This window comes from Roseibium sp. AWQ4_254 (genome assembly GCF_056161025.1).
The window spans coordinates 1-40,452 of sequence record NZ_JBSWYH010000039.1 but is presented as its reverse complement, the minus strand read 5'-3'; the positions used below and the strand labels follow the sequence as shown (position 1 = coordinate 40,452).

Sequence of the window (40,452 nt, the reverse complement as noted above, 5' to 3'; positions counted from 1 at the left end):
TGCGCCGCTTGAACGGCCAACCAGGCCGTCCTGCGCAACGCGCCTTGCCGGCCAATCCGGACCAGCGCCATCAGATGGGTTTCTATCTATTCAGGTTGGTATAAGTGGCGCCGGATGCGTTCAGGGGTGCCCGGTGTTGTCAGCAAGGTGTCCAGCTCCTGCGGGCCAAACCAGGCGGCAGCCGTCGCGTCGTCCGCAGCCGCAGGCGTTCCGCTTGTCAGCTCTCCGCAAAAGATCGTCAGGATGAAATGGGTCACGACGGTCCCCGTTTCGTCCCTTTGAATGGAATCGAAAGTTTCCACGGGGACGCCGAGGGCCGCCCGGACACCGGTTTCCTCCAGAAGCTCCCGCTCGGCCGCCTCCAGAAGGGTTTCGCCAAGCTCGATTACGCCCCCGGGCAGGCTCCAATGGTCCTTGAAAGGGGGCTTGCCCCGTTTGATCAGCAGGGCCTTGCCTTGCTGGTGGCATAGAACGCTAACGGCTGCACGGGGCGCATCTGGATAGAACCGGGACATGACGTAAGTGCTGCATTTCCTGAGGGCGTTTCACGCTCAGGCGAACAGAGCATCGATTTCCGCTTGCGCCCCATCGCCTTCGTGTTGTGTAGCTTCCGGTTCAACATGACCGTGAATGACGGCGCCAGCAAGAGCAATCAGAGGCTTGATCTCGTGGGTTGCCCGGCTGGCAATGTCCGACGCAATCTCCGTCGGACTGGAAGCCTCTCGTATCTGGGTCTGAATGTCACCGACAAGGGCGTTGATATCGGACACATGAGCTTCCAGATATTCACGCAGATAGACAGGGGCAGCGGAATAGGCCTTGATGGCGAGCGCCTTGTCCTTGAAGGTGGAATTTTCAAAATGGCCTTCATAGTCAAGGGGTTGCCAGTCCAGCACATCTTCGGCGCAGTCGGGCATGTCTGGAAGCATCTCAAGAAGCATCATGACTTCGTTGAAATGGTTCAGATAGTCAGTCGCAAGTCCGGTCTGGGGGTTGATGTTTGCCTGTTCCAGCCGTCCGGCTGCCAGATCTCCGGCGCCCAAAACTGGATCCAAACATTCCATTCTTACCCCCTTATTATTGACTTCGCCGACAGGCTACTTCTTTTTTGTTTCCAATTGCCTAACTTGGTGGCAGTTCAATCGTCTCTCTACGTTGCGAATCGCCAGCAGTATAAAGTGAAGTCCGGAGAAGCCAGATGTGTGGTCGACTTGCCCTTACGACACCGCCTGACGCTGTGCGGGAGTTCTTCAACTACACCGATCAACCGGACTTTCCGCCGCGCTACAACATTGCGCCCACCCAGCCTTTGGCCACGGTCCGCCATGAATATGGCCAGCGCCGGTTTCATCTGGTGCGCTGGGGGCTTATTCCGTCCTGGGTCAAGGATCCGGCAAGCTTTACGCTCCTGATCAATGCACGGGCGGAAACCGCTGCTGAAAAGCCGTCTTTCCGGGCGGCCATGCGCCATCACCGCTGCCTTGTTCCCGCGTCCGGCTTTTATGAATGGCGGCGCACTTCAGAGGGAAAACAGCCATTCTGGATCCGGCCGGCCGATGGCTCCCTGATGTGCTTTGCCGGACTTTGGGACACCTGGTCGGACCCGGATGGCGGCGATATGGACACCGGCGCAATCCTGACGATCCAGTCCAATCGAATGATGTCCGCGATCCATCACCGCATGCCGGTGATCCTGAAACCGGATGCCTTTGAGGCCTGGCTGGACACGGCCCATGTGGAGACACGCGAGGCCTGCAAGATGCTGCAGCCCGTCGAAGACGATTTTCTGGTTGCCGATCCTGTGTCCACGCGGGTGAACAAGGTGGCCCATGATGATGCGGATGTGCAGCGGCCGGTCACGCCTGGAGACATGGCCGTGCCGCCAAAGCCGGTTTCACGCAAGAAACCCTCCGGTCAGGCAGAGGACAGCCAGCTGGATCTGTTTTGACCGCTGCCGGTGCGCACAAAAATTCGTGCAATGCCATGGCAAGCCGGATAGGAGAGGGCGCTTCCAGCAAGGAAAGACAATGACCGACAAAGACAAAAGCGCCCCTGAACCGGATGAGGACGGGGATGACGATCTGCTGGCCGAGGCCTATAACAGGGGACTGAGCTTGCAGAAATCCGGTGATCTGGCGGGGGCGGAAGCAGCCTTTCGCAAGGTATTGGAGCTTGATCCTGAAGATTCCGGCGGCGCAAGCGTCCGCCTGGCTGCGATCGGGGCGGAGGCCGCCCCGTTGAAAATGCCGGATGCCTATGTGGCGACCCTGTTTGATCAGCATGCGGATGTCTTTGACGAGATCCTGGTGGATCAGCTCGGTTATTGTGTGCCCCTGCAGCTGCAGGAGCTTTTGAAGCGGCTGGACCTTGGGCCGTTCGCACGGCTTCTGGATCTGGGCTGCGGCACGGGGCTGACCGGCCTGGCTTTGGCCGATTGCACCAGCCACCGGACCGGCGTGGACCTGTCGGAGCGGATTGTGGAGCTCGCCTATGACCGGGAGGTCTATGAAGATCTTTATGTGGGCGAAGCAGTTGAGTTTCTTCAGGAGTTCGAAGACGAGGACGGCTCCCGCCCGGTCTGGGACCTGATCGCGGCAACCGATGTGTTGCCGTATTTGGGGACGGTTGAGCCCTTTCTGGAGGCAGCGGCCCGGCGGCTGGCGCCCCAAGGTTATTTGGCCTTTTCCACCGAGACGCTTTCCGAAGAGGTGCTTCAGGGGCAGCCCTTCATGGTCGGGCCAAAGAGCCGGTTTGCCCACCGGGAAAAGTATATCCGCAGCGCGCTTGAGACAGCTGGTTTTGACTGCCTGGCTATGGACCCGATCACGGTGCGCCTGGAAGATGGCGCTCCGGTTCCGGGCCATCTTGTGGCCGCGCAGCTGCGTTGATACAGGTCCCGCTTGGGAGAAGCTGGTAGAACACCTATTGGAAGGGGCAGCGTCAGGCGCTGCCCCTTCCGTGTCAGTCCAGCTTTTCCAGGATCATGTGCGGCGTGCCATCCGACAGGCGGTTCACCGCCCTGCCATCTGCACGCAGGAGACAGCTCACCCGGCTGCGGAAGGCGGAAAAACTGTCGAATGTGACCACATCCACCGGTGCGTCGAATTGCACCGTCACCCGGTAGCGCTCCCCACCGGCGGCCTTGGACAGCGCCATGACTTCCCCGGTAAAGGGCTGGTTGAGATAGGTACCGCTCACTCGGTCGCCGACGGCGAACGCGAGCTGGTTGGGCCGTGCGGCCGCAGCGCTCGCCGTGTTCCAGTCCCGGAACCCATGCTGGGCGGAGACCAGTTCCAGTGCCGCGCTGTGAGACAGGTTCTGGCCACTGGCGGCCAGCGCCTTGCGCAGCCGTTTGGCCTGGGATTTGAGAGCATCAACACTTAACTGTGTCATTGCTTTACCTTTCAAGAAAGGCAGGGCAAAGGCTGGTTGCCTTCGAGGGGGCCCGCATTGCCGTCAGCCTGCACATGCTTGTGAAGGTTGGCTGTCATCGAAGCCTGGCTTCGTGAGGGGATTTCACCTTGGCACAGGCCTGCGGGCGGCTGGCTCCCCTTGCACCGCCTCTCCATGTAGGTGGCGGGGGACGGTCTGTCAACGGCCCAAAAAAGAAGCCGCAGGCGCGGCTTCAGGAGAGGGAGGTTTTTGATGACACCGGGCGGAATTCAGCCCGATGGCAGGTGTGGCAGCAGAGGGGTGGGCCGCTGCCACGGGTCTACAGGGTTGGGGGTTCCCTGAAGCTCGTCAGGTCTGGATCAGGCGCTTGAGGAGTTCGACCTCCTGGGCAAGGGCCTTGTCCTTGTTGACCATGTCTTCGATCTTGCGCACCGCATGCAGGACGGTTGTGTGGTCCCGGTTGCCAAAGCGGCGGCCGATTTCCGGCAGCGACCGTCCGGTCATCACCTTGGCGATATACATGGCGATCTGCCGCGGGCGGACCAGCGTGCGGGCCCGGCAGGATGACAGAAGGTCGGCCTTGGTGACGCTGAAATGCTTGCACACAACTTGCTGGATCTCTTCCACCTTGATGCTGCGCGGCTCGCCGATCCGGACCAGGTCATGCAGGGTCTTTTCCGCCAGATCCATGGTCACCGGCTGTTTGGTCAGCTGGTTGTGGGCGAACAGGCGGTTGAGGGCGCCTTCCAGATCCCGGGCGGAAGAAATCACGTAGCGGGCGATATAGTCGGCCACTTCGTCCGGCACGGAAAAACCCGGATGGGTGCGCCGTGCAGAATTGATCCGCTTTTTCAATATGTCGTGCCGCAGGGCATAATCTGTTGCCTGGATGCCAACAACTTCCCCGCCCTGGATGCGCCGCATGATGTTTGCGCTCAGCGTGCCGAGTTCCTCGGGACCGCGGTCCGCGGCCATGATGATCTGCTTGGGCGCTTCCATCAGCATTTCCAGCGTCTTGCCGAATTCCTCGTGGGCCTGCTTGCCATGGAGGAACTGCAGGTCGTCGACGAGCAGAAGATCAATCGACTTCATGGCCTGGCGCAGCACCGGGAACGCAGGCGTGCGCAGGGCCGGAACCAGATGGTACATGAAGAATTCTGCGGAAAGATAGGCCACCCGTCGCCCGGTTTTGCGGGCTTCATTGGCCGCTGCCTGCAGCAGATGGGTCTTGCCGATGCCGGTGGCCGAGTGCAGGAACAACAAGTCCAGCGTCCCGTCATGACCGACAGCCATCTGGCGCACTGCGGCGCAGGCCAGGCTGTTGGAGGCCCCTTCGGCAAAGGCTTCGAAGGTCAGTTTCGGGTTGAGCGCCGTGCCGCTCAGGAATTCGGTGGCCGCTTCATCGCCGCTGTCAGCAAGGCAGGGGATAGCTGCGGAACTGGTGGATGCGCCGAATTGCGGCGTGCTGGCAAACGGGGCGGACCGGCCGCTGATCCGGCGGGCAGTGATGGCCTTGGGAGGCTGGGTGACATTGAGCTGGCGCGGCCGCAGCGCACCGCGGACCGTCAGTTCGACGCGGGTGATATCGTCTACTTCGCGTTTCCAGAGGCCGACGAGTTTCTTTTCGTAATTGTTTTGAATCCAGTTTTTCAAAAAGCGTGTAGGAACGGAAAGACGGACGGAATCGCCGACGGTTTCCTCATGTTTCACGCGTCCGAACCAGTTCGAAAACACATCTTCGCCGAGTTCGTTTCTCAATTCTTTCTTTACACGATCCCAATGATCCAAACTCGCCAAGTTCTGAACCTGCATTGTGGCCTCCATGTAAGAGAACGATGGGGTCGATCTCTCCGTGCACTGTCGTGGAGCTGTCTTGTGACCATGTCGCTCCGTTGCTTTTGTTCGGTCTTGCAACCGGGTGGCTTGTTTACGCCGATGAAGCTACGTTAACCTTTCGCTTACTATAATTTCAAATAGCTTATTCTTATGAGGTCATAGACCCTTGGTATTGTAACTTCTTGTGATGAATTGATGTCTGAACGCAGGAATTACTTGGCAGAACTTACTAATCATCGCTCTCAGAACTTGCCGAAAGCCCCGAGGAAGAAGTTTCTGTCTCCGCAGTTTTACCTCTGCCTTCTGGCTTGAAGTCAGTTTTAATAAAAATTTAACTTGTGAGAAATTTTTCCGGGAGTTTTCAAAAGCTTGTTGCGGTTTTTGTGAAATTCTTCAAGGAACATCCACTGAAATCTCTGAAAAATCAGCGATTTTTACCTAGGATGCCGCAAAAGAGGCCTCCGCCCGTTCTTTGTCTGCGCAAAAGAGGCCCCGGATTGCGGCGCTGTCAGACAGGTTTCGTCCGGAAGTCGGGGATAAATCGGAGGCTGGTGCGGCGCGCACGGGCTCGGGAGAAGAGCTGCGGAGAGCGGCCTAAAGCCAAGTTTTGCCAGAAGGCTGCCTGCAGTTCCTCACAAAGAGATCAATATCGGCTTCACTGCCCGCTTGACAGGGTTATCCCCAGTCAAGCCGGATTCGGAAGATGGTGTCCAAATTTCGCTCTTGAAAGAAACCGTCTGCCGGTCCTTGGTCCCGGCGACCCGCATGGCGGCATATGGGCGAAGGTGACTACTTCCAACACTCCAAGATCAGACCAGTAAAAGCGCCTCCAGATCTGTTCTGCGTCCATGCACTGTCACTCCGTAAGACGAACGCTTGGCAGGATAAAGACAGTGCTGATCAGAGCTGGAGGCAAACCGGCCTTGTCTGGCATTATAGAGTCTGACGACGCCGGGACACGCCTGGAGCATCGTGCAGACTTGTCGCACGATGCTCCAGGCCTGTGATCGAACCGGGAGAGGCAGCGTTAAAGGATACGGCCGGGATTCAGAAGGCCCTTCGGGTCCAGGTCGTGTTTGATCCGGCGCATCAGGGCCAGTTCCACCTCGGATTTCACATCTGACAGGAGGGGGCGCTTGAGGCGGCCGATGCCATGTTCGGCGGAGATGCTGCCGCCGTATGCCTGCACGATCCCGTGGACGATGGCATTCATCTCGTCCCACTGGGCAAGATAGGCGTCCTTGTCTGCGCCCACGGGCTGGCTGACATTGAAATGAATATTGCCGTCGCCAATATGGCCGAAGGGCACGGGCCGGCAACCGGGTATAAAGGCCTCCACTGCGGCCATGGCCTCGTTCAGAAACTCCGGAATGGAGGCAACCGGAACGGAGACATCATGCTTGATCGACCCGCCTTCCGGCTTCTGCACTTCCGACATGCCGTGGCGGATGTGCCAGAAGTCCTGCACCTGGGTGAGATTCTGGGCGAAAGCGGCGTCTTCCACAAGACCCTCCTCAAAGGCGTCTCCAAGAATGCTCTCCAGAAGATCGCGGATCGGGAAGGCTTCCGATCCGCTGGACAGCTCCATCAGGACATACCAGGGATGGGACCCCTCCAGCGGGTCACGCGCGCCTTCCAGGTGGGAGAGGCAGAATTCGAGCCCGACCCGGGGCATGATCTCAAAGCCGGTCAGCACCGGTCCGGCCTGGGCTTTGGCCAGGGTGAACAGCTTCAAGGCTGCCTCTGGGGAAGGTAGTCCGGCGAAGGCGGCTTCGAGTTTTTTCGGCTTCGGAAAGAGTTTCAGCGAGGCGGCCGTAATTATCCCCAGGGTGCCTTCCGCACCGATAAATAATTGTTTCAAATCATAACCGGTGTTGTCCTTGCGCAGGGTGCGCAGACCGTTCCAGAGGTCGCCATTTGGCAGCACCACTTCGAGCCCCAGAACCAGGTCCCGGGTGTTGCCATAGGCGAGGACGGCGGTGCCGCCGGCATTGGTGGAAATATTGCCGCCGATCTGGCAGGAGCCCTGTGCGCCGAGGGCGAGCGGGAACAAACGGTCGGCCTTGTCGGCTTCGTTTTGAAGCGTTTCCAGAATCACACCAGCTTCCACCGTGATGGTGAAACCGGCCGGATCGACATTGCGGATCTTGTTGAGGCGGGAGAGCGACAGCACGATCTCATCCCCGGTTTCCTGCGGGATTTGCCCACCCACAAGGCCGGTGTTGCCGCCCTGGGGCACGATCTTCAAACCGGTCTCATAGGCATAGGCCATCACCGCGCTGACCTCCTGCGGGGTGCCCGGACGCAGCACCATAGGCGTGACCCCCTGATACAGGTCCCGCCACTCGGTCAGATAGGGCGCCATGTCCTCAGGGGTGGTCAGTACGTTGGCCTCACCGATCAATTCAGCGAAACGGCCGGTGTGTGCGGAGCGCTCCATGAGCAATGTCCTCGTGAAGATTAACAGGGAAATTGCGCGCCAACATAGTGTCTGTTTTCGTCCACGTCGACGGTGCATTCGCTCTGTCAGCAGTCTTGATGGAACCCAACCCTTGTGCCATAGGATGCCAGCCCTTGCGGGCAGTACTGGAATCCTGTTCGGAGATGACAATGGCGGAAACGCGCGGACTGATGAATGGCAAACGCGGCCTGATCATGGGCGTGGCAAACAACAAGTCGATTGCCTGGGGCATTGCCAAAGCACTGGCCGACGCGGGCGCCGAGCTGGCGCTGACCTATCAGGGCGATGCCTTGAAAAAGCGGGTTGAGCCGCTTGCCGAGCAGCTGGGCGCCGTGGTTGCCGGCCATTGTGATGTGACTGATGGCCCGTCCATTGATGCGGTCTTCAAGACGCTGGAAGACAAATGGGGCAAGATCGACTTCATCGTTCATGCCGTGGCCTTCTCCGACAAGAGTGAGCTGACCGGACGGTTTGTCGATACGTCCTCGGACAACTTCGCCCGCACCATGGACATTTCCTGCTATTCGCTGACGGCGGTCACCCAGCGGGCCGAAAAGCTGATGACCGATGGCGGCTCGATCCTGACGCTGACCTATTATGGCGCCGAAAAGGTTATGCCCCATTACAATGTGATGGGCGTTGCCAAGGCCGCTCTGGAAACCAGTGTGAAATATCTGGCCATGGATCTTGGCCCGCAGAACATCCGCGTCAATGCCATCTCGGCCGGGCCGATCAAGACCCTGGCCGCCTCCGGCATCGGCGATTTCCGCTATATTCTGAAATGGAACGAATACAACTCGCCCCTGCGCCGGACGGTGACCATCGAGGAAGTGGGCGACAGCGCGCTGTTCCTGCTGTCCGATCTGGGGCGGGGTGTGACCGGCGAGATCCAGCATGTGGATTGCGGCTATAACATTGTCGGCATGAAGGCGGTGGATGCGCCGGATATCTCTGTCGTCAAGGACTGATCTTGAAAGGGGCCGGTCTAACCGTCCCCTTGGTTTCCGGGCCTCGCAAAGACGGCCAATCCCTTTTAGCCGGACTTTATCATGACCGCGTTTGAAGCCGCAGTTCCCTCCCTTCGCCTGCAGCGTCCTCATGATCCTGAGCTCCTGATCTTCATCCGCCATGGCCAGACCGCCTGGAATGCGGAGGGCCGGATGCAGGGGCACCGGGACATTCCGCTGAATGCCACGGGCCGGGGCCAGGCCACGGCCAATGGCGAGCGGCTGAAGGCGTTTTTCCAGCGGGAAAACCTGATCCCGGACAGGTTCGACTTTGTGGCGTCTCCCCTCGACCGGGCGAGCACCACCATGCGCCTTGTGCGCGGGGCGATGGGGCTGGACCAGGACGCCTTTCGTCAGGAAGACCGATTGAAGGAAGTGACCTTCGGCGCCTGGGAAGGCTTTACCTTCGAGGATCTTGCCGACGAAGAGCAGGAGCTGGTGGCCCGGCGGCGGGCAGACCGGTGGCGGTTCGTCCCTCCCCAGGGGGAGAGCTATGAAATGCTGTCCGAGCGTATCGGTGACTGGCTGAGAACCGTTCAGCGGCCGACCGTGACTGTTGCCCATGGGGGGGTCTTCCGGGTGCTGCGGGGCCTTCTGGAAGAGCGCGTCAGCGCCGAGGTGCCGAAGCTTGAGGTGCCCCAGGACAAGGTGTTCGTCTGGCGCGACGGCCGGTTCGAGACCGTCTGACCGTTTGACAGTCTGTCCGGTGAACGCTGGGCGATCCTTCCGCACACGCATTTGTTATGAGATCTTTGACCGTCCGCGATGATCGGGCGGAGGCAGGGCTGCGTAAATTTCGCAATCCCGGGGGAGCAGCCGTGTCCGCAGACGACTTTTACCGAGAATTGCCAAGTTTTTCTGATTTCAGCACAGCCGCCGATCTGAAGGGCTACCGGCCGGTGCCCGGCGACTGGTATGTGCTTGCTGCCGATATCGTGCGCTCCGGGGATGCGGTCGCCCAGGGGCGCTACAAGGATGTCAACATGACCGGGGCAGCGGTGATTGCAGCTGTCCTGAATAGTGTTGGCCGCGACCGGGTGCCCTTTGTCTTTGGCGGCGACGGGGCCATGCTTCTGGTGCCCCGCCACGATCTTGAAAAGGGACAGGAAGCGCTTGCCGGGGTTGCCGACCTGGCGCGGCAGGTGATGGAACTGGACCTGCGGGCCGCAGCGATCCCCGTGGCCGATCTGAGGGCTCGGGGAGGTGATATCCGGCTGCGCAAATATCTCCTGAGCCCGGGCAACCCGCTTGCCATGATTGTCGGCGACGGACTGGATCTTGCAGACCATATTTTGAAAGATCCGGACGCTGTCCGACCCTATGCCATTGCACCGGACCGGCCGGATCTGCCGCCGCTGGACGGCCTGTCTTGCCGGTGGGAGCCGCTGCCCGCGCAAAACGGTCATATTGTGTCCCTGATCGTCAAACCGGTCGGGGCCGTGTCCTTGACCAGTCTCATGGAACGAATCGCGGCGGAGCTTGGGTTCAACCCTTTGCTGGAGGACACAAGAACCCGGCTGGCCAGCAAGCCCCGGCTCAAGTTCCGGTTTCCGCCCCGAGGGCTCCGCCTGGAGGTCGCCCTGGTCTTTGCCGGAAAGACGCTGCGGGGCTGGGCTGGTCGTCTGTTGGAAAGCTTGGTGTTTGTCTGGTGCTATACCACCGGCCTGCGCATCGGTCCGTTTGATCCGAAGACATATTTCAAGGAACTCAGCCTCAACACAGATCACCGGAAGATCGGTGACAGTCTCCAGCTGGTCCTTGACCTGACCCCGGATCAGCTGAGGAGCCTCAAGGGCGCGCTTGAGGCAGCCTATGACAGCGGCGAGGCGGTCTATGGCCTGCATGTATCCGACGCAGCGCTGATGACCTGTTTTGTGCGCGACATGGCCAACAGCCAGCACATCCACTTTGTTGACGGCTCCAATGGCGGTCTCTCCCTGGCGGCGGCAGAGTTCAAGCAGCGCCAATCCACCCTGCAAATGGCCTGACGCACGGTCTTGCGCTGGATCGGGGCGGCACCCTCGCCGGATCTGGGGGTTGAGCTTGCACACGCTTTGCCTTATCGCTCGGCGCCTGACGTCTTTGCCGCTGGAGATTGGAAGTCCCCTCATGTCGCACAACAGTTTTGGCCATTTGTTTCGTGTCACCACCTGGGGGGAAAGTCACGGCCCGGCCATCGGCTGCGTGGTGGATGGATGCCCGCCGCTGATCCCGTTGGCCGAAGACGACATCCAGGGCTTCATGGAAAAGCGCAAGCCCGGCCAGTCCCGCTTCACCACCCAGCGGCGGGAACCGGATCAGGTCAAGATCCTGTCCGGCGTCATGGTGGATGAGGACGGGCAGCAAAAGACCACCGGCACGCCGATCTCCCTGATGGTGGAAAACACTGACCAGCGCTCCAAGGACTATTCGGAAATCAAGGACCGGTTCCGCCCGGGCCATGCGGACTTCACTTATGATGCCAAATACGGCATTCGCGACTATCGCGGCGGCGGCCGGTCATCCGCCCGCGAGACGGCCATGCGCGTGGCAGCCGGGGCTGTTGCCCGCAAGGTGCTGGAAGGGGTCACCATTCGCGGCGCGCTTGTGCAAGTCGGCGCGAAAAAAATCGACCGGACCCGCTGGAACTGGGGCGAGGTGGACAACAACCCGTTTTTTTCCCCCGATGCGGCGGCAGCGGCCGAGTGGGCGGAGTATCTGGACGGGATCCGCAAGTCCGGCTCGTCCGTCGGCGCTGTGATCGAAGTGGTGGCCGAAGGGGTGCCCGCCGGATGGGGCGCGCCGCTTTACGGAAAACTGGACAATGACCTGGCTGCCGCGATGATGTCCATCAATGCGGTTAAAGGGGTTGAGATCGGCAATGGTTTTGAGGCCGCCTGCCTGACAGGCGAGGAAAATGCCGACGAGATCCGGATTGACGATGTGGGCCGGCCGGTCTTTTTGAGCAATCATTCGGGCGGTGTGCTGGGCGGGATTTCCAATGGCGACCCGCTGGTGGTGCGGTTTGCCGTCAAGCCGACATCCTCCATCCTGACACAACGCAAGTCGATCACCCGCAAGGGCGAGGAGGTTGATGTGATGACAAAGGGCCGCCACGATCCCTGCGTCGGCATCCGGGCCGTGCCGGTGGGCGAAGCCATGATGGCCTGTGTTTTGGCCGATCATCTCCTGCGCCACCGGGGCCAGGTGGGCTAAGCTGAAGGCCGGAGCTGATGGGCTGTGCTGGCGCGCTGTGCCTTTCAGCCTGGTCAGGTTTGGCGTGTCAGAAAAGCACGAGCCGGATCAGCCCGGCGCAGGCGAAGACTGCCAATAGATAAAGACAGCTGCGTTTGTAGGTTTGGTCCAGGGTCCGGCCGAACACCCGGCTGCCAGCAAAGACCCCGATCAGAACCATAGGCGCCAGAACAGCGCCCCGGGCGAGCGCCGTCTGGTTCAAAAGGCCGAACCAGACCAGGGTGACCGAAGAAGTCAGCATGCCGAAAAACAGGTAAAGCACCAGCGCGCCACGCATTTCGCGCGCCGCCCGTGCGGAATTGAGAATGTATAGGGCGATCACCATGCCGCCCACGGAGGCAAGGCCGCTGACAATGCCTGCGGTCAGACCGGTTCCGGGCAGGGCAAGGCGGCTCCGGCCCAGCGGCAGGGTCACTTTCAAAAGCTGGAATCCAACCAGCGTCAGCACCAGAAGCAATGCCAGCAATTTGGACAGATCCACCGGCAGGCTGGTGGTCAGGGACAGACCGATTGGAACGCCGATGGCGCTGCAGATGGCCAGGGTGAGCGCGGTGCGGAGATCAGCATCGCGAAATCCGCCCCTGAACATCACAAGGCTGGCGGCCGCTTCCAGAAGAAAACACACCGGGATCAGGTCGATCGGCGGCAGGATGACGACAATGGAGGCCATCAGCACCGCCGACAGGCCAAAGCCTGAAAAGCCGCGCACGGCACCGGCCAGAAAGGCCATGCCCGCGCTGAAGGCAAGATGGGAAAGAGGCAGGCCAGTCCAGCCGCTGAGAGCGTCAAACATCATCATGATCCATGTCGTTGTGCCGGACGCTTTAGCAAGCTGCAGGAATGTCTGTAAATTCTCGAAAATGCAGACTTAACCTGCAATACTGCAGGCATGAACTGGGAAAACCTCAAATATCTCTTGGCGCTTGACCGCGCCGGGTCGCTCTCCGGGGCTGCGGAGCGCCTGACTGTCGATGCGACCACCGTCTCCCGGCGGATCGCGGCCTTGCAGCGCGAGAGCGGGGCGCAGCTGATCGAGCGCGCCGGTACAGGGGGCGTGATGCTGACGGAGGCGGGCCACCGCGCCGTTCTGCAGGCGGAGGCGATGGAGACCGGCGTAAGCCGGCTGCAGGCGGATCTCACCGGCGCCGAGCTGGCGGAAGAAGGCATTGTGCGGGTATCATCGGTGCCGGTGGTCAACACGCGGCTGCTGCTGCCAAAGGTCCGGGGCTTTGCGCAGGCCCATCCCGGGATCGAACTGCATCTGGCCTCCGAAACGCGCAATGTCAGTCTGACACGGCGGGAAGCGGATATGGCAGTGCGGCTGGGGCGTCCGGAGGACGGCGGGCAGGCGGTCAAGGCGCGGCGGATTGCGGTTCTCGATCATGCGGTCTACGGCCCAGCGGGCGCAGACAGTGCTGTGCTGCCGTGGATCTTCTATCACGAGACCATGCGTTTTCTGCCCCAGGCGCGCTGGATGGCTGAATATCTGCGCGGCGGGGACGCACCGGTTGCCTCCATCCGTCCAAGCGATCTTGAAGGGGTGGTTGAAGCGATTGCCGCCGGCTTGGGACGCTCCGTTGTGCCTCGGGTGATCGGGGATCAGGACAGCAGGCTGGAAAGGCAGTCAGGTCCTGCGCCAGATCTGCGGAGGGAAGTGTGGCTGCTACAGCATGTGGACCAGAGCGGCCTTGCCCGCATGCGTGCCGTCAGCAAATGGATCGAAGCGGTGTTCAGCAGTCCTTCGCCGTAACTGTGCAGGGGAGGAGCGGAAGGGTGTTGCAAATTCCTGCTGGATGCCCGCCTGCAGGCCCCTATGTTTCAAGATGCACAGATGTTTTGCCACAATCGGAGAGCGTGATGAATGAGGTGACCCCGGTGCGCCGGATGACGGCGAAGGATTTTCCGCAAGAGCTTCTGGACCTTTACGACTATTATGCCCATGGCCGGATCACGAAACGCGAGTTTCTGAGTGGCGCGGCGAAATATGCTGTGGCCGGCGTCACGGCCGCCATGTTGCTCGACCAGCTGTCGCCCAATTATGCGCTCGCCCAGCAGGTCGATCCGGATGATGCTGCGATTGAAACCCGCAGGATCACCTATCCGTCCCCAAACGGGCACGGTTCAGTGAATGCCTATCTGGTCAAACCGGCGGCAAGCACCGGCAAGCTGCCTGCGGTTCTGGTCATTCACGAAAACCGGGGCCTCAATCCCTATATCGAAGACGTTGCGCGGCGCCTGGGCAAGGCCGGGTTCCTGGCCATGGCCCCGGACGGCCTGACTTCTGTTGGTGGATATCCCGGGACGGACGACAAGGGCCGCGAGCTGCAACGCACTGTCGACCGCGAAAAACTGCTGAACGACTTTTTTGCCGGGTTTGAGTATCTGCTAAAAAGCGATGAGAGCACGGGCAAGGTCGGCGCTGTCGGTTTCTGTTATGGCGGTGGTGTGGTCAATGCGATCGCAGTTGCCTATCCTGAACTGGCCGCCGGGGTGCCCTTTTACGGCCGTCAGCCGGATGCCGCAGATGTGCCAAAGATTCAGGCGCCGCTTCTGCTGCAATATGCGGAACTGGACGAGCGGATCAATGCTGGCTGGCCTGCCTACGAGGAAGCGCTCAACGCCCATGACAAGACCTACCAGGCGTATATCTATCCGGGCGCAAATCACGGCTTCCACAATGACACAACACCCAGATTTGACGCGGAAGCGGCCAAACTGGCTGAAGACAGAACCATCGCATTCTTCAAGGAAAACCTGATGTAGCTGCGGGGCACATCCCGGCAGCGGCCGGGGCTGCCCGGTTAGCTGTCGATGATTTCCGTTTGGTTGGTCTTGATGTCAAAGCCTTCCAGGTCGCTTCGCGCCAGTGTTCCTGGCGGGCTTTCACCGTAACTGTGCAGGGTAGGATTAAGAACGTTTCAGCCCTATGCCATCCGACGAAACTTCAGCAAAAAACGCCACACCTCAATCTTAGAGACGTGGGGCTTCAGAGCACAACAATCGGATTGTTCGTTTCAAGAAGTGTCACGCGTCCTGCTGCGGCCCGGGCGCCAGGGGAAAGTGACAGGCGACACTTTGGGTTTCTGTGACCGGTTTCAGCTTCGGGCGTTCGCGGTGGCACAGGTCGCTTGCAAAGGGGCATCTGGTCGAGAATTTGCAGCCCTTGGGCGGGTCCAGCGGACTTGGAATTTCGCCCTTCAACGGAACCGGCGCATGCTCGCCACGGTTTTGCGGGTGCGGTATCGCCGACATCAGCGCCCGGGTATAGGGATGTCTGGGCACATGATAGAGAAGACCGGTTTCCCCTGTCTCCACAATCGAGCCCAGATACATCACGGCGACACGGGTCGAAACCTGCCTGACTACGGCCAGATCATGGGCAATGAAAATATAGGTCAGATCGAGACGTTCGCGCAGATCCGAAAACAAGTTGACGATCTGCGCCTGCACTGAAACATCCAGCGCGGACACTGGCTCATCGGCAACAATCAGCTTTGGTTCAACCGCAAGCGCGCGGGCAATACCGATCCGCTGGCGCTGCCCGCCCGAGAACTCATGCGGATAGCGCTCCAGGTGCTCTGTCCTCAAGCCCACAAGATCCATAAGCTCCTGCAGCCTTGCCTCAATACCTGTAGCCGGACGCAACTTGTGTACGTTTAAGACTTCCCCAAGGATGTCCCGGACCTTGCGGCGGGGATTGAGGGAGGCGGACGGGTCCTGGAAGATCATTTGCATGTCCCGCCGGACCGGACGCAAGCGGCCGGGGCTGGCGCTTGAAATATCCGTGTCCCGAAAGACCAGAGTACCGCTGGTGAGGTCGTAAAGGCGGGTCATACAGCGCCCCAGGGTCGACTTGCCGCTGCCGGATTCGCCAACAAGACCAAGGGTCTCCCCCGGATAGACCTCAAGGGACACATCTTCGACCGCATAAAGTGTGCGCCCTGACCCCGGGCGCATGCTCTTTCCAACTGTAAACTGCTTGTTCAAATGGCGGGCCGAGAGAAGAGGCGTTGCAGGGGGTTCAATCATGCCGTTTCATCCGGTGTGAGAATTTTCCGGCGCAAGGTGCCGCGCGTTTCGGTTTGCAGGAAACAAAGTGCAGAATGATCCCCGCCTTCAAGCTTGCGGGACGGGGGGCGTCTGCTGCAGGCCTCGTGGGCAAATTCACATCTTGGGGCAAATCCGCAACCGGCAGGTATCGTTTCAAGTGTTGGCGGCAGGCCGGGCACGGATGGCAACCGCCGGACCCTGGCCTGCAAAGGCGGGATAGAAGCCAGCAGACCCCAGGTATAGGGATGGAGCGGGTCAGAAAAAATCGCGTCCGTGGATCCGCGTTCCACAACGCGCCCGGCATACATCACATTCACCCGGTCGGCGACCTTGGCCACAACGCCCATGTCATGGGTGATCAGGATGATCGCGGAGCCGAAATCCTTGCGCAGGCGCAGCAGCAGCTCCAGCACCTGGGCTTGCACGGTCACATCAAGAGCGGTCGTCGGTTCATCAGCAACCAGAAGGGCCGGATTGCAGGACAGCGCCATCGCAATGACCGCCCGCTGGCGCATACCACCGGACAATTGATGCGGATACCGGCCGGCGGCCTCGCCCGGGTTGGGCAGACCGACTTCCCCCAAGAAGTTCGACAGCCCGCCTGCGAGCCACCGCCTTTGAAACTTTTTCATGCGTTTGGATTTGTTCTGCGATCTGCCAGCCGATCGTATGGACGGGCGTCAGTGCTGTCATGGGGTCCTGCGAAATCAGTCCAATTTCCTTGCCGCGTATCTTGCGCATCTGGCGGTCTGTCATTTCAAGAATACGCTTCCCGCGAAACGATACGGACCCTTCCACAAAGGTGGTTGCCGGGTCGTTTAGCCCAAGAAGCGACAGCAAGGTCACTGATTTTCCCGAGCCGGATTCTCCGACAATTGACAGTATTTCCCCCTCCCGCGCGGTGAAGGAGACATCATCAATGGCTTTCAGCCGTCCATGATCCGTTGCGAAAGATACGGTGAGGCCCTGCACATCCAGCAAGACGGGGTTTTCTGTCTGGTTCATGACGCTCAGGCCTCCCTGACCCGCGGGTCGATAAGGCCATAGATCATGTCGACCACCGTGTTTGTCACCACCACGAAAAACGATGCGTACATGACCGTTGCCAGGATCATCGGCAGATCGAGATTGAGCAGCGCCTGGTAGGTCAGCCTGCCAACACCGTTCAATCCGAACACAACTTCCGTCAACAAGGCCGCACCGCCGACAAGGACGCCTAAATCAAGCCCGAACATGGTGACAAAGGGGATCAGGGATGTGCGCAAGGCATGGCGCAGCATAATGCGCATTGGCCCGAGCCCTTTTGCGCGGGCAGTGCGGATATAATCTTCCTGATAGGCCTCGACCAGATTGGCCCTGAGCACCCGCCCATAGATACCGATATAAAGGGCTGCAAGCGTGAACCAGGGAATAACAAGGGTCTTGAACCATCCCACGGGCTCACTGAGCAGCGGCTTATAGCCAAGCCCAGGTACCCAGGAGAACAGCCATGTGTCGTGAAAGCGGCTTTGCGACACCAGGTTCATCATTTCCCCGAGCCAGAACACCGGCATGGAGACACCAATTAGGGCGAGCACCATCAAGCCTTTGTCGATAAGCGTGTCTTTGGTCATGGCGGCAATGACACCGACAAAAATCGCGCCGGCCACCCACAAAACGGCTGCTCCAAATACGAGCGACAAGGTGACCGGGGCTGCGGAGAGAACCTGTGGAACAACCTTCAGCCCCCGGTTGACAAAAGACGTCAGGTCCTGGGTCACGAACAACCGCTTCATCATGAGCACGTATTGAACTGGCAAGGGTTTGTCGAAGCCGAAATCCTTCCGGATGGCTTCAACGGTTTCCTGGGCAGCGTTGCGGCCCGCAATCCGGGCTGCCGGATCTGCGCCTGGGGTTGCAAAAAAGATCACGAAGACCAGCGCGGAAATGCCAAACATGACGAAAAGCATCTGGGCGAGACGTTGCATCAATCCAAACAGCATTGTGTCCTCCCTCAGCGCATTTTTGTTTTCGGGTCGAGCGCGTCCCGCACGCTGTCCCCCAGAACATTCAGGGCCAGAACGGTGACCACGATGGCGAGCCCCGGCGCAAGAGCCACGACCGGCCGGCTGTAAAGCAGGGTCTGGCCATCCTGAATAATGGTGCCCCAGCTTGCGTCTGGCGCCTGCACCCCGATTGACAGGAATGACAGGGCTGATTCCGTCACGATGTTGAGCGCCATCATCAGCGGGACATAGACAATCAATGTCGTGCTCACATTCGGCAGAATGTCCTTTACAAGAATGCGCCAGCGCGGAATCCCAAGGCCTGTCGCGGCCAGGACAAACTCACTTTTCTTCAAGGACAGCACCCGCCCCCGCACAGGACGGGCAATATAGGGCACGTAGATGATGCCGATAATGCCGATCGGGAGCAGCAGACTGCCAGAGGTTATCTCAAAAGGGCCGATTGCCACGCCTTGCGAAATCAAGACGATGGACAGCGATATGGCCAGCAGATAGACGGGAAACGCCCACAGGATTTCCAGTATCCGCGACAGCACCATATCAGTCACACCGCCCAGAAAACCTGCGCTTATGCCGACCGCTGCTGACAGGACAAGACAGATCAGGGTTGCGCTGCCTGCGATGAGCAGTGAATTGCGCCCGCCATAGAGCAGCCTTGCTGCCACATCGCGGCCCTGGGCATCGGCGCCCAGAAAATATTGCGGTTTGAATGTCGGGCCGATCGGGGTGACGCCCAAACCGAGCCCTTCGGTTGAGGCTTGCATGATTTTTGTCCGCTTGCCGTCGATCATGATCTTGCCGCTCAGATTTGAGCGGAACGGATCCGTTTGCGAAACGTAGCGGGCATAAAGCGGGGCAGACACGCACGATATGATGATGAGGATCAGGATCCAGAAGGCTGTGACTGCCGCCTTGTCCGACCTTAGTAAACGCCAGCCCTTTTGCCACGGGCCTTGCCCGGAAACTGCGGGAACAGGTTCCCTTTCGGACATATTGCTGTCGACCGGTGCACTGGACAAGCTGCATTCCTTATTGTTTTCCGGTGCCACCGCACCGGCTGATCGCATCACCGGCCCGGCAGCGCCGGGCCGGCAAGTTCACTTCTGAGAGCTCTTCACCGGCTCCAATGGGTCACTGGACCCAGGACTGGGAGATGACCCAGCGGAACTGGTTCGAGAAGACAAAGTTCCCGAGCCGCGCCGAGGTGAAGTCAACATTCTTCGGCGTGAACAGCGGCGCCAGCGGGGCCTGTTCCATGAAAGCCTTGTCGATCTTCGCCCACTCGATGTTTGCACCTGCAGGGTCCGTAATCGATTGGGCCATGGCCGCGTGCATTTTCGCATCAAGGTCCTTGTTGCAATACCCGGCGATGTTGATCGAAGAATCGCTGTCTGGCGTAAAGGAGGCGCAGGACAACAGCACATTCAGAAAGTTGGAGGCCGCTGGATAGTCCATGTACCACTGCGACACGCTGATCTGGACATTGTTGCTGGTGTTCTGGATGTAGGTAAACTGGATATTCGGCGAGATGGCTTTCACCGTTGCCTCATAGCCCAGGTCCGCCAGCACACTTTGCAGATAGGTGCCAATGGCGCGCGAGGTGGCATTGTCTTCAGCAATGACAGTGACCTTCTGGCCGACCATCTCCGAAGCCTCTACGAGTTCCTTTGCCTTGTCCATGTCCGGTGCGGACCAGACGGGGCCCGGGTCCTGGGTGTAGAGGCAATTGTCCTCATGCCCGGGAAAATCCGGCGGCAGGATCTGACAGACCGGCTGCGCAAGAACTTCGCCGCCAAACAGTCCAACCAAAGCGTCACGGTCGATGGCGTAGTTGACCGCCTGGCGCACGCGCACGTCGTTGAACGGAGCCAGGTTCGTGTTCATGGGCGCATACCAGAATGCTGCCAGCGGGTTCACATGAACCTGCTTGGCATATTTTGTGCCGAGTTCAGGCAGACGGTCAGATGGCGGAGTGCCGAACATCCAGTCGACCTGGCCGTTCTGGATCGCGTTGACTGCAGCTTCCTCGGTCATTCCGAAACGGTAGACGATCTCATCCGGATAGCCGTCCGGCTGTGCGTCCACACTCCATTCGGTGAATTCCGGATTTCTCTTGATCACCATTTTGTCGTTCGGGTCGTAGCTGGTGATCATGTAGGCGCCCGTGCCTGGAATGGCTTGGGTGCCCGCATCCGTGGCGGGCGTGTCGCCAGGCAGGACGGAAGCATGGGGAACGGCGAGCTTGGCAAAGAACTCCGAATCCGGTGCGACCAGATGGAATGTCACTGTGCCTGCTGCATCATCACCGACAATCCCGCCTTCCAGTGTACAGGATGCGCCGTCTGCAAGGCATTTATCTGCGCCGACAATGTTGTTGTAGAAACTGCCGGAGGTCGGGCTGTTCACCTTGAAAATGCGCTGGAACGAGGCAACCACATCCGTGGCGGACACTTCCTTGCCATTTGAGAATTTGATGCCCTTGCGCAGTTTGAAGACATAAGTCTTGCCGCCATCTTCTGGTTCCGGCAGGGCCTCAGCAAGGTCCGGAACGATCTCAAACCCTTCCTTCCTGTCGGCCTGCTTGAATTTCAGCAAACCATCATAGGTCATTTGAAAGACTTGTCAGAACTGAGCCGTGTAGTTGATCATCGGATCAACGGTCCCGGCTGCCGAAACCGCAGTGAGAACCATGGTTCCCCCGCGGTGTTCGCTCATAAGGTCCGCGCGGGACTGCGCGACGGCACTGTCCGGCAGCACGCTATGGGCAAGCAGGCCGACGACCAGGGCTGTGCTTGCATGGAAAAACGTCCGTTTTGTTAGCTGCAATGTTCCTGTTCCTCTAGAAATGGTTGGTTGGACCGTGCCTTTGCGGCTCTTGTGATTAGGAGGCTTTTTCGTCGAGAAAGGCTGCGGTGACAGACATGCAGGCCTCTCGTTCCTCCACATGCGGCATGTGGCTGGACTCCTCGAAAATGTGCCAGCGGACATCCGGAATTTCGTCTGCGTAAGGTTGAACGCAAGCCTCGGTCGCTTCGTCATAGCGGCCTGAAATCAGGAGAACCGGCACATTGATGCTGTCCAGACGGCCGGCAATCGACCAGTTTTTCATGGTGCCGATCACGTGAAATTCGTTTGGCCCGTTCATCGTGTGATAAACGGTCGGGTCAGCATCTATGGCGTCAAATGTCCGCTTGACCTCTGGCGGCAATGGCACGACCCGGCAGACATGGCGCTCATTGAAGACCTCGGTTGCGTCGGTATATTCTTGCGTCCCCGTTGTTCCGGCGTCTTCGTGCTTTTTGAGAGTGGCCTGAACATCCGCAGGCAGATCCCGCCGCAATCTGTTGGCTTCCGAGATCCAGGTTTTCATCTCAGCAGGGGAATTGGCAATCACCAGGGCCTTCAGGCCGACGGGCCGGTCTACTGAAAATTCCGCCCCCAGCATGCCGCCCCAAGACTGGCCAAGCACACAATAGGCATCGCGCACACCAAGGTGATCGATCAGATTGTGCAGCTCTTTTTTGAAGAAGTCGACTGTCCAGAAATCGGCGCCCTTTTCCGGCAAATGTGTCGACTTGCCATTGCCAATCTGATCGTAATGCACAACCGCTCGTCCGGTTTTGGCAATGTCCTTGTAGCTGTCGACATAGTCATGTGTGCAGCCCGGGCCACCATGAATGACGATCAGGGGCTGCAGGCCCGATTTGAGGTCACCTGTGATCCGGTACCAGGTCTGGTAAGGGCCGTAAGCGGCAAAACCTTCGGAAATGGACACGAACATTCTCCTGTCTTCTTCGCATTCAACCGTTAGTGCGGTCTCGTTTGTCAGCGCTGCAGATTGCGTTTGCGGCTTCTTCCAGGGTCATGCGCCAGTTCATGGCCAGGCCCCTCAAGCGTTTCATGGCGGCAGCCTCATCCGCATCCCCTTCCTCCAGAAGCTTCAGAACCGCGTTAACGACGGCGGGCCGCTGCCGCACACGGTCCTCAAGAGCGCGGATGTCATCTGCCTGGGATCTGGCGTTTTCATACGCATGGGCTGCAATCAGAAGGGCGCTATAGACCCCCGTTGACCCAATAGGCTTCAAAAGATGTGCATTTGAGCCTTGGAAAAGAGCCCACTCGATGCGCCCGGGCGCCTCGCTGCCAATCAGCGCGACCAGGGGCATGGGTGCGTAACCTGCTGGCCAGGGAAACTGGCCGTCATGGCCTCTGTCCGCGTCAAAGAAAACCACATCGGCGCCCGTATCGGCCTCTTCCAGTTGCGGCCAGACCGTGCGGACCTCGATATTCAAAAGCTCCAGTTGCCGCCGCAGCGCTTCAACAGAGGAATGGGGCCGGTGTAAAATCACCGCTCTCCAGCCCGCGATGGTGGGTCTCCCGCGCCGAGTCATTTGATCACCTTCAGCGGGTTTGAGGTCGCTGCCTTGCCTTTTCTGGCCGGCTTGGCAGGCCTTAATGGCGATGCCACAAGGTAAGGATCTGCCTCAATGGCGCCGGGCGCGCTTTGCAGAACTTCAAATCCGCCGGTCCTTTGCGACCGACCCAGATGCGGGCGCAACGTTGCATGCTGTGTCTTGGCATTGACCGAAACAGCTCCAAGCGGCGTCTCGAACTGCCTGGCCTTGACCGCCCCAAGAACCGCCTTGGGCGCATCTGTTGCTGCATCTTCAATGGCCCGGGCCAGAATGGAAACTGCCACATAGGCCGAGACGAGCGGTGACGTAATCACCCGCTGCCCGCCATGGCGGGCAGCCATGAGCGCTTTGAACGCAAGGTTTTCAGACGTCTGCAAACTGTCGAAATAGGTCGAAGCAGTGATATGGCCCTGTCCCGCCTCACCGAGGCCTGCAAAATCGCGCTCTGTCGCATTGCAAGAGATGATCGGGCAGGACGAGGCCGAGAAGCTGTCGTCTTGCTGTCCCAAAGCTCCATAGGCTTTGACAAACGCGGTTAAGGACTGGCCGACGAGGTTGCTCAGGATAAAATCGGGCTTCTTTTCCCGGATTTCCGCAATCAGGTGGTCCGTTTCCAGAGATCCGAGCGGCATGTAGCGGTCCGCAAGAACCTCTCCGCCTGCCGTCTCAAGATATTCGCGGGCAATGCGGCTGTTCTCCCAGCCCCAGATATAGTTGGAGCCAACAAAAACGGGCCTTCGCCCAAAATGCGGCAAAGTATAGTCGAGCAGGGGCAGCAAATGCTGATTTGGGCAGGGGCCCAAATAGACAACATTCGCGCTGGCTTCAAAGCCTTCATAAGGAAACGCATACCACAGGAGGGCATCACGCCTCTCGACCAAAGGAAGCACTTCCTTCCGGCTCCAGGAGGTGATGGTTCCAACGACATGGCGGCAGCCAGCTTCGTTGATGGCCCGTTCCGCCAAAACCGCATACCGCTCCGCCGATCCTCCGGGATCTGCAATCACCGGCTCCAGCCGGAAAGGCAGAGCCGGGTCCGAATTGACTTTTGAGATCGCGGTCATTGCTCCTTCCACGGCCTCTTCCCCGAGCGCCGCATAGGCCCCCGAGGTGGAGTACAGCAAGGAAACCGGAATGATATCGCGTTTCATGGTGTCGGATTTCCGTTCGAACAAGGCGCGAGCCCAAAAACAAAAAAACCCCGACCTGCCCGGGAAGGGCAGAAATCGAGGCTCGCTTGCCGACGGCACTCAAGTGCCAATGTGGGAGCTATCGTAGGATCGTACTATTTTTTGGTCAATAAAAATTTTGCATAAATATTAGACAAGATGCCTTTGGCAGATCTGAATAACAACACGCCGGCAGGCCGCCACCTGGGGTCGGGTATACTTTAAGCAATCTCTGGTTGAGGTTTTGGCTTTCTCAGATCTGTGAGTTCTTCACTCTGAAAACCTGATGTCGCTTCAGGGCGCATCCCGGCAGCGGCCGGGGCTGCCCGGTTAGCTGTCGATGATTTCCGTATCGTCGATCTTGATGTCAAAGCCTTCCAGGCCGACATAGTGGCGCTCCCGGGAGGCCAGGAGGCGGATCGAACTGACGCCGAGATCCTTGAGGATCTGCGCACCGAGGCCGACTTCGCGCCATTGTTCCTGGCGGGCCTGGGCTGATCCATGCTCTTCCGTGTCTGCAGCTTCAAAGTCGGAGCGGGCCCGGCGGGACTGGCGGGCAACACCGACGGAGCCTTCGCGCAGGAACACGATCACGCCCCGGCCGCGTTCGGCAAAGCGGTTCATGATATGGTCAAGCGGCCTTGTGTCGCCGAAGACGTCATCCAGAACCGATTCCAGCTGCAAGCGCACCGGTACGCTGCGCCCGTCCAGAATGTCACCATAGACCACTGCCAGATGGTGCATCTGGTCGTAAGGGGTGGAATAAGTCATGGCATAGGCTGGACCCGCCATGGTTTCGATCGGTTGTTCATTGACCCGCTCCACCATGCGTTCGGTGCGCTGTCGCCAGGCAATCAAATCGGAAACGGAGACCATTTTCAGATCATGTTCGGCGGCGAACTCCGCCACTTGCTGGCCGCGTTTCACGGTGCCGTCATCATTGACCAACTCGCTGATCACACCGACCTCCTCAAGGCCGGACAGGCGGCACAGGTCCACGGCGGCTTCCGTATGGCCCGAGCGCATCATGACGCCGCCTTCCTTGGCGACCAGCGGAAAGATATGGCCCGGGCGCACGAAATCGGCTGCAGCCACATTGGGATTGGCCAGCGCATGCACCGTGGCGCAGCGCTCTTCGGCGGAAATCCCCGTGGTCAGTCCCTGGCGGTAGTCGACTGAAATCGTGAAGGCGGTTGCCAGCGGCGCATCGTTTTCCGCCACCATCGGGTCAAGGCGCAGGCGGCGGGCGTTGTCCACCGTCATCGGGGCACAGATGATGCCGGATGTGTGGCGGACCATGAAGGCCATCTGCTCGGAGGTGATCTTGGAGGCTGCGACGATCAGGTCGCCCTCATTCTCGCGGTCGTCATCATCGGTCACGACCACCATTTCACCACGTTCAAATGCGCGAATTGCCTCAGCGACACGGGCCTGGGACACGGGATGCTCCTTGGTTCTGGACAGTCCGAGAAAGTCATTGGGGGTCACAACACCGTCGGTGGCGACGGCAATCTTGCGGGCCATATCCCGCGACACCCAGACATTCGGGTCGTTGCACAGGGCTGTTACAGAGGCAGGCGACAGATTGGCCCGGCGCGCAAAGGCGCTGCGGCTTTCCCCAGTCTGCAAGAGCCATTGATCCAATCTCATGGCTCCGCATATAAGCCCGTTTGTTTTTGCTCACAAGAGAAAGTTTGAAGAATTTTCAGTGACGCTGAAAGATGCTGCCGGAACTACCCGGCTTTGACGAATTCCACTGCCCGGGAGACAAAGGCCGGGGTCATCCAGCGCTGCTCCAGACCCGCTTGTGCGCACAAACCTTGAAAATCCTCAGTGAGATAGCTCGTGTAATAGGGCTCGTGAAAAAGCTGCGGAAAGACGGAGAGCAGCCCGTCATAGTCCGGCACGTCGCCTGTCTGCAGGCTGTCGACAAAGAGAAACGTGCCGCCTGGTTTCAGCACTCTGGCCACTTCGCCGATCACAAGACGGCGGATCTTGGGCGGCAACTCATGGAACAGGAACACGCAGGAGACCACGTCGAGGCTGTTGTCGGCAAAGGGAAGATTTTCCGCCAACGCAGCAATGAAGCGGGCGCGGCGGGAGCTGATCCGCTCGCGGGCCACCGTCAAATACGGCTCGGACAGATCCAGCCCCGTGCCGGTCAGCCGGGGAAAGGCGGCAAGGGCCGGGCGCAGCAGGCCGCCCGTGCCGCAGGCTACGTCCAGATAGGCGACCTTTCGCTGGTCCTTGCGCTTCAGGATCTGAACAAAGGGCAGCAGGGCCTTGCGGCGCATGGCCGCCGTTGCCCCGGAAAACAGCACATCCACCTGAAAATCATACAGCCGGGCGCTTTCCTCCGACAGCCAGCCATCGGTCTGGAAATGGAAATTCTGACGGTAATAGCGGGGCAGGGCGTCTGCAAACCCGTCCGGATTGTCATTGACCTCCTGATGGGCGCCGGTCGCCCGGCGGCGTGTCACCTCCGGCACATCCTTGAAAAAGGCCCGGCTGGTTTCAAACAGGCCGCGCAGAGTCAAGCGGCCATCGGAGGGCATCGGATAGAGACCGTCTTCCACGGCCTTCAGATCATCGGCAAACAGTTTGAAAATATCGGCCAGCATGCGCCGCTGGCTCGGGACCGGGCCTGAGGGCTCCACCTTGGGAATTTCGGGCAAGTCTTTTTGCAGGCGCCGGTTCATGCGCCGCATGGCTTGCGAATGCAGCGTGTAGAGCGCGACGCGGCTGCCCTGATGCAGCGCATAGCTGGTGCGGCGGGCGACCGTGAGTGCGGGAGGCAGCTTGTGCTGCCTGGATTGCTGCTTTCGTTGCTCGTCCGCCGCCGCCATGGCTCACTCCCTGTTCAAGACCGCCACAACCTCAATATGGGGCGAATATTGGAATTGGTCCACCGGTGTGACGCTTTGAAGCGTGTAGCCGCTACCGGTCAGCAGGGCCAGATCCCGGGCCAGCGTCGCCGGGTTGCAGGAGACGGCCACAACGGTCTTGACTTTGGAGGCCGCCAGCAGCTCAGCCTGGGCCTGGGCGCCCGCGCGCGGGGGATCAAACACCACCGCGTCGAACGGCTCCAGTTCTTCGCGCACCAGGGGCCTGCGGAACAGATCCCGCCGCTCGAAAGTCACTTTCTTGAGGCCCTTGGGCATCCGCAGCGCCTGATCAAAGGCCGCGATTGCGGCCGCATCGCCCTCAACCGCATGCACATTGGCGCTCCGGGCCAGACGAAGCGCAAAGGTGCCGATGCCGGAAAAAAGATCCGCAACGTTCCGAGCCTTGCTAACCCCGTCCAGAACCAGCCGGGAGAGCGTTTCCTCGCCCTCCAGCGTTGCCTGGGTGAAACCGCCGGGGGCCGGTTTGACAGCAGCGCCGCCCATGTCGAGAAGGGGCGGGCGCACTTCCAGAAGCACTTCCCCATTCACCGAAAGACGGGCCAGGTCCAGTTCAACAGCCTTTTGCGATAAAGCCGGGATCTTGCGCTCATAGGCCCGGTCAGCCTTGTCTAGCGCTACGTCGAGACCGGCGGTGGTGGCCAGCACGGTCACGCGCATCTCGCCCTTTTTAGGCATCACCTCGGCGGCCAGGGTCTTCAGGCTTGCAAGGGCTGTCTCAATGGCGGGGGCAAGGGCCTTGCAGCCCGCCGCATCCACCAGCTTGTGACTTGCCCGGCCGTGATAGCCCAGCAGCAGGATTCGTCCGGCGCGCCCGGCTGTGAGCACGGCCCGCCGCCGGCCTCCCCCTGTGGCATCGATCGGTTCGGCGACGGTGGTCTTGATCCCGCCGGTGGCCAGTGCCCGTTGCACAAGGTCCCGTTTCCAGGCCAGATAGGGGGCTTTTGCGTAGTGCTGCATCGAGCAGCTGCCCGATGTTTCGCTGTGGCCGCACACGGGCGCCACCCGGTCAGGGGACGCAGACAAAATAACAGGATCAACAGCCCGGCCGTTGACCACCCTGGCCCGCACGGTTTCTCCGGGAAGGGCTCCGGCCACAAAGACCGGGCCGCTATCGCTCATGGCAATGCCGTCACCGCGATGGCCGAGTTCGGAAATGATCAGGTCTTGGTCTTGCATGGGCGAGCGATAGCGCCAACTGGCGCAAGGAGCAAGCCCTGTGCTTGTCAGGCCCTTGAAAAGCGGGGGGGTGTCAGACGTCCACTTCTACGGTGCCGATCGGATTGGAACAGCAGGCCAGAATATACCCGGCCTCGACATCCTCCTCGCTGATGCCGCCCGAATGGACCATGTGAACCTCGCCGGAGCGCTTTTTGATCTTGCAGGTGCCACAGACCCCGAAGGTGCAGCCGGAAGGGATATTGAGGCCCGCGTCCTTGGCAATGGCCAGAACCGTGTCGGTTTGCGAACACCAGGCCGAAACGCCTGAGTCAGCGAAAACGATCTGGGCGCGTGTGTCTTCCTGGGGCACGACATCATCGAACTCGCTCAGCTCCGCCTTGGTTTCGGCAGGAGCCTGGAAGCTTTCCTGATGATAACGGTCCATGTCGTAGCCGAGTGCGTTCAGGATCTCGCGCACCGCTTCCATGAAGCCCTCCGGGCCGCAGCAGTAAACATCCCGGTCCAGATAGTCATTGCACATCAGACCGAGCATGAGCTGATTGAAATGGCCGCGATAGCCGGTCCACACCTCGTAAGGATCGCTCTGGTTGACGACAAAATGCAGTTGCAGGCCGGTCACCCGGCTGGCCATATATTCCAGCTTCTGCCGGAAGATCAGCTCCACCGGCCGGTTGGCGCATTGAATGAAACAGATATCGGGATCTTCGCCGCGCTCAAACAGGGTCTGGGCCATGGACATCATTGGCGTAACGCCGGACCCGGCCGAGATGAACAGGAATTTGCCGTCCGGCTCGGGCGGCAAGTGAAACAGTCCGGCCGGTCCGAACGCTTTCAGCCGCATGCCCGGAGTCAGATGGTTCAACATCCAGCGGGTGCCGATACTGCCGGGCTGAGCTTTCACCGTCACGGAGATATAGGCGTTGGAGACCGGTGACGAGGAGAGCGTGTAGGTGCGCTGCACATTCCCGCCGGGAACCGGCAGGTCGAGCGTGATGAACTGTCCGGCCTTGTAGACAAAGGTGGCGCCGGATGGCGGGCGGAAGGAGAAGGTTTTCACATCCGGAGCTTCCGGCACCACCATCACGCATTCCAGCAGCTCGCTGTCGCTCCAGACCGGCGTCTCGCGCCCGGGCATCGGTATCATTTGATCACTCCGCCGCCACGCGGAAGCGGCCAATCAGGGCAGCTTCCAGGGTCTTGGAATACCAGTCGATGAACTGGATCACACCGCTCTCCTGGGCCTGTGAATAGGGACCGGGCTCATAAGCGGGCGACTGAATGCCCATCTGGTTTTCCTCCACGATCTGACGGTCTTCGTCATTCGTGTGCATCCACACTTCAGTCAGGCGTGAGAGATCATAGTCTGTTCCTTCAACCGCATCCTTGTGGACCAGCCACGTTGTCGTGACTTCCGTTTCCATCGGGCCGACCGGCAGCACCCGGAAGGTGAGCACCTGATCGGAGAGGAAATGGTTCCATGTGTTGGGATAATGGAAGAACAGGCAGCTGCCGGCATTGTCGAAGGGCACCGAGCCAATCCGTTTGGACACCGCCGCCTTGCCATCCATCGTGTAGCTGACCGCGTCTCCCAGAAACGGAATGCGCACGAGCCGCCACTGGTCATCGGGCGAGAGCAGGAACTTGGACGGCAGCCCAGCGCCTTCGCAGCGGTTGATATGGGCGCTGCCCGTGTTGGACGCGGCTGAATCGTCGGACCCGATCATGCTGGGATCGTCGGGAAAGGTCCGGCACAGGGAGGGGTGCGAGCCGGAGCAGTGATAGCATTCCCGGTTGTTCTCCAGCACCAGCTTCCAATTCCCCTTTTCGACGATGGTCGACTGGTGCGCGACCTTCAGATTGGCAAGGTCATGGGGCCCGAGATAACGGGCGGCCTGCTGTTTGAGTTGACCCATGTCCGGCGCCGTGTCCGCCAGACAGATGAAAATCATTCCGGCAACGGTTTCGCAGTGAACCGGCTTCAGCCCGTGGTTTTCGGCCTTGAAGTCCGGTCCCATGTCCCGGGCAAACAGCAGCTTGCCGTCCAGCTCATAGGTCCATTGGTGATAGGGGCAGACCAGCTTGGGAGAAGCGCCTTTGGCAGCGGCACAAATTCGGCTTCCCCGGTGGCGGCAGGAATTGTGGAAAGATCGGATGGCGCCATCGGCACCGCGCACAATGATGACTGAATAGGTCCCGATCTGAAGCGTGATGTAGGACCCGGTCTTGGGCAGGTCCGCCGTGGGGGCTGCGAAAATCCACTCTTTCTGCCAGATGTTTTTCAGGTCCGCCTGAAACACGTCGCTGTCCGTATAAAAGGCTCGCGGTAGTGAATAGCCTTGCCGGCGCCCCATCAGAAGAGAAAGAATATCCGCGTCGCTATACATCGCCATCCATCCTGATCGCGCCGGTTCCGGCCGGCCGCCCTCCAAAGCGTTTTTTGGCTCGCAAAACTGCCAAGCCGTAGCGCAAAAACGGCATCGGCTTATTCAGGTAAGACACTGCACAAAAATTCCTCAAACCCGTTACCGGCAAAATGAGAAGATGTTGCACCTGTCTCTTGGTTTGCTTCTGAAATGCATGTATTTTCCGCTTTAGAGCCTCGGGCGATCCGTCTGCAGCTTTTGATGTTGGAAAGCAGATCATTCGGCAAGGCGCGCCACGCAGCGCGATGCGGTGTATCGGGCAAGCGGTGCAACGCTGCCGATGGGCTGCTCTCTATCACCGGACGGGCCGGTCCCTTTTGCCCGCTGACATCGTTGGATCGCACTTGGGGTGGCAAGCACCACGGCGCGCAATCCGCCTCCTCAGCAGACAAAGCAGATCCGGTCAAATCGTGCAGACTTATTGCCCTTGGCGCTGGCCGGATTTTTGCCCGTGCAGCAGCCATTCGGCATTGCCATCCCCGCCTTTGACGGGCGAGGGTATAAGCGCCTTAGTAGTCCAGCCGGGCTGAGCCGCGAGCCAGGCCTGCAAGGTGCCCGCCGTTTCCTCAGCAATCTGAGGGTCCACCAGTCCGCCCTTGCCGATCCGGTCCTTGCCAGCTTCAAATTGCGGTTTGACCAGAAAGAGACCGTCCGCGCCGGGGGCGGCGAGATCCAGGGCCGGGGGCAGGGCGAGGGTCAGGGAGATGAAGCTGACATCGGACACAATCAGCGACGGCCGGTCGCCTCCAAGATCTGCAAGGCTCAGGTCACGGGCATTGAGCCCTTCCTGGGCAAACACCGCTGGGTTCTGGCGCAGAGTGGGGTGCAACTGATCATGGCCCACGTCAATGGCATGGATTTTCGCAGCGCCCCGTTCCAGCAGAACCTGAGTGAAGCCGCCGGTGGAGGCACCGATATCGAGGCAGATCCGTCCCGATGGGGCAATGGCAAAGCGGTCAAGGCCCTCGATCAGCTTCAGCGCTGCCCGCGAGACATAGGCGGAGGCAGGGTCCTCAACCTCAATGGAGGCGCCGGGCCCGATCTTCTGGGCGGGTTTGGCGCACGGGCTGCCATTCACCCGGACCGTGCCGCGCAAAATGGCATCCCGCGCCCGGGCCCGGCTGGTAAATTGGCCGGTATCGACAAGATGCTGATCGAGACGTTTGTGGGCCATGGACTGAGTCAGGTGATGCGGGACGGGGCAGAGGGAGGCTTGGTTAGCCGAAACAGCCGGCAAAGCTTGCCAGCAGGCGGTCGGCATAGACGCGTTCGCCCGCATAAAGCCACAGCAGGGCCGCCAGAGCGATCAAACCGGACGCACCGGCTGTCAGACCCATGAAAAGTGGCAGGCGCATCATCTGCTGTCGAACCCTCAGGAGGACACTGTCGAATTGGCGATCAGCCGCCTCAATTTCTCCAGTGCGGTGTCTTCTTCTTCCCCGTAAGCGATGGTGCCGACAAATTTGTTGTCGCCATTCATCAGATAAACGGCAGCAGAATGGTCCATTGTATAGTCGCTGTCGTCAAGGGGCACTTTCTTGGCATAGACCCGGTACGCCTTGATGATGGTATTGATCTGTTCGCGGGTTCCGGTCAGCGGTGTGATGCGTTTGTCAAACGCCCAGACATAGTCCCGCATGACCTCAGGCGTGTCCCGCTCCGGGTCCACGGTGACAAACGCAAAGTTCAGCTTGTCCGCATCGTCGCCGAGGTCGGCAATCCAGCCTTGCAGTTCTGACAGGGTTGTCGGACAGACATCCGGGCAATAGGTGAAGCCAAAGAAGATCACCAGCGGCTTTCCGGCAAATGTTGCTTGCGTTACCGTTTCGCCATTGCCGTTGACAAGTTCAAACGGGCCGCCAATGGCCTCCAGCGGTTTGATCAGCCCGCCGGTGTCCCTGTCCATCGCGGATTGCTGGTAAACGAGGAGCCCGGACACACCGGCAAGGGCGGCGACCGCCGCCCAAGCCATGTACCGGAAGAGTTTCACACCAGACATTGGTTGTCCTCTTCAAAAGGGTCTCAGTTGTGTTTGTGTTCCATATTGCCGTGATCCATGTCGCCATGGTCCATGTCGCTGTGATCCATATGGCCATGATCCATGGATTTCGCGCCCATCTTGGAAACGTCCAGCTCAATGGTGACTGTGCCGGCCTTTGCAAAGGTCAGCGTCACCGGGACATGGGTGCCTTCCTTGAACGGCTCTTTCAGGCCCATGAACATGATGTGCAGACCACCCGGTTTCAGGGTCACGGTCTCGCCGGCCGGAATGGCAATGCCGTCTTTCAGCGGACGCATTTTCATGACGCCATCGACAACGGCCATTTCATGCAGTTCTACCTTGGCAGCCGTGCCGGAGCTCGCAGACACCAGACGGTCGTCCTCGGAGCCAGTGTTGACGATCTCGACAAACCCGCCGCCAGCTTTGGCATTGGGCGGCGTGGCGCGGGTCCAGGAGTGGGTCAGGGTCAAGTCACCGACCGTCACATCATGCGCGGAGGCGGACAGGGGAAGAAGGGCAAGGGTTGCGGCAAGCGCGAAGGATTTGAAAAGGTTCATCGTATTTCCTCGATCTGTAGTAAAGTTTGGGAATGTCAGATCAAGGTGTGTGGCGGGGCCCGGATGGCCTTGGCAAAGCATGAGCGGGACGGCGACAGCTCTTGGACTGTTCTTGCCCCGCCCGTGTTTGCCAGCCGGGACGTTGCCTCATAAAGCAGCGTGGCCGGGGCAAGACAGGCCCCAAGCGCGCAACCATGGGCGCAGACCGGACCGCATTGGCAACTGGCCGGATCATGGGCTGCAAAGGGGGCCTGTTCAGAGCGTTGGCACAAGCTGGCAAGACCGGAGGCCGTCGCCACCTCCGGGGACACGGCCGTGGCCAGAACCAGCAGGCAAATGCGCAGGAAAAACGCAAGCGCCGCCAAAGCCACAAGGGGATGGCGTTCCTGTCGCAGCAGCTGCATCCGGGTCTCAGACAAAACCATAACGGGCTCTTACGCCGCTTGCGCGCTCCTGTCGAGAGGCGAAAGCGCGCAGCGTGTTCCGATGCGCGACTATGAGGCGGATTTCGCTCCGTCCCGGCCGCGCTCACTATCCTCGTCACCATCCTCATTCTGAGGGGCTTCCGCTTCCAAAGGCGCCTCTGTGCCGGTGAGGGGATCGCTCAGGCCTTCCGGGACCATGCCGTGGTTTCCCCCTTCAGCAGCCTCTTCGGGTGCGGACACTGATGTCTCGTCCGTGTCCTCGTCAGAAGTGCTTTCGAAATTATAGATATCGTCCTCATAGGCGGGGAATTCTTCCGGCGGAATCACATATTCCTCAGCTTCCGCATCGAGCGGTTCGGGCGAAATGACGGTGCCGACCTGGGCTGTAGCCGCATATTCGAAGTCGGTCTTCTCGTCGCCGGTCAGGGCATCGTTCGTGATGACGCGGGTCAGGACAAAGCTGGCCATGAGAAGGCTGACCACACTGATCATGACATAGAGGCCCGACGGGCCGAGCTGCCCCATCAGCAGCGAAGCGGCCAGCGGGCCGATGATGGAGCCAATGCCGAAGGACAAGAGCATGCCGGAGGAGGTCTCGACAAAGTCCTCCTGTGCGGTGTGGTCGAAGGCATGGGCGACGGCGACGGCATAAAGCGGCTGGTTGAACATGCCGACCAGAAACGCGCTCAAAAGGGCGATCTCAAAATGTGTTGGCGAAAAGGTTACGATGGTGAGTGAGGCGGCGGCTGTGGCAATGCCCAGCCCGACCAGAACGAGGCGCCGGTCTATGCGGTCGGACAGCCGCCCGACGGGCCATTGGGATATCATGCCACCTGCGATGATGGCGGCGGCATAATAGGCCGACTGGTTGGTGGACAGCCCGATCTGTGACCCGTAAAGCGGTGACAGGGTGAACACCGCGCCCTGGGAGACGCCGATTAGCAGGATGCCGACAAAAGCCGCAGGGGAATTCTTGTAGAGCTGCACCGGCCGGAACCGGACCAGGGTAATGGGAGCGGGCTGGGTGGCGGTTGTCAGCGACACTGGCATCACCGCAAGGCTGAGGGCAACGGAGGCAACCGCAAAGGGCACAAAGTCGGAAATGCCCATGCTGGCGACGGAGACTTGCCCGAGAACAAGAGCGCCAAAGACGATCACGATATAGACGGACATGATCGTGCCCCGGTTCTCGTTAGTCGCGCTTTCGTTGAGCCAGCTTTCCACGATCATGTAGAACCCGGCAAGGCTGAAGCCGGAAATCACGCGGATGATGAACCAGGCATAGGGATCGATGAAGACCGGATGCAGGATCGCGGCGCCTGACATGAGGGAGACGAGCGCGGCAAAGGTGCGGATATGTCCGGCCCGCATGATCAGCAGCGGTGCGCCCAGGCAGCCCAGCACCAGCCCGACAAAATAGGCCGAAGAAATCGTGCCGATCTCGAAATCCGAAAAATAGAACCTGTCAGCGGCCAGCGGCAGCAGGGTTGTCTGCAGCCCATGCCCGAAAATGAGCAGGGCGACGGACAGAAGAAGCGCGGATACGGAAACGAGTGCCTGAGCCATGATTGCCTCACACGGAAAGCCCAAAAACAAATGCGCCGGTTGCAGCCGACGCATTCTTACCAAAGTCAGAGCATCGTGCCTTCTCAAAAAGGCCACGATTCTTTGACCTGGACGGTTCCGGGCAGCCTTTTCAGGGAAGCCGTTCTGTGTCAATCAGGATTTCCAGCATGACGCATTTGGACTGCCGGATGTCGATTTCGTTTGCGCTCAGAGCCGTTTACGCCCGCTGCGGGGCGCTGAGGCTCTCACTGCCCAGAGCGGTGAATACAGTCTTCAAAATGCCGTCGCAATTCAGTCCGGCACCCGCATACATGGCCTGCGGCTTGTCCTGATCGATATAGGTGTCGGGCAGGGCAAGCGTGCGCACCTTCAATCCGGCGTCCAGAAGCCCTTCAGAGGCGAGGGCGGTGAGCACATGGCTGCCGAATCCGCCTGCGGAGCCCTCTTCAATGGTCACCAGGACCTCGTGCTCGCGCGCCAGCCGGCGGATCAGATCCAGATCGAGAGGTTTGGCGAAACGGGCATCGGCAACGGTGGTCGGCAGGCCTGCGGCATCAAGCTCATCGGCGGCTGCCAGGCACTCGCCCATGCGCCCGCCGAAGCTCAGAAGGGCAACCTTGGTGCCCTCGCGGCGGATAACGCCCTTGCCGATCTCCAGAACGCTGCCGCGTTCGGGCATGTCGAGCCCGACCCCTTCCCCACGGGGATAGCGGAAGGAAATCGGTCCCTGATCATAGGCAACAGCGGTCGCTACCATGTGGCGCAGCTCAACCTCGTCTGCGGCGGCCATCACGACAAAGCCGGGCAGGCAGGACAGAAAGGCCGTGTCAAAGGCCCCTGCATGGGTCGGCCCGTCCGCCCCGACGAGACCCGCCCGGTCGATCGGGAAGCGCACGGGCAGGCCCTGAATGGCCACATCATGAATGACCTGGTCATAGGCCCGCTGCAGGAAGGTGGAATAGATGGCCGCAAAGGGCTTGAAGCCTTCCGTCGCCATCCCGGCGGCGAAGGTCACCGCATGCTGTTCGGCAATGCCGACATCATAGGTGCGCTCCGGAAAAGCTTCGCCGAAGAGATTGAGGCCCGTCCCGTCCGGCATGGCCGCCGTGATCGCCACGACCTTGTCGTCGTTTTCCGCTTCCTTGATCAGGGAGGTTGCGAAGACATTGGTGTAGCTGGGGGCGTTGGCTTTGGGTTTGGACTGCTTGCCGGTAATGACGTCGAATTTTGCTACGCCATGATACTTGTCTTTGGCGCCTTCCGCTGGGGCATAGCCTTTGCCCTTCTGGGTGACGGCATGGATCAGAACCGGACCTTGATGGGTGTCCCGGACATTTTTCAAAACGGGCAGCAGGTGTTCCAGATTATGGCCGTCCACCGGCCCGACATAATAAAAACCAAGTTCCTCGAACATGGTGCCGCCGGTCCAGAACCCCCGGGCATATTCCTCCGCACGCGCGGCTTTTTCAAAAACCGGCTTTGGCAGGTTCTTGACGATGTTCTTCGCAGCGTCCCGGAAGGTCTTATAGGTCGGGCCGGAGACCAGCTTGGCCAGATACGCGGACATGGCCCCAACAGGCGGGGCGATGGACATGTCATTGTCGTTCAAGATGACAATCAGCCGGGAGCCGAGATGGCCCGCATTGTTCATGGCTTCATAGGCCATGCCTGCCGACATGGCGCCGTCTCCGATCACCGCGATGACATTGTTGTCGCCACCCTGCAGGTCCCGGGCCGCCGCCATGCCGAGGCCTGCGGAAATCGAGGTGGAGGAATGGGCAGCCCCGAAGGGGTCGTAAATGCTTTCGGCCCGTTTGGTGAAGCCGGACAGGCCATTGCCCTGGCGCAGGGTGCGGATGCGGTCCCGCCGTTCGGTCAGGATCTTGTGCGGATAACACTGGTGGCCGACATCCCAGATGATCCGGTCATCGGGTGTGTTGAACACATAGTGGAGCGCGACGGTCAGTTCCACGACCCCCAGGCCGGCCCCCAAATGGCCGCCGGTGACGGAGACGGCATCGACCATTTCCGTGCGAAGCTCGTCGGCGAGCTGCTGCAGCTCTGTTTCTTCCAGCACGCGCAGGTCTTTAGGGGATGTGACCTTGTCGAGGAGAGGGGTATCGGGTTTTGAAGACACTCTGTCGCAGGCTCCACGATTATAAAACTGGCGGGCAGGCATACACCAACCCTTTATAGGGCGCAAATACTGTTGCAGAAATGCGCCAAAGTGTTGCGCCACGCTTGCTGACGCACAGGAGGCGGAGGTCTTCCTACCATGCAGACCGTTCACGTGACGTGCAGATCCGATGCATTTTTGTGCTATTGGGTGTTTTTACAGGCAATCACCCTTTTGGGTGATGCGTCGGCGTCATAACTGGCCTAAAGGTCTAGTTGTGGTCGATGGGGCCACGTGCACAGTGATCAACTTGGGGTCGCGGTTTCGCGACCCTTTTTTTATACGAAGTTTTCCCGAAAAAACGCCGCTAAATTCGAAGAACCGATACGGAATGTCTGGGGTTCAGGGGTTCTGAACGGGAGCTGACGGCAGTCCGCGTTAAAACAGTCCGGACAATTCATGAACAAGTCGTGCCAGCTGAAGTTGTGTGCGCGCGCCGGTCTTGTCGAAGATCCGGCGCAGATGGGTCTTTGCAGTGTTCCGGGTAATCTCGAGCTGCTCAACCGTATCGTTCAGAGTGCCGGTCATGGCCAGATGCCGGGCGAGATGGGCTTCCGACTGGGACAGGTCATAGCGGTCCTGAAGCACTTTCTCGACATGTTCTGGTGTGCCGGGAGGCTGAAAAACCCCCACCATCAGCCAGGGGGGCATGCTCTGGCCCCTGGGAGACGGTGCCACCGTGGCAACGGTAACCCGTTTTAGGCTCTCTTCCGGGTCTTCAATGAATATGGAGGTTTCCGGCCCAATAAAGGTAGGGGCCTCTGCCGTGTCTGTTCCGGGCTCAGCGGCTGGCCTGGCCTGAAAGTGTTTGAGTGTGTCCTGAATGGCGGTGTCGAGCTGCTTGTTCTTCACCACCAGCAGGCCGTCCCGGGCATCAGCAGCCCCTGTCGACAGCAGAGCGTCGAGCCCGTTTGCCGTGTGTCCGAGAATAGCTCTGTCCGGAGTAATCAGAACAGCGCAGCAGGACATGAAGGAAATCAGCAAGCGCTGGATGCTGTTGTTGTCCCGCTCACGCTCCATCTGCAGAAAAATATCGAGGCCGGGAGCGAGGGCGGCCAGAAGTTTTCGGAATGTTTCATTCGCAAGCGGAACGTTAAGCGTCTCCGTGGTGGCTTGCGTAAACACGCACCCGAACAGGAACGTGCTGCTCGCCGTGCGCTTGAGCGGCGCGACGATGGCTGGAAGACTATCGCGCTTGCCAGGGGTGTTCAGAGTCGTACCGGCAAGTCCTGGCCAGTCTCCCGGCAAAGCCCGGAAACTGGCAGCCAAGAGCGGGGCATCGTTCAGCAGGAACCGGAGCGTGCCTTCACCGCCTCCAAGGTTTGGATGGGTCAGAAGCTGACTAAAAGAGACTGGTGTCTCCTCAGCACCAAATTCGCGAACCGGGGTGCCGCCGCTGTCAAACTCGGAAAGAAAAGGTTTGCAAGGGAGACTATCTGCAATCCACTGCAGTATCGCGTTCCAGCCATCAGCTTGAGGCGAGCTTTTCAATACACGTATAAGTAGATTTACTTCGTCCGTTTGGTTGAGTAGCGGCATTCTCTATTGGGTCTATTAAAGATTACATTAAATTTCCTTCGAATTTCGATCATGACTATCAACTCGCTTTTAAAATATCAATAGTACTTTTAACAGGGGGGAAACGTGCAGGGGTGGAGTGTGTTCTTTTGAGCGCACAAGGACAGGTCTTCCGGCTTTCTCGGGGCATTGCCTGATCGGGCACAAACAAGGACATGCGTCCGAATTGCAGCCGGGCACATTCTTGGTTTTCATCTTGAAAAGAGAGCGCGCTGCGGTCCAGGAGAGCCAATCTGTTTTGTCTTTTGCGTTGAAATCTTAGATTTCACACAGCGAAAGGAAAACCCGTTGAAGCGCCGGCTGGTAAAAAGAGAAGTTGCAGATCAGACACTGCGCACAGGGGCCTATTGCGGGTCAAGCTCGGTTGTACCGGCCGCTTCACCGGACTGTCCGAGCTGGATCTTTTCCACTTTTGCCTCGGCCGACTTCAACAGCATATCGCAATGTTTACGCAAGGCATCGCCGCGCTCATACATGTCGATGCTGCGCTCAAGGGGAACGTTACCCTGTTCCAGTTCCCGGACAATCGTCTCCAGTTGCTTCAGAGCGTCTTCGAAGGAAAGCCCGGAAATGTCGTTCGACGCATCGCTCATGGAAAAGGTCCCTGTCTGAAGCCGGACACACCTGTGCCGGGAAGTGTTCCCTAACTTGCGGGCCGTGCGCCATTCGTCAAGGCATGCGCGCGCAGAAAAGGAAGATGATCCCCGGCGTTTTTAACAACTCAGTGTCAGCCGGTCATCAGGGTCATCACATGGGCGGCGGTCGACCGGGCAAGTCCCTCCAGGTCGTAGCCGCCTTCCAGCACCGAGACCAGATTGCCATTGCTGTGCTTGTCCGCCACATCCATCAGGGCGCGGGTGGCCCAGGCGAAATCGGCTTCCAGAAGGTTGAGGCCTCCCAGGGGATCACGGGCATGGGCGTCGAAGCCGGCGGAAATGATCACGAGTTCCGGTGTGAACTCTTCAAGGCGCGGCAGCAACGCAACCTCAAAGGCTTCCTTGAACACCAGCCCGTCATCGCCCGGCGCCAGTGGCACATTGACAATCGTATTGGCGTCACCGGTCTCGGAAGCGGCGCCGGAGCCCGGATAAAGGGGCATCTGGTGGGTAGAGCAATACATCACGCTCGGGTCGTCCCAGAAGATGTCCTGGGTGCCGTTGCCATGATGGACATCAAAATCGACAATGGCCACCCGGCCTATGCCGTGTTTGGCCTGGGCGTAGCGGGCGGCAATGGCCACATTGTTGAAAAAACAGAAGCCCATGGCCCGGTCTTTTTCAGCGTGGTGCCCGGGGGGGCGGGAGGCGGAAAAGGCGTTGTTGACCTTCTTTTCCAGAACCTCGTCCACGCCGCGGCAGGCGCCTCCTGCGCCTCTGAGAGCCGCTTCCCAGGTGCCCGGCGACATGGTCGTGTCCGCATCAACCCGCGTCACGCCTTCTTCCGGAGCCAGCCGGTGCAACTGGTCGACATAGCTCATCGGGTGGGCGCGGGCGATGTCTTCCAGGGCCGCAATGGGGGCAATGTCCCGCGCAACAGACTGGAACTTTTCATGCTCCAGAATGCGGTCGATGGCCCGAAGGCGGTCGGGCCGCTCAGGATGACCAAGCGGTGTCAGATGGTCGAGATAGGTCGGGTGGTGCAATAGGAGCGTGGACACGGGGCGTTTCCGGAAGGTTTTGTCGTTGTAGGATTATAAAATAGTATCTGAGCGTCCGGCAGCCGTCCTGTCAATTGATGATAGGTCCAATCGTTATGGGATATGTCCGGGGGCTTGGAGCCTACCGTGCAGAATTGGGTTGCCCTCTTGCTGTCTGACGTCAGGGATTTGCGCGTAAATGCAGAACCTGATTGGCCTTTCGGAAACCGAACGGGCACCAGACCGACCAGTGATGCACGTCTGGCCCGATACCCCGTATCGACCTGCGACGCACTCCTGGCCGAAGACCCTCAAAGCGCGGTCAAATAGCTCATCATCAATTGCGCTTGGTTGTCTAATTCCGGCCTCACAGTCAAGTCCCAAGCCCTGTTGCCTCCTCACCAGGTCCACGGTTGTCTTCGAAGTCGCTGCC

General features: G+C 59.6%; 39 protein-coding genes. 8 read left to right on the top strand and 31 right to left on the bottom strand.

The window, feature by feature from the left end:
* Nucleotides 1-86: 86 nt before the first annotated feature.
* Both ACXAIC_RS22395 and ACXAIC_RS22390 read right to left on the bottom strand, forming a co-directional pair.
* Nucleotides 87-515 carry an NUDIX hydrolase gene (locus ACXAIC_RS22395; RefSeq protein ID WP_475185942.1) on the bottom strand — a complete coding sequence of 143 codons (429 nt, stop codon included), beginning with the start codon at nt 513-515 and terminating at the stop codon, nt 87-89.
* Nucleotides 516-551: 36 nt separating this feature from the next.
* Complete coding sequence (locus ACXAIC_RS22390) at nt 552-1,064, bottom strand: hypothetical protein (protein ID WP_475185940.1); 513 nt, start codon at nt 1,062-1,064, stop codon at nt 552-554.
* A gap of 134 nt (nt 1,065-1,198) precedes the next feature.
* Here ACXAIC_RS22390 and ACXAIC_RS22385 point away from each other — a divergent pair, with 134 nt between their 5' ends.
* Together ACXAIC_RS22385 and ACXAIC_RS22380 are read left to right on the top strand one after the other, a co-directional pair.
* The gene (locus ACXAIC_RS22385) at nt 1,199-1,948 is read left to right on the top strand and encodes an SOS response-associated peptidase (RefSeq protein WP_475185935.1); all 750 of its coding nucleotides are present in this window, start codon (nt 1,199-1,201) and stop codon (nt 1,946-1,948) included.
* 79 nt (nt 1,949-2,027) lie between these two features.
* Complete coding sequence (locus tag ACXAIC_RS22380; protein WP_475185930.1) at nt 2,028-2,888, top strand: class I SAM-dependent methyltransferase; 861 nt, start codon at nt 2,028-2,030, stop codon at nt 2,886-2,888.
* A gap of 73 nt (nt 2,889-2,961) precedes the next feature.
* On the opposite strand, the gene ACXAIC_RS22375 is transcribed toward ACXAIC_RS22380, so the two are convergent.
* The 3 genes from ACXAIC_RS22375 to ACXAIC_RS22365 form a co-directional block, all read right to left on the bottom strand.
* A complete protein-coding gene (locus tag ACXAIC_RS22375; RefSeq protein ID WP_475185926.1) occupies nt 2,962-3,393 on the bottom strand; it encodes a glyoxalase superfamily protein in 432 nt (143 codons plus the stop codon).
* A 348-nt stretch (nt 3,394-3,741) separates the two neighbouring features.
* Nucleotides 3,742-5,205: a chromosomal replication initiator protein DnaA gene (gene dnaA / locus ACXAIC_RS22370; RefSeq protein WP_475185923.1), complete on the bottom strand. Its 1,464-nt coding sequence runs from the start codon at nt 5,203-5,205 to the stop codon at nt 3,742-3,744.
* A gap of 1,051 nt (nt 5,206-6,256) precedes the next feature.
* Nucleotides 6,257-7,669, bottom strand: coding sequence for an FAD-binding oxidoreductase (locus tag ACXAIC_RS22365; protein WP_475185919.1), 1,413 nt, complete (start codon nt 7,667-7,669; stop codon nt 6,257-6,259).
* Between the two features lie 170 nt (nt 7,670-7,839).
* On the opposite strand from ACXAIC_RS22365, the gene fabI reads away from it, so the two are divergent.
* From fabI to aroC, 4 genes are all read left to right on the top strand, one after another.
* Nucleotides 7,840-8,658 (top strand): enoyl-ACP reductase FabI, encoded by an 819-nt coding sequence (fabI, locus tag ACXAIC_RS22360; protein ID WP_475185915.1) that lies wholly within the window; start codon nt 7,840-7,842, stop codon nt 8,656-8,658.
* Between the two features lie 81 nt (nt 8,659-8,739).
* Entirely contained in the window at nt 8,740-9,384 is a 645-nt protein-coding gene (locus ACXAIC_RS22355; protein WP_475185912.1) for a histidine phosphatase family protein, read from the top strand.
* Between the two features lie 131 nt (nt 9,385-9,515).
* Nucleotides 9,516-10,685 carry a DUF3095 domain-containing protein gene (locus ACXAIC_RS22350; protein WP_475185908.1) on the top strand — a complete coding sequence of 390 codons (1,170 nt, stop codon included), beginning with the start codon at nt 9,516-9,518 and terminating at the stop codon, nt 10,683-10,685.
* Between the two features lie 121 nt (nt 10,686-10,806).
* On the top strand, nt 10,807-11,892 hold the full coding sequence (aroC, locus tag ACXAIC_RS22345) for a chorismate synthase (protein WP_475185904.1): 1,086 nt from the start codon (nt 10,807-10,809) through the stop codon (nt 11,890-11,892).
* Nucleotides 11,893-11,959: 67 nt separating this feature from the next.
* Here the strand turns inward: aroC and ACXAIC_RS22340 are convergent, their stop codons facing one another.
* Nucleotides 11,960-12,730, bottom strand: coding sequence for a TSUP family transporter (locus ACXAIC_RS22340; RefSeq protein ID WP_475185897.1), 771 nt, complete (start codon nt 12,728-12,730; stop codon nt 11,960-11,962).
* A 90-nt stretch (nt 12,731-12,820) separates the two neighbouring features.
* Here ACXAIC_RS22340 and ACXAIC_RS22335 point away from each other — a divergent pair, with 90 nt between their 5' ends.
* Nucleotides 12,821-13,681, top strand: coding sequence for a LysR family transcriptional regulator (locus ACXAIC_RS22335; protein WP_475185893.1), 861 nt, complete (start codon nt 12,821-12,823; stop codon nt 13,679-13,681).
* A 125-nt stretch (nt 13,682-13,806) separates the two neighbouring features.
* A complete protein-coding gene (gene yghX, locus ACXAIC_RS22330; protein WP_475185952.1) occupies nt 13,807-14,694 on the top strand; it encodes a YghX family hydrolase in 888 nt (295 codons plus the stop codon).
* Between the two features lie 261 nt (nt 14,695-14,955).
* Here yghX and ACXAIC_RS22325 read toward each other — a convergent pair whose 3' ends face one another.
* The 25 genes from ACXAIC_RS22325 to ACXAIC_RS22205 all read right to left on the bottom strand — a co-directional run bounded on the left by ACXAIC_RS22325 (nt 14,956) and on the right by ACXAIC_RS22205 (nt 40,040).
* Entirely contained in the window at nt 14,956-15,888 is a 933-nt protein-coding gene (locus ACXAIC_RS22325) for an ABC transporter ATP-binding protein (RefSeq protein ID WP_475185887.1), read from the bottom strand.
* A gap of 68 nt (nt 15,889-15,956) precedes the next feature.
* On the bottom strand, nt 15,957-16,550 hold the full coding sequence (locus ACXAIC_RS22320) for an ABC transporter ATP-binding protein (RefSeq protein WP_475185947.1): 594 nt from the start codon (nt 16,548-16,550) through the stop codon (nt 15,957-15,959).
* A complete protein-coding gene (locus ACXAIC_RS22315; RefSeq protein WP_475185884.1) occupies nt 16,435-16,986 on the bottom strand; it encodes an ATP-binding cassette domain-containing protein in 552 nt (183 codons plus the stop codon). The genes ACXAIC_RS22320 and ACXAIC_RS22315 overlap by 116 nt, the downstream gene beginning before the upstream one ends.
* 5 nt (nt 16,987-16,991) lie before the next feature.
* Nucleotides 16,992-17,963 (bottom strand): ABC transporter permease, encoded by a 972-nt coding sequence (locus ACXAIC_RS22310; protein ID WP_475185882.1) that lies wholly within the window; start codon nt 17,961-17,963, stop codon nt 16,992-16,994.
* A gap of 11 nt (nt 17,964-17,974) precedes the next feature.
* Nucleotides 17,975-19,006 (bottom strand): ABC transporter permease, encoded by a 1,032-nt coding sequence (locus ACXAIC_RS22305; protein ID WP_475185879.1) that lies wholly within the window; start codon nt 19,004-19,006, stop codon nt 17,975-17,977.
* A gap of 112 nt (nt 19,007-19,118) precedes the next feature.
* Nucleotides 19,119-20,597 carry an ABC transporter substrate-binding protein gene (locus ACXAIC_RS22300; protein ID WP_475185876.1) on the bottom strand — a complete coding sequence of 493 codons (1,479 nt, stop codon included), beginning with the start codon at nt 20,595-20,597 and terminating at the stop codon, nt 19,119-19,121.
* A 12-nt stretch (nt 20,598-20,609) separates the two neighbouring features.
* Nucleotides 20,610-20,813: a hypothetical protein gene (locus ACXAIC_RS22295; RefSeq protein ID WP_475185872.1), complete on the bottom strand. Its 204-nt coding sequence runs from the start codon at nt 20,811-20,813 to the stop codon at nt 20,610-20,612.
* A gap of 55 nt (nt 20,814-20,868) precedes the next feature.
* A complete protein-coding gene (locus ACXAIC_RS22290) occupies nt 20,869-21,762 on the bottom strand; it encodes a proline iminopeptidase-family hydrolase (protein ID WP_475185870.1) in 894 nt (297 codons plus the stop codon).
* 25 nt (nt 21,763-21,787) lie between these two features.
* Nucleotides 21,788-22,336: an ANTAR domain-containing response regulator gene (locus ACXAIC_RS22285; protein WP_475185866.1), complete on the bottom strand. Its 549-nt coding sequence runs from the start codon at nt 22,334-22,336 to the stop codon at nt 21,788-21,790.
* Nucleotides 22,337-22,374: 38 nt separating this feature from the next.
* Nucleotides 22,375-23,553 carry a transporter substrate-binding domain-containing protein gene (locus ACXAIC_RS22280; protein WP_475185861.1) on the bottom strand — a complete coding sequence of 393 codons (1,179 nt, stop codon included), beginning with the start codon at nt 23,551-23,553 and terminating at the stop codon, nt 22,375-22,377.
* Between the two features lie 348 nt (nt 23,554-23,901).
* The gene (gene ribB, locus ACXAIC_RS22275) at nt 23,902-25,221 is read right to left on the bottom strand and encodes a 3,4-dihydroxy-2-butanone-4-phosphate synthase (protein WP_475185856.1); all 1,320 of its coding nucleotides are present in this window, start codon (nt 25,219-25,221) and stop codon (nt 23,902-23,904) included.
* Between the two features lie 83 nt (nt 25,222-25,304).
* Nucleotides 25,305-26,417, bottom strand: a complete 1,113-nt coding sequence (locus ACXAIC_RS22270; RefSeq protein WP_475185855.1) for a class I SAM-dependent methyltransferase — start codon at nt 26,415-26,417, stop codon at nt 25,305-25,307.
* A gap of 3 nt (nt 26,418-26,420) precedes the next feature.
* On the bottom strand, nt 26,421-27,653 hold the full coding sequence (locus ACXAIC_RS22265) for a class I SAM-dependent RNA methyltransferase (protein ID WP_475185852.1): 1,233 nt from the start codon (nt 27,651-27,653) through the stop codon (nt 26,421-26,423).
* Nucleotides 27,654-27,726: 73 nt separating this feature from the next.
* Nucleotides 27,727-28,800 carry an FAD-binding oxidoreductase gene (locus ACXAIC_RS22260; protein WP_475185848.1) on the bottom strand — a complete coding sequence of 358 codons (1,074 nt, stop codon included), beginning with the start codon at nt 28,798-28,800 and terminating at the stop codon, nt 27,727-27,729.
* Between the two features lie 4 nt (nt 28,801-28,804).
* On the bottom strand, nt 28,805-30,040 hold the full coding sequence (locus ACXAIC_RS22255; RefSeq protein ID WP_475185844.1) for an aromatic ring-hydroxylating oxygenase subunit alpha: 1,236 nt from the start codon (nt 30,038-30,040) through the stop codon (nt 28,805-28,807).
* A gap of 457 nt (nt 30,041-30,497) precedes the next feature.
* The gene (locus tag ACXAIC_RS22250; RefSeq protein ID WP_475185840.1) at nt 30,498-31,253 is read right to left on the bottom strand and encodes a TlyA family RNA methyltransferase; all 756 of its coding nucleotides are present in this window, start codon (nt 31,251-31,253) and stop codon (nt 30,498-30,500) included.
* Nucleotides 31,254-31,296: 43 nt separating this feature from the next.
* On the bottom strand, nt 31,297-31,434 hold the full coding sequence (locus ACXAIC_RS22245) for a hypothetical protein (RefSeq protein ID WP_475185837.1): 138 nt from the start codon (nt 31,432-31,434) through the stop codon (nt 31,297-31,299).
* 17 nt (nt 31,435-31,451) lie between these two features.
* Entirely contained in the window at nt 31,452-32,078 is a 627-nt protein-coding gene (locus ACXAIC_RS22240; RefSeq protein ID WP_475185836.1) for an SCO family protein, read from the bottom strand.
* Nucleotides 32,079-32,101: 23 nt separating this feature from the next.
* Complete coding sequence (locus tag ACXAIC_RS22235; protein WP_475185834.1) at nt 32,102-32,638, bottom strand: copper chaperone PCu(A)C; 537 nt, start codon at nt 32,636-32,638, stop codon at nt 32,102-32,104.
* Nucleotides 32,639-32,673: 35 nt separating this feature from the next.
* A complete protein-coding gene (locus tag ACXAIC_RS22230; RefSeq protein WP_475185831.1) occupies nt 32,674-33,063 on the bottom strand; it encodes a hypothetical protein in 390 nt (129 codons plus the stop codon).
* 69 nt (nt 33,064-33,132) lie between these two features.
* On the bottom strand, nt 33,133-34,629 hold the full coding sequence (locus ACXAIC_RS22225; RefSeq protein ID WP_475185827.1) for an MFS transporter: 1,497 nt from the start codon (nt 34,627-34,629) through the stop codon (nt 33,133-33,135).
* A 217-nt stretch (nt 34,630-34,846) separates the two neighbouring features.
* Entirely contained in the window at nt 34,847-36,808 is a 1,962-nt protein-coding gene (gene dxs, locus ACXAIC_RS22220; protein ID WP_475185823.1) for a 1-deoxy-D-xylulose-5-phosphate synthase, read from the bottom strand.
* A 375-nt stretch (nt 36,809-37,183) separates the two neighbouring features.
* On the bottom strand, nt 37,184-38,074 hold the full coding sequence (locus tag ACXAIC_RS22215) for a helix-turn-helix transcriptional regulator (protein WP_475185818.1): 891 nt from the start codon (nt 38,072-38,074) through the stop codon (nt 37,184-37,186).
* Between the two features lie 653 nt (nt 38,075-38,727).
* A complete protein-coding gene (locus ACXAIC_RS22210; protein ID WP_475185814.1) occupies nt 38,728-38,976 on the bottom strand; it encodes an exodeoxyribonuclease VII small subunit in 249 nt (82 codons plus the stop codon).
* A 134-nt stretch (nt 38,977-39,110) separates the two neighbouring features.
* Nucleotides 39,111-40,040, bottom strand: a complete 930-nt coding sequence (locus ACXAIC_RS22205; RefSeq protein WP_475185810.1) for a histone deacetylase family protein — start codon at nt 40,038-40,040, stop codon at nt 39,111-39,113.
* Nucleotides 40,041-40,452: the final 412 nt, after the last annotated feature.

Excerpts from the sequence above, each read along its gene's own strand:
- ACXAIC_RS22225 (WP_475185827.1), bottom strand. The coding sequence starts at position 34,629 with ATGGCTCAGGCACTCGTTTCCGTATCCGCGCTTCTTCTGTCCGTCGCC.
- ACXAIC_RS22355 (WP_475185912.1), top strand. The coding sequence starts at position 8,740 with ATGACCGCGTTTGAAGCCGCAGTTCCCTCCCTTCGCCTGCAGCGTCCT.
- dxs (WP_475185823.1), bottom strand. The coding sequence starts at position 36,808 with ATGCCTGCCCGCCAGTTTTATAATCGTGGAGCCTGCGACAGAGTGTCT.
- ACXAIC_RS22250 (WP_475185840.1), bottom strand. The coding sequence starts at position 31,253 with ATGGCCCACAAACGTCTCGATCAGCATCTTGTCGATACCGGCCAATTT.
- ACXAIC_RS22380 (WP_475185930.1), top strand. The coding sequence starts at position 2,028 with ATGACCGACAAAGACAAAAGCGCCCCTGAACCGGATGAGGACGGGGAT.
- ribB (WP_475185856.1), bottom strand. The coding sequence starts at position 25,221 with ATGAGATTGGATCAATGGCTCTTGCAGACTGGGGAAAGCCGCAGCGCC.
- ACXAIC_RS22300 (WP_475185876.1), bottom strand. The coding sequence starts at position 20,597 with ATGACCTATGATGGTTTGCTGAAATTCAAGCAGGCCGACAGGAAGGAA.
- ACXAIC_RS22230 (WP_475185831.1), bottom strand. The coding sequence starts at position 33,063 with ATGGTTTTGTCTGAGACCCGGATGCAGCTGCTGCGACAGGAACGCCAT.
- ACXAIC_RS22365 (WP_475185919.1), bottom strand. The coding sequence starts at position 7,669 with ATGGAGCGCTCCGCACACACCGGCCGTTTCGCTGAATTGATCGGTGAG.
- aroC (WP_475185904.1), top strand. The coding sequence starts at position 10,807 with ATGTCGCACAACAGTTTTGGCCATTTGTTTCGTGTCACCACCTGGGGG.
- ACXAIC_RS22335 (WP_475185893.1), top strand. The coding sequence starts at position 12,821 with ATGAACTGGGAAAACCTCAAATATCTCTTGGCGCTTGACCGCGCCGGG.
- ACXAIC_RS22255 (WP_475185844.1), bottom strand. The coding sequence starts at position 30,040 with ATGTATAGCGACGCGGATATTCTTTCTCTTCTGATGGGGCGCCGGCAA.
- ACXAIC_RS22310 (WP_475185882.1), bottom strand. The coding sequence starts at position 17,963 with ATGCTGTTTGGATTGATGCAACGTCTCGCCCAGATGCTTTTCGTCATG.
- ACXAIC_RS22240 (WP_475185836.1), bottom strand. The coding sequence starts at position 32,078 with ATGTCTGGTGTGAAACTCTTCCGGTACATGGCTTGGGCGGCGGTCGCC.
- ACXAIC_RS22385 (WP_475185935.1), top strand. The coding sequence starts at position 1,199 with ATGTGTGGTCGACTTGCCCTTACGACACCGCCTGACGCTGTGCGGGAG.
- ACXAIC_RS22395 (WP_475185942.1), bottom strand. The coding sequence starts at position 515 with ATGTCCCGGTTCTATCCAGATGCGCCCCGTGCAGCCGTTAGCGTTCTA.
- ACXAIC_RS22210 (WP_475185814.1), bottom strand. The coding sequence starts at position 38,976 with ATGAGCGATGCGTCGAACGACATTTCCGGGCTTTCCTTCGAAGACGCT.
- ACXAIC_RS22390 (WP_475185940.1), bottom strand. The coding sequence starts at position 1,064 with ATGGAATGTTTGGATCCAGTTTTGGGCGCCGGAGATCTGGCAGCCGGA.
- ACXAIC_RS22265 (WP_475185852.1), bottom strand. The coding sequence starts at position 27,653 with ATGCAAGACCAAGACCTGATCATTTCCGAACTCGGCCATCGCGGTGAC.
- ACXAIC_RS22260 (WP_475185848.1), bottom strand. The coding sequence starts at position 28,800 with ATGATACCGATGCCCGGGCGCGAGACGCCGGTCTGGAGCGACAGCGAG.
- fabI (WP_475185915.1), top strand. The coding sequence starts at position 7,840 with ATGGCGGAAACGCGCGGACTGATGAATGGCAAACGCGGCCTGATCATG.
- ACXAIC_RS22340 (WP_475185897.1), bottom strand. The coding sequence starts at position 12,730 with ATGATGATGTTTGACGCTCTCAGCGGCTGGACTGGCCTGCCTCTTTCC.
- ACXAIC_RS22270 (WP_475185855.1), bottom strand. The coding sequence starts at position 26,417 with ATGGCGGCGGCGGACGAGCAACGAAAGCAGCAATCCAGGCAGCACAAG.
- ACXAIC_RS22245 (WP_475185837.1), bottom strand. The coding sequence starts at position 31,434 with ATGCGCCTGCCACTTTTCATGGGTCTGACAGCCGGTGCGTCCGGTTTG.
- ACXAIC_RS22325 (WP_475185887.1), bottom strand. The coding sequence starts at position 15,888 with ATGCGCCCGGGGTCAGGGCGCACACTTTATGCGGTCGAAGATGTGTCC.
- dnaA (WP_475185923.1), bottom strand. The coding sequence starts at position 5,205 with ATGCAGGTTCAGAACTTGGCGAGTTTGGATCATTGGGATCGTGTAAAG.
- ACXAIC_RS22315 (WP_475185884.1), bottom strand. The coding sequence starts at position 16,986 with ATGAACCAGACAGAAAACCCCGTCTTGCTGGATGTGCAGGGCCTCACC.
- ACXAIC_RS22375 (WP_475185926.1), bottom strand. The coding sequence starts at position 3,393 with ATGACACAGTTAAGTGTTGATGCTCTCAAATCCCAGGCCAAACGGCTG.
- ACXAIC_RS22280 (WP_475185861.1), bottom strand. The coding sequence starts at position 23,553 with ATGAAACGCGATATCATTCCGGTTTCCTTGCTGTACTCCACCTCGGGG.
- ACXAIC_RS22235 (WP_475185834.1), bottom strand. The coding sequence starts at position 32,638 with ATGAACCTTTTCAAATCCTTCGCGCTTGCCGCAACCCTTGCCCTTCTT.